The sequence below is a fragment of the Shewanella sp. NKUCC06_TVS genome (assembly GCF_019345515.1).
In the GTDB taxonomy this organism is placed as follows: Bacteria; Pseudomonadota; Gammaproteobacteria; order Enterobacterales; family Shewanellaceae; genus Shewanella; species Shewanella oncorhynchi.
In genome coordinates this window covers 1-52,868 of sequence record NZ_JAHKQX010000025.1, presented here as the reverse complement: position 1 = coordinate 52,868, position 52,868 = coordinate 1, and the positions used below count along the sequence as shown (strand labels likewise).

At 43.4% G+C, this 52,868-nt stretch carries 48 protein-coding genes, 1 other RNA gene and 2 pseudogenes; 31 read left to right on the top strand and 20 right to left on the bottom strand.

Annotated elements, in window-relative coordinates; all coding sequences use genetic code 11:
• The 3 genes and pseudogenes from KO531_RS21165 to ffs form a co-directional block, all read left to right on the top strand.
• A pseudogene (locus tag KO531_RS21165) lies at positions 1-93 on the top strand (IS982 family transposase); the annotation flags it as partial.
• Between the two features lie 229 nt (positions 94-322).
• On the top strand, positions 323-685 hold the full coding sequence (locus tag KO531_RS21160) for a ComEA family DNA-binding protein (protein WP_105252925.1): 363 nt from the start codon (positions 323-325) through the stop codon (positions 683-685).
• A 259-nt stretch (positions 686-944) separates the two neighbouring features.
• An RNA gene (gene ffs, locus KO531_RS21155) (signal recognition particle sRNA small type) lies at positions 945-1,042 on the top strand.
• Positions 1,043-1,260: 218 nt separating this feature from the next.
• On the opposite strand, the gene KO531_RS21150 is transcribed toward ffs, so the two are convergent.
• Genes KO531_RS21150 through dinG form a run of 6 tightly spaced genes read right to left on the bottom strand, consistent with a single transcriptional unit; the run spans position 1,261 to position 6,736 of the window.
• Positions 1,261-1,551 (bottom strand): late competence development ComFB family protein, encoded by a 291-nt coding sequence (locus KO531_RS21150; RefSeq protein WP_028760452.1) that lies wholly within the window; start codon positions 1,549-1,551, stop codon positions 1,261-1,263.
• A 33-nt stretch (positions 1,552-1,584) separates the two neighbouring features.
• Complete coding sequence (locus KO531_RS21145; protein WP_219252169.1) at positions 1,585-2,493, bottom strand: histone deacetylase; 909 nt, start codon at positions 2,491-2,493, stop codon at positions 1,585-1,587.
• A 29-nt stretch (positions 2,494-2,522) separates the two neighbouring features.
• Positions 2,523-3,212, bottom strand: coding sequence for a DUF2057 domain-containing protein (locus KO531_RS21140; RefSeq protein ID WP_131524308.1), 690 nt, complete (start codon positions 3,210-3,212; stop codon positions 2,523-2,525).
• 9 nt (positions 3,213-3,221) lie between these two features.
• Positions 3,222-3,884 carry a primosomal replication protein gene (locus KO531_RS21135; protein WP_105253146.1) on the bottom strand — a complete coding sequence of 221 codons (663 nt, stop codon included), beginning with the start codon at positions 3,882-3,884 and terminating at the stop codon, positions 3,222-3,224.
• Positions 3,881-4,654, bottom strand: coding sequence for a TSUP family transporter (locus KO531_RS21130; protein ID WP_219252168.1), 774 nt, complete (start codon positions 4,652-4,654; stop codon positions 3,881-3,883). The genes KO531_RS21135 and KO531_RS21130 overlap by 4 nt, the downstream gene beginning before the upstream one ends.
• Before the next feature lie 9 nt (positions 4,655-4,663).
• Complete coding sequence (dinG, locus tag KO531_RS21125) at positions 4,664-6,736, bottom strand: ATP-dependent DNA helicase DinG (RefSeq protein WP_219252167.1); 2,073 nt, start codon at positions 6,734-6,736, stop codon at positions 4,664-4,666.
• A gap of 120 nt (positions 6,737-6,856) precedes the next feature.
• Here dinG and KO531_RS21120 point away from each other — a divergent pair, with 120 nt between their 5' ends.
• The 4 genes from KO531_RS21120 (at position 6,857) to KO531_RS21105 (ending at position 15,052) form a co-directional block, all read left to right on the top strand.
• Complete coding sequence (locus tag KO531_RS21120; protein WP_219252166.1) at positions 6,857-9,304, top strand: DNA polymerase II; 2,448 nt, start codon at positions 6,857-6,859, stop codon at positions 9,302-9,304.
• Between the two features lie 222 nt (positions 9,305-9,526).
• Entirely contained in the window at positions 9,527-10,738 is a 1,212-nt protein-coding gene (locus KO531_RS21115; protein WP_028760445.1) for a porin, read from the top strand.
• A 435-nt stretch (positions 10,739-11,173) separates the two neighbouring features.
• Positions 11,174-13,804 carry a TonB-dependent receptor gene (locus KO531_RS21110; RefSeq protein ID WP_168823670.1) on the top strand — a complete coding sequence of 877 codons (2,631 nt, stop codon included), beginning with the start codon at positions 11,174-11,176 and terminating at the stop codon, positions 13,802-13,804.
• A gap of 291 nt (positions 13,805-14,095) precedes the next feature.
• The gene (locus KO531_RS21105; RefSeq protein ID WP_219252165.1) at positions 14,096-15,052 is read left to right on the top strand and encodes a class I SAM-dependent methyltransferase; all 957 of its coding nucleotides are present in this window, start codon (positions 14,096-14,098) and stop codon (positions 15,050-15,052) included.
• A 274-nt stretch (positions 15,053-15,326) separates the two neighbouring features.
• On the opposite strand, the pseudogene KO531_RS21100 reads toward KO531_RS21105, so the two are convergent.
• Positions 15,327-16,010, bottom strand: a pseudogene (locus KO531_RS21100) (IS5/IS1182 family transposase).
• A gap of 868 nt (positions 16,011-16,878) precedes the next feature.
• On the opposite strand from KO531_RS21100, the gene KO531_RS21095 reads away from it, so the two are divergent.
• Genes KO531_RS21095 through KO531_RS21070 form a run of 6 tightly spaced genes read left to right on the top strand, consistent with a single transcriptional unit; the run spans position 16,879 to position 21,833 of the window.
• The gene (locus KO531_RS21095) at positions 16,879-17,661 is read left to right on the top strand and encodes a DUF3450 domain-containing protein (protein WP_113938838.1); all 783 of its coding nucleotides are present in this window, start codon (positions 16,879-16,881) and stop codon (positions 17,659-17,661) included.
• Positions 17,661-19,016 (top strand): MotA/TolQ/ExbB proton channel family protein, encoded by a 1,356-nt coding sequence (locus KO531_RS21090; RefSeq protein WP_113938837.1) that lies wholly within the window; start codon positions 17,661-17,663, stop codon positions 19,014-19,016. Before KO531_RS21095 ends, KO531_RS21090 begins: the two co-directional genes overlap by 1 nt.
• On the top strand, positions 19,016-19,543 hold the full coding sequence (locus tag KO531_RS21085) for a MotA/TolQ/ExbB proton channel family protein (RefSeq protein WP_113938836.1): 528 nt from the start codon (positions 19,016-19,018) through the stop codon (positions 19,541-19,543). The genes KO531_RS21090 and KO531_RS21085 overlap by 1 nt, the downstream gene beginning before the upstream one ends.
• A 13-nt stretch (positions 19,544-19,556) precedes the next feature.
• Positions 19,557-19,961 carry a biopolymer transporter ExbD gene (locus tag KO531_RS21080; RefSeq protein WP_037428129.1) on the top strand — a complete coding sequence of 135 codons (405 nt, stop codon included), beginning with the start codon at positions 19,557-19,559 and terminating at the stop codon, positions 19,959-19,961.
• A gap of 1 nt (position 19,962) precedes the next feature.
• The gene (locus tag KO531_RS21075; RefSeq protein WP_131524316.1) at positions 19,963-20,586 is read left to right on the top strand and encodes an energy transducer TonB; all 624 of its coding nucleotides are present in this window, start codon (positions 19,963-19,965) and stop codon (positions 20,584-20,586) included.
• The gene (locus tag KO531_RS21070; protein WP_219252164.1) at positions 20,586-21,833 is read left to right on the top strand and encodes a tetratricopeptide repeat protein; all 1,248 of its coding nucleotides are present in this window, start codon (positions 20,586-20,588) and stop codon (positions 21,831-21,833) included. Before KO531_RS21075 ends, KO531_RS21070 begins: the two co-directional genes overlap by 1 nt.
• Before the next feature lie 70 nt (positions 21,834-21,903).
• On the opposite strand, the gene KO531_RS21065 is transcribed toward KO531_RS21070, so the two are convergent.
• A complete protein-coding gene (locus KO531_RS21065; RefSeq protein WP_219252163.1) occupies positions 21,904-22,413 on the bottom strand; it encodes a diguanylate cyclase in 510 nt (169 codons plus the stop codon).
• Between the two features lie 79 nt (positions 22,414-22,492).
• Here KO531_RS21065 and KO531_RS21060 point away from each other — a divergent pair, with 79 nt between their 5' ends.
• The 5 genes from KO531_RS21060 (at position 22,493) to KO531_RS21040 (ending at position 26,115) form a co-directional block, all read left to right on the top strand.
• The gene (locus KO531_RS21060) at positions 22,493-24,322 is read left to right on the top strand and encodes a DUF885 domain-containing protein (protein ID WP_198572209.1); all 1,830 of its coding nucleotides are present in this window, start codon (positions 22,493-22,495) and stop codon (positions 24,320-24,322) included.
• Between the two features lie 171 nt (positions 24,323-24,493).
• Positions 24,494-24,772, top strand: coding sequence for a peptidylprolyl isomerase (locus KO531_RS21055; protein ID WP_028760433.1), 279 nt, complete (start codon positions 24,494-24,496; stop codon positions 24,770-24,772).
• 83 nt (positions 24,773-24,855) lie between these two features.
• Complete coding sequence (locus KO531_RS21050; protein WP_028760432.1) at positions 24,856-25,392, top strand: GNAT family N-acetyltransferase; 537 nt, start codon at positions 24,856-24,858, stop codon at positions 25,390-25,392.
• A 74-nt stretch (positions 25,393-25,466) separates the two neighbouring features.
• Positions 25,467-25,697 carry an RNA-binding S4 domain-containing protein gene (locus KO531_RS21045; RefSeq protein ID WP_028760431.1) on the top strand — a complete coding sequence of 77 codons (231 nt, stop codon included), beginning with the start codon at positions 25,467-25,469 and terminating at the stop codon, positions 25,695-25,697.
• Between the two features lie 22 nt (positions 25,698-25,719).
• Positions 25,720-26,115, top strand: a complete 396-nt coding sequence (locus tag KO531_RS21040) for a ribonuclease E inhibitor RraB (protein ID WP_105252914.1) — start codon at positions 25,720-25,722, stop codon at positions 26,113-26,115.
• A gap of 153 nt (positions 26,116-26,268) precedes the next feature.
• On the opposite strand, the gene KO531_RS21035 is transcribed toward KO531_RS21040, so the two are convergent.
• The gene (locus KO531_RS21035) at positions 26,269-27,156 is read right to left on the bottom strand and encodes a LysR family transcriptional regulator (protein ID WP_219252162.1); all 888 of its coding nucleotides are present in this window, start codon (positions 27,154-27,156) and stop codon (positions 26,269-26,271) included.
• Between the two features lie 156 nt (positions 27,157-27,312).
• On the opposite strand from KO531_RS21035, the gene KO531_RS21030 reads away from it, so the two are divergent.
• From KO531_RS21030 to KO531_RS21015, 4 genes are all read left to right on the top strand, one after another.
• On the top strand, positions 27,313-28,086 hold the full coding sequence (locus KO531_RS21030; RefSeq protein WP_028760428.1) for a TSUP family transporter: 774 nt from the start codon (positions 27,313-27,315) through the stop codon (positions 28,084-28,086).
• 383 nt (positions 28,087-28,469) lie between these two features.
• On the top strand, positions 28,470-29,615 hold the full coding sequence (locus tag KO531_RS21025) for an exonuclease SbcCD subunit D (RefSeq protein WP_219252161.1): 1,146 nt from the start codon (positions 28,470-28,472) through the stop codon (positions 29,613-29,615).
• A complete protein-coding gene (locus KO531_RS21020; RefSeq protein ID WP_219252160.1) occupies positions 29,612-32,668 on the top strand; it encodes an SMC family ATPase in 3,057 nt (1,018 codons plus the stop codon). The genes KO531_RS21025 and KO531_RS21020 overlap by 4 nt, the downstream gene beginning before the upstream one ends.
• 264 nt (positions 32,669-32,932) lie before the next feature.
• Positions 32,933-34,234, top strand: a complete 1,302-nt coding sequence (locus KO531_RS21015) for a peptidoglycan DD-metalloendopeptidase family protein (protein WP_219252159.1) — start codon at positions 32,933-32,935, stop codon at positions 34,232-34,234.
• Between the two features lie 372 nt (positions 34,235-34,606).
• Here the strand turns inward: KO531_RS21015 and KO531_RS21010 are convergent, their stop codons facing one another.
• From KO531_RS21010 to KO531_RS20995, 4 genes are all read right to left on the bottom strand, one after another.
• Positions 34,607-35,062 (bottom strand): hypothetical protein, encoded by a 456-nt coding sequence (locus tag KO531_RS21010; RefSeq protein ID WP_105253145.1) that lies wholly within the window; start codon positions 35,060-35,062, stop codon positions 34,607-34,609.
• 90 nt (positions 35,063-35,152) lie between these two features.
• Positions 35,153-35,677 carry a M48 family metallopeptidase gene (locus tag KO531_RS21005; RefSeq protein ID WP_219252158.1) on the bottom strand — a complete coding sequence of 175 codons (525 nt, stop codon included), beginning with the start codon at positions 35,675-35,677 and terminating at the stop codon, positions 35,153-35,155.
• 48 nt (positions 35,678-35,725) lie between these two features.
• Positions 35,726-36,163: a DUF3010 family protein gene (locus KO531_RS21000; protein ID WP_028760422.1), complete on the bottom strand. Its 438-nt coding sequence runs from the start codon at positions 36,161-36,163 to the stop codon at positions 35,726-35,728.
• Positions 36,164-36,366: 203 nt separating this feature from the next.
• Positions 36,367-37,722, bottom strand: coding sequence for a DEAD/DEAH box helicase (locus tag KO531_RS20995; RefSeq protein ID WP_173496518.1), 1,356 nt, complete (start codon positions 37,720-37,722; stop codon positions 36,367-36,369).
• Positions 37,723-37,972: 250 nt separating this feature from the next.
• Here KO531_RS20995 and rssA point away from each other — a divergent pair, with 250 nt between their 5' ends.
• The gene (gene rssA, locus KO531_RS20990) at positions 37,973-38,920 is read left to right on the top strand and encodes a patatin-like phospholipase RssA (RefSeq protein ID WP_028760420.1); all 948 of its coding nucleotides are present in this window, start codon (positions 37,973-37,975) and stop codon (positions 38,918-38,920) included.
• A 135-nt stretch (positions 38,921-39,055) separates the two neighbouring features.
• Here the strand turns inward: rssA and KO531_RS20985 are convergent, their stop codons facing one another.
• Positions 39,056-40,066: an NADP-dependent oxidoreductase gene (locus tag KO531_RS20985; protein WP_219252157.1), complete on the bottom strand. Its 1,011-nt coding sequence runs from the start codon at positions 40,064-40,066 to the stop codon at positions 39,056-39,058.
• A gap of 146 nt (positions 40,067-40,212) precedes the next feature.
• Between KO531_RS20985 and KO531_RS20980 the strand changes: the two genes are divergently transcribed.
• From KO531_RS20980 to KO531_RS20950, 7 genes are all read left to right on the top strand, one after another.
• The gene (locus KO531_RS20980) at positions 40,213-40,701 is read left to right on the top strand and encodes a MarR family transcriptional regulator (protein WP_219252156.1); all 489 of its coding nucleotides are present in this window, start codon (positions 40,213-40,215) and stop codon (positions 40,699-40,701) included.
• A gap of 119 nt (positions 40,702-40,820) precedes the next feature.
• Positions 40,821-41,510, top strand: a complete 690-nt coding sequence (locus KO531_RS20975) for a hypothetical protein (RefSeq protein ID WP_219252155.1) — start codon at positions 40,821-40,823, stop codon at positions 41,508-41,510.
• 261 nt (positions 41,511-41,771) lie between these two features.
• Entirely contained in the window at positions 41,772-43,889 is a 2,118-nt protein-coding gene (gene nrdD / locus KO531_RS20970; protein ID WP_219252154.1) for an anaerobic ribonucleoside-triphosphate reductase, read from the top strand.
• 113 nt (positions 43,890-44,002) lie between these two features.
• Entirely contained in the window at positions 44,003-44,464 is a 462-nt protein-coding gene (gene nrdG, locus KO531_RS20965; protein ID WP_219252153.1) for an anaerobic ribonucleoside-triphosphate reductase-activating protein, read from the top strand.
• Positions 44,465-44,578: 114 nt separating this feature from the next.
• Complete coding sequence (locus KO531_RS20960; RefSeq protein WP_028760414.1) at positions 44,579-44,935, top strand: YibL family ribosome-associated protein; 357 nt, start codon at positions 44,579-44,581, stop codon at positions 44,933-44,935.
• A 273-nt stretch (positions 44,936-45,208) separates the two neighbouring features.
• Positions 45,209-45,823 carry a GTP cyclohydrolase II gene (ribA, locus tag KO531_RS20955; RefSeq protein ID WP_006087423.1) on the top strand — a complete coding sequence of 205 codons (615 nt, stop codon included), beginning with the start codon at positions 45,209-45,211 and terminating at the stop codon, positions 45,821-45,823.
• A gap of 57 nt (positions 45,824-45,880) precedes the next feature.
• Complete coding sequence (locus KO531_RS20950; RefSeq protein WP_219252152.1) at positions 45,881-46,825, top strand: hypothetical protein; 945 nt, start codon at positions 45,881-45,883, stop codon at positions 46,823-46,825.
• A gap of 51 nt (positions 46,826-46,876) precedes the next feature.
• Here KO531_RS20950 and KO531_RS20945 read toward each other — a convergent pair whose 3' ends face one another.
• The 5 genes from KO531_RS20945 to KO531_RS20925 all read right to left on the bottom strand — a co-directional run bounded on the left by KO531_RS20945 (position 46,877) and on the right by KO531_RS20925 (position 52,132).
• The gene (locus tag KO531_RS20945) at positions 46,877-47,332 is read right to left on the bottom strand and encodes a FlxA-like family protein (RefSeq protein ID WP_219252151.1); all 456 of its coding nucleotides are present in this window, start codon (positions 47,330-47,332) and stop codon (positions 46,877-46,879) included.
• A gap of 169 nt (positions 47,333-47,501) precedes the next feature.
• Positions 47,502-47,885, bottom strand: a complete 384-nt coding sequence (locus tag KO531_RS20940; RefSeq protein ID WP_219252150.1) for a VF530 family protein — start codon at positions 47,883-47,885, stop codon at positions 47,502-47,504.
• A gap of 182 nt (positions 47,886-48,067) precedes the next feature.
• Positions 48,068-49,528: a carbon starvation protein A gene (locus KO531_RS20935; RefSeq protein ID WP_219252149.1), complete on the bottom strand. Its 1,461-nt coding sequence runs from the start codon at positions 49,526-49,528 to the stop codon at positions 48,068-48,070.
• A gap of 199 nt (positions 49,529-49,727) precedes the next feature.
• Positions 49,728-50,438 carry a two-component system response regulator BtsR gene (btsR, locus tag KO531_RS20930; protein ID WP_219252148.1) on the bottom strand — a complete coding sequence of 237 codons (711 nt, stop codon included), beginning with the start codon at positions 50,436-50,438 and terminating at the stop codon, positions 49,728-49,730.
• A complete protein-coding gene (locus KO531_RS20925; protein WP_028760408.1) occupies positions 50,435-52,132 on the bottom strand; it encodes a sensor histidine kinase in 1,698 nt (565 codons plus the stop codon). The genes btsR and KO531_RS20925 overlap by 4 nt, the downstream gene beginning before the upstream one ends.
• Positions 52,133-52,260: 128 nt before the next feature.
• On the opposite strand from KO531_RS20925, the gene KO531_RS20920 reads away from it, so the two are divergent.
• Entirely contained in the window at positions 52,261-52,503 is a 243-nt protein-coding gene (locus KO531_RS20920) for a YecH family metal-binding protein (RefSeq protein WP_219252147.1), read from the top strand.
• On the opposite strand, the gene KO531_RS22505 is transcribed toward KO531_RS20920, so the two are convergent.
• A complete protein-coding gene (locus KO531_RS22505; RefSeq protein WP_251069034.1) occupies positions 52,430-52,627 on the bottom strand; it encodes a hypothetical protein in 198 nt (65 codons plus the stop codon). The genes KO531_RS20920 and KO531_RS22505 overlap by 74 nt on opposite strands.
• Positions 52,628-52,868 lie beyond the last annotated feature (241 nt).

Here is a 52,868-nt window from a genome sequence, read left to right as displayed (position 1 = left end):
GCGGGACTCATCGCCTATCAATTGAAAGACAATAAGCCACAACTGAACATCACTAACGCAGAGTTTAATGCTATTACAGTTATGGCTTGTTAAACCGATCTCAGGTTATTTTAAAGACCGCTAGTTATTTGAATGATAAAAGGATGCTTTTTGCATCTTTTTATCATAGTCAAGCACTGGCTCATTGAGCCGAAGACAGAAGTTTAGCGATAGTGAATATTTATGACGCCGATTTGGTATTTCGGGACAGCTTAGACTATTTTTGATTTGAGGCCACGGAAGTAGGACGAAAGGCCGCAAATCATGGAATAGAGGAATTGTTATGAAAACCACAAATCGTATACCTGCTTTTATGAGTGCCATAGCATTAACGGCTTTTTTGGCAAGCCCAGCAATCGCAACAGAAACCCCAACCAAGGCCGCCGTGAAAGTACAGGCTAAAACTGAAGCGGGTGAAATGGCATCTGATGCGAAAAAATCTATGCCAGATGCCGCTCAAGTCAACATCAATACCGCTTCAGCCGAGCAGTTACTCGTACTCAAAGGGATTGGTGCCGCAAAGGCTCAAGCGATTGTCGACTATCGCACTAAAAATGGTAAGTTCAATGCCATAGATGACTTAGCGAATGTCTCTGGTGTTGGGGCTAAGATAATTGAGCAAAATCGCCATTTGATCAAGTTGTAACCACCTTTGGCGATGATTGCGGTGTAGCCTGCTGATTTTTATGATAAGAGATTCAGTAAAACATATATAAAAGTCTGCATTTGCAGGCTTTTATCATTTCAATCACTCCATTTGCTTATAGATTGTGCAGTTAGGTGGGATATTAAGAGATCTTATCGATTAGCGCTTGATCCCATAGGGTCCATGGGGGATAATCCTTCGCGTTCAAGCAATGCTTTGGTTTATGTCATTCAAAGTAATGTTCGAAGTTATGGTGACCCTAGGGTCCCCCCGCAATGATAACTTGTGAACTCGGCCAGGCCCGGAAGGGAGCAACCGCAGCAAGCGACTCGTGTGCCGGGGTGTCGGCTCTAGGGGAACCTCCAATTCAACAGTTCCTCTGTTTATTTCCGTTGTACCTCTTTATATCTACTCAATTTATATCATTCAATATTTTAGCTTACAGACTATTTCCGTTTTCTGCTGTTAATCATTTATAGCGTTAATATTTCTGCACAATGAGATAATCCATTGCCTGCCTCTTTTCTTGCCACTACAACGGCTAAAAATGCTCTCAACAGTAACCTTTAACGAAATCAACGATTGGCTTCGGCTTCTTCCTGTAATCTTTTTTGCAGATTTTGTTTAAGAAAAGCGCGGGACTTTTCGAGTGCGGTTTGGATCTCACGCTTTAATTCCTGTAGCTCGTTATAGTCTTCAAAGAAGTAAGTATCGACGAGGTGGCGTATGTAGCGCACTGGCAGTTGATTTAAGGTCACGCAACATAAGTCGGCGAGATAGTCCTCAGGAAGTTCGTCCATAAGTCCTTCATCTGACAATATTTCCATTAAAAGAACTTCGTAGTAATTACGGATTTCGAGTTGCATTGTTATGCTCCATGACGGTTTTCATTGAGTTTGCTACCACAAATGATTTGCCGCAATAAAAAGTTGGCTGTGTCTTTGGCTTAATTGTAGTGCGTCTCTGCTGTAGCCGCCGCCTATCACGGCTGCAATTGGAATATTTTCCGATTTTGCCATTGATAACACAGTTAAATCCCGTCTGAACAGTCCTTCTTGGCTGATATTGAGCAAGCCAAGATCGTCATTTTGATGAATATCGACCCCAGCATCATAAAGAATCAGATCTGGTTGATGGATTCGGATAAGGAGGGCGAGTGTCTGCTCCACGGTTTCGAGATACAGATTGTCATCGCTGCCTTTGGTTAGTTCAATATCATGGTGGGAATACTGCTTACGACTCGGGAAATTCTCTTTGCAGTGAATCGAGCAACTGATGATCCCTTGATATTGGTGGCTAAGGGTTGCACTGCCATCACCTTGATGCACATCGCAATCAAAAATCAGTACCTTGTGTATTTGCTGGCTCACGATGGCATTTCTGGCCGCAAGGATAAGGTCGTTGAAAATACAATAGCCGCTGCCAAAATCGTAATGGGCGTGATGGTAGCCACCCGTGAGATGCAGGGCAATACCCTGATTTATGGCTAATGAAGCTGTGAGTGTGGTGCCAGCCACAGAATGCAAGGTACGCTCAACTAAGGCTTCACTCCATGGGAAACCAATCCGTCTAAGCGCCGCTGTTGGCAAGGTACCCGCGATAAATTGCTCTACATATTCGCGTTGATGCACTTGCATTACATCTTCTGCAGTCATGGCCGTTGGCGTGTGGAACTGTGCAGTCGTGGCAATGTGGTTATCGAGTAAGTACTGCCGTAAATGTGCGTATTTAGTGGTGGGAAATCTGTGATGGGGAGGAAGCGCCAGCTTGGAATAGCTGGCGTGATAAACCAGTGGGATCAGAGTCAATATTGACTAAACCTCGTTATCGCAAGTTGTTATAGCTGTGAAATTGCCCAGCTCATAAATTCTTTACGGGTTTTTTCATCCGCTTGTAGCCACCAGTATTGCAACATTTGTTGTGGGTTGGCTCCTGCTGCTTTAGAGGTGTCTACGGGGGCGGTGAGTGATGTTGCGTTAACGGTCGCCGATGTTGTCACGGGTGCTGGAGCAACGGCTACTACTGCACCTGCGGCACCGGTTGCTGCTGCGGCAGTACCGGATACGTCAACGGCTTGATTACCACTGAAAAGGCGAGAGACGAAGCTTTCTTCTTCTAAATTGGTATTCACCACTTGGTAATTGACGTTGCCTTTGTCACTACGGGTTAATTTGATTTGTGGGTTTTGCGCGTAAACTTTAGGCTTTTTAACGACTTCACCTTCGGCCGCTTGCAGGTAATATTGATGGTCGCCATCAACATCTAAAGTAACGATGAAAGGAGCTGATTTAACAAAGGTTTGGCTGTCACTAAAATCATCCTCTACCATTTCATGGTAACGAATGGCGATTTTGTGAGTGCCGGGGGCCAATTCTAAGCTGCTTTTATGGTTGAATACGCTCGACTCGACTTTTTTACCATCAAGAGCAAGGTACTCAAATGACATAGGAATGTTCAGATCTGCAGCGAAGGCTGAGGCAGATCCGAGTAATACTAGCAGGCTGCTAATTGGCAAAAGTGATTTCATTGTTACTCCTTAACGGTTATTACTCTGATACGGGCGTTCGAATATTTGAATGCGATCTTCTATATAACTAATAGCTTGCCTGCATTTTCCTAGACGACGATGCATCAAAAGGATGTCATTTTGCAATTTTATTTTGTCAGCACTATGACAGTTTTCAAGTTTTGATTCCATTTCTTCAATTTTTTGTTCAAATTTTTTCGCCCAATTAAGATGTTTGTTCAATTCTTCGTAGATCTCATGACTATTTTGCATCACGTTATTGGCGATCCAATCGAAACCACTGGCTTGGTGAGACTGATTCTGGCGCTGTGCAAAACGGGCACGGCTACTGGCACGCTGCTGAGTTTTAGACTTAATGTCGATAGAAGTGGTCAGCAAGGCTCGTTTGACTGCGGTAAATCTATCTTGGATCCGCTCACAGCTCAGGGCAATGGTCTGGGGGGCGAGTTTAAGCTTAATTTGTTTTTCGAGCTGCATAATACTGCTACGAATTTGTTCAATACAGGGGCCGAGTTGGGCGCCGTGTTGGACAAACAGCGAGTGATTAAAACGCTCTGTTTCTTGCAGGAGTTTACGCTGCGGCGGCGCGAGTCGATTATCGTGTTGCAGCACTTCTTGTTCTAAGGCTTTAAGCTGATTCTTCAGCATCACCATTAATTGTTGGGTGTTCACAACCATGCGCTCCATGCCAAATTCGCTGCAATCATTAGCACGATCAAAATAAACAGTGGACGGATAAAGGGCATACCAAATTTAATCGCACAGCGGGCGCCGATAAATGAGCCTAACATCATGCACAATCCCATCCACAGACCTATTTGCCACTGTACCTGTCCAAGCCAGCCAAAGATAGTCAGTGCGGTCAAGTTGCTGGTAAAAGTCATCGCACGGGCAAGGCCACAACTGTGCAGTAAAGGCAGTTTATACAAAGAGCCAGATGTGACGGTCCAAAATGCGCCAATGCCTGGGCCTGCAAAACCATCATAAGTGCCTAAAGCCAGTCCCTGTAGCCATTGTTGCTTGGCTGGCGGCTTGCTGGTTGGTACTTGGCAGTTAACGTCTGACATCGCATTGGGACTGACTAAACTGTAAATGGCGATGCCAATGATCAGCAGCGGCAGGACTTTTTCGAGCCATTGAGTATCGACTAAATAGACTAAAAAACAGCCCAATACCGCGCCGATAAAGGTGGCGATAAAAGCCATGTACCAAAACGAGGGTTTAAAGAGGTGCTTGCGATAATAGGTCCAAGCCGCCATAAAAGAGCCAAAGCTTGCGGCTAACTTATTGGTGCCTAATACGGTATGCGGCGCAATGCCTAAGGTTAACAGTGCGGGGATCGACAATAGGCCACCGCCACCCACGACGGCATCAATGAATCCAGCGATAAGACCTATGACTGCCAACAGGGCCCAATGACTGGGCTCGAGTAACAACTCCAAATTTTAATCCTACTCTATAACACGTCTAAAGGGCGGTAAGGCATCCAGTAAGGACTTGCCATAGCGTTTAGTGACTAACCGCCTATCTAAAATGGTCACTCGGCCATAATCTTGCTCTTTACGCAGTAATCTACCACAACTTTGAATAAGCTTACGTGAAGCATCTGGGATCGTCAGTTGTAAGAAGGGATTACCGCCTTTGACTTTGACATATTCTGCGTGCGCTTGCTCAACGGGCGAGGTTGGCACGGCAAAGGGCAGTTTAGTGACGATCAAGTTCGTCAGATAATCGCCGGGCAAGTCGAGACCTTCAGAGAAACTGCCGGTGCCAAACAAGATGCTTGGTTCGCCCTTATCGCATTTAGCTTTATGATTTTCTAACAATTGTTGCCGTGGCGCATTGCCTTGGATAAGTAGCTCAGTGGTGAGTTTGCCTTCAAGTAATTCAACCACTTTTTCCATCTGCCAGTAGGAGGCGAATAGCACTAAGGTTGCCATTTCGCCTTCAATAAGGGTGATGATTTGTTCGGCAAGTTCAGCCGTATAGGCATCGTCCGTCGGCTCAGTGCGCATTTTGGGTAAATAAAGTGTCGCATTATTGGGGTAATCGAAGGGCGATTGTAAGGCTAAATAACGACTGCCATCGTTTAGTGACAAACCTACTTGATGCACGAAATGGTCAAAGTTATTGAGTGCGCGTAGCGTGGCGCTACATAAGACCACGCCCGCGGCCTTTTGCCACAGCATGGATTCCAGCATAAAGCCGACTTCGATAGGTGAAGCGCTAAACAGATAATCCACTTGTTTACCTGTGATGAGTTCGACCCAGCGCGCCATAGGTGCGCCTTTGTGCTTATCTTCCTTGGCCATCATCCTCCACAATTTCTGCAGGTTTTCGAGCCTTTGCAGCATAAATCCGGTTTCGGCTAATAGTGCTTCGGATTGATGTTTAGGAATGTCGCCATCTTTAATCGCCTCTGCCAGCAGTGACAGCATTTTATTAAACTGCTTGAGGGCAAGATTAGAGGTCACTGCAAGGTTTTCAGCCAGAATGAGTAATGAGTCCGGCAGTTTGCCGTGCTCAAAACGCAGACGGTTTTCAGGATTGGCAAAGTGTTTGGTCTGGGTATCGCAATAGTGGGCCACTTGATTGAGCTGGGCGATAAGATCGCCTAAATGATCTTGCATCGCCTGCGCGGGGGCAATGATATTGTTGCTCTTTATTTGGTTTTGTAACTTGGCGCAGGTTTTACCAATTTTTTCGAGCCAGTCGCATGCGCCCCTCAGCGTGGCCTGTGCACTGGAGAAATCCCGCGCCACAATCGGTAAGTGATGTGCCTCATCGATAACATAAAATACGTCTTCTGGATCGGGCAGAATCACGCCGCCACCTAGCTCTAAGTCGGCGAATAACAAGCTGTGGTTGGCGATGAGTACATCCCAGGTATCGACATCTTCACGGGCTTTATGGAACGGGCAATTTCTGTGGCTGGCGACTTGACGATGACAGCTGTGTTTGTCGCAGGCGATTTGTTGCCACAGGTGATCGGGCAGCGGCACGGCTAAGGTATCTATTTCACCGTTCCAGCGACCTTCGTTATAGTCTTTTAACAGGCCATGCATCATAGCTACTTGGCTATTGTCAGGTTTAGTTTGCCACATGGCCATTTGTGTACTGTTGTCGTCACCGATGAGCATTGCCAGTTTCGATAGACATACATAACGTTGTCGACCTTTAACTAAGCCAAAACGGAAATTTAAGCCAGATTGCTCAAGAAAAAAGGGTAAATCTTTATGCAGTAATTGCTCCTGCAAAGCGACGGTTGCGGTAGCGATGCAGACCTTTTTCTTACTCGCTAATGCCAGTGGAATGGTACCGAGGATGTAAGACAATGATTTACCGATCCCAGTGCCTGCTTCGACCACTATGATGCGCCTATCTTTATCATAGTCGCCGGCGAGGGTCTTAGAGATTTCCGCCACCATATAGTTTTGTTCGCGGCGCGGCCTAAAATTAGGCAAGGCGGTAGCGATATCCTTATAGATGGCGCGGATCTGGGTTTTTACATTGTCAGGTAACATGCGTCACTACTTTATCGAATTAATGCTGTACATAATAACAGTGATTGCATAGCCTAAGAAACTTTTCTGCCATTTGGCGGCATTTAAATTGACTAGCTATGCGATTTGGGAACCCATGCGATGAAGTCAGAGGCTACCGCGGCCGTTAGTGTACAAGGTCGAGTCTTAACACGCCATGCGATTCATCGTCATGGGAGTTTAGTGTTGCAGTATTATCTGGCTACCGCCCAAGGCCCTGTGCTGGTGGAAGTGCAAGGCACTGAACACATTTGTTTTTGTCATCAAACTGATGTCACGGCTTTGCAGTTGCAAACGCCGGGTCAAGCATTGCGGTTTGTACCGTTAGCACTCAAAAGCTTTAAAGGTGGCGCGGTTAGTGGTGTTTATGCTAAATCTAGCAATAGTTTACGTACCTTACAGCGCATCGCTAAAGATGCCGATATCCCTTTATTTGAAGCCGACATTCGCCCCGAACAGCGTTATTTAATCGAGCGGTTTGTGGCGCTGGATGTGGCATTTTTAGGGCATTTCTCTGCGACGAGTAACATACACGCGCCGACTAGCGACAGTCTTGAGGCTAACTCGCTGCCCGTGTTTATCGCCGAGCGGGCTAAGAGTATTGCCCCTTTAACGGCTGTACATTTGCGCTGTATCTCACTGGATTTTGAATGTAGCTTTGAGGGTTTACTCTATTCAGTTGCACTATATGGTCAAGACAGTGGCCGAGACGGTGAGCAAGATAGCCTCAAGCAGACTTATGAAAAAGTGATTATGGTGGGTGAGGCTGAATCAAACTCTCCCGAATATATTGAATGGGTGGCCGATGAGGCTGCACTCATTCATCGATTAATCGCGTGGTTCCATGAGTTTGATCCTGACTTTGTCATAGGTTGGTCAGTGGTGAGTTTTGACCTCGCACTCTTGTCACGCCGTGCATTATTACACCGTATTCCGCTCACCATTGGCCGCGGAGGGGCAAAGCTTGAGTGGAAAGTCGATAATAAATTTCGCCCAGAAACCTTAGTTTTACCGGGCCGTGTGGTACTCGATGGTATCGATTGGCTCAAAGCCGCTTTCTATCATTTTGAGCGGTTCTCGTTGGAATTTGTGTCACGGAAATTATTGGGTGAAGGCAAGGCCATTCATAACGTGGATAATCGCGTTGAAGAAATTGATCAGTTGTTTAAGGCCAATAAACAAGCATTAGCACATTACAATCTTACTGACAGCCGTCTGGTGTGGGATATTTTTAGTCATACTCAATTATGGGAGTTCGCCCTCGCGCGAGCTGAACTAACAGGTTTAGAGTTGGGGCGGGTTGGGGCTTCGGTGGCGGCATTTAATCATTTGTATTTACCGCATCTACATCGAGCAGGTTACGTCGCTCCCGATGCTCCTGCGAGTGATGGGATCGAAAGCCCCGGTGGCTATGTGATGGATTCTGTACCGGGACTTTATAAGCATATTTTAGTGTTCGATTTTAAAAGTCTATATCCCTCCATTATTCGTACTTTTTTTATTGACCCTAAGGGATTAATTGAAGGTTTGCAATTGCCCGAGTCTGACTGTGTTGCGGGGTTTCTCGGTGGCCGTTTCAGTCGGCAACAGCCCATTTTACCTAAGCTTATCCAAACATTATCTGAGCAGCGCGAAAAGGCCAAAAGTGAGCACAATGCGCCTTTATCCCAAGCGATAAAAATTATCATGAACTCGTTGTATGGGGTTTTAGGTTCTCAAGGTTGTGTTTTCCACGATGCAAAGTTAGCAAGTTCGATCACTATGCGTGGCCATCAAATCATGAAACAAACCCGCGCATGGATAGAAGAGATGGGCTATCAAGTGATTTACGGCGATACGGATTCGACCTTTGTCTGGCTTGGCAGCGAGCCTGATCTCTCAGACCTTAACGCCTTAGGTAACACTCTGGCGCGGGAAATTAATGCTAAGTGGCAGGCTAAGATCGCTGAAGATCATCAAGTTGAGAGTTTTCTCGAGTTACAGTTTGAACGCCACTATGAGCAGTTTTTTATGCCGACCTTAAGGGGGTCGTTAGAAGGCAGTAAAAAACGTTATGTTGGCGCGTGGCGCAATGCGAGCGATGAACTTGAGCTTACTTTTAAAGGTATGGAGCAAGTGCGCAGTGATTGGAGCCCTTTAGCGCGCAAAGTTCAAGAGTCACTCTATGAACGGATGTTTAACCAAAGGGATATCAGTGTTTATTTGGCCAGTGTGTTTGAAAAGCTGCTTGATGGTGAGTTGGACGATGATTTGGTATTTCGCAAACGTATGCGACGCAATATTGAAGATTACACGGCTAAATCTTCTCCCCATGTTAAAGTCGCTCAACAATTATGCGACTTAACAGGAGATGCCTCTTTTGGCAAGCGTGGGGCGCAGATTGATTATCTGATTACTGTAAATGGACCGGAACCCTTACTGTACAGAACGTCACCAATTGATTACCAATACTACATTGATAAGCAAATTGGCCCTATTGCCGAGCCTGTTTTTTCGATAATGAAACTAAACTACATGGATATTGCATCAAAGCAGTTGCTGTTAATATAGTGTTTTTAATGTTCTTTATGTGTTGCGCAGGGTGGCGAATGTAGCGTTTTAACCTGTTTTGTAGAGGTTAACTGGTTTGTTTTTGTGATGTTAATCGACATATTCTTTAGGTTTAGCTTTGAGGGAATATTGAAAGTTTGCTACCCTTTAAGAGGAAATTGTAAGGAAATATAACAACGGAATGACGTTGACAGAACATAAACAAAAAAGGTTAAGCACCAAATGAACAAGACGTTAGTAGCAACTGCGCTTGCAGCAATTTTTTTAGTTCCATCAGTCTCAGCTATCGAGATCTATAAAGATAATAAAAATGCCGTAGAAATCGGTGGTTTTATTGATGCACGCGTGATCAACACTCAAGGGGAAACAGAGGTTGTTAACGGCGCATCTCGCATTAATTTTGGTTTTAATCGTGAGTTGACTGACGGTTGGAAAGCATTTGCTAAATTGGAATGGGGTGTGAATCCTGTTGGTAGTAGTGACATCGTCTATAACAATCGCTTCGAATCTGTTCAAGAAGAGTTCTTTTATAACCGTTTAGGTTACGCTGGTCTGTCCCATGACACTTACGGAACACTGACTATTGGTAAGCAGTGGGGCGCTTGGTACGATGTCGTTTACAACACTAACTATGGTTTTGTGTGGGACGGTAACACTGCAGGTGTTTACACTTATAATAAAGATGATGGCGCGGTAAACGGTGTTGGTCGTGGTGATAAAACAGTTCAATATCGCAATGCATTTGGCGATGTAAGCTTTGCAGTTCAAGCTCAGTTGAAAAACAGCAGCTTCTATACCTGTGATACAACGGATGATATTTCACAAGCTCAGTGTCAAGCGAACTGGGAAAGCGGTGATAAAGCGGCTCAACAAGTAGAATACAATTATACTTATGGTGGCGCGCTGACTTATAAAGCCACTGATATGCTGACCTTAACTGCGGGTGTTAACCGCGGTGAGTTTGATGTGAGTTTTGGTAATGGCGAACAAACCACTGCGGTTGATCTTATCTACGGTGCTGGTATCACTTGGGGTAACTTCGATAGCAATGGCTTATACGCTGCTGCAAACGTTAACAGACAAGAAAATCATGACACAGACAATATTGGTCGTTTGATTAAAGACGCCTATGGTATTGAAAGTTTAGTTTCTTACAAGTTTGACAATGGATTACGCCCATTCATTTCTTACAACGTGCTTGATGCCGGTAAAGACTATGTCATTCAACCTAACTTTAATGCCGATCCTAACGATGAGTTCAAACGTCAGTTTGTCGTGGTTGGTTTGCACTTTGTATGGGACCCAAACACAGTGCTTTACGTAGAAGCACGTAAAGATTACAGCGATTTTACCAGTGCAGATAAAGAACAAGAAGCTAGAATGGCGCTTTCAGAATCTGACGGTGTTGCAATTGGTATCCGTTACACACTTTAAGTTCTGCCTTGTTTATTACAATAGTTTAATTGTTTAGAATTGTGCTAGTTGTAAGTGTTGCTTCAAAGCCCAAAGTGTAAAACTTTGGGCTTTTTCATTTAAAAAGGTTATTAAACTCAATAAGGTCGTGTTAAATAGCATTTTCTCTCCTTACAACCAAGCTCACGTCAATTATGACGTAAGTTGTGCTATCTCCATTCCCTAAAATCACTTTCTGTATAAATAATCATCAATCACGCATCCTCATGTATCTTTGTTGGGGTGATAATGTGTTATTTGTTTGTTATTTGTTGATTTAGTGTTTTATATGTGATTTTATTGCTCTTGAAATTGACGTGTTAGCAACTAAGGTTGCGATAGAGCAATTTACGCTATCTATGCATAAATGTAGATGCAGAATATAAGAAAAACATGATTTATCAAGGGAGATAGACAATGTATAAGAACAATTTATTATCTAATTCAGTACGTTATGCTCTGCTTGGCGGCTTGGCTGCTGCGACATTAAATGCTCCAGCGGTCTTGGCTGCTGAAGATGGTGCAAAAGTTGAGCGTATTGAGGTTACCGGTTCACGCATCAAACGTAGCGATTTAGAAGGTGCTTCACCTGTAACAACCATTTCATCAGAAGATATGAAAATGGAAGGAAACCTTACTGTTGCAGATGCTTTGCGTAATAGTAATTTGAATACTTTCGGTTCTTTCTCTGAAAGATCAGGTAGTTCAGCTCAATCTCAAGCAACAATAGATTTACGTGGTGCAGGATCGGATAGAACTCTTGTTCTTATTGACGGTAAACGTTTTCCTGGTTCTCCTACTTTAGGTGGTGGTTCCGCAAATTTAAACGCAATTCCAATGGCTGCTGTTGAGCGTATTGAAATTTTAACTGATGGTGCTTCTTCTACTTATGGTTCTGATGCTATTGCTGGTGTAGTTAACATCATCATGAAGAAGAACTACCAAGGTATTGAATTCAATGTTGGAAGCGGTTCGCGTGAGGCTGATGGTGGCCAAACTAGCAAAGAATTTTCTGTGGTTGCTGGTTATCAGATGGATAAAGGTAACATAACGTTCGCTTTTGACCATCAAGACCGTAAAGGTATTTCTGATGCTGATCGTCCGTACACAGCTGCAAGTATGACAGATAATAATGGCGACGGAATCATTCAAGCATACACTGATACTATTGGTTGGAGTATATATGGTGCGACTGTTGCGTCACCAGATTTTTCAGAAGCTCAAGCATCGCCATTATGTGATGATTTAGCCGCTCAATATGGCTCAGATGTGTTTAAGAAAGTTGCAGCAGATGATGATTGGGGCCCTGGTTCGACTTACTGTATGTATGCAAACGCTAACGTTTCGTATAATAAAGCATCAATAGATCGAAATACTGTATACGTTGATGCAAATTATGAGATTGCTGAAGACGTCGAGTGGTTTGGCAGAACAATGTTCACCCAAAACAACTCATTTGGTCGCTATGCACCACCTGCAGCAGCATGGAATAAAATGGCTGCGGATAATCCAAATAATCCATATGGTGTTGAAACAACAGGTTACTGGCGTTGGGTAGGAATTGGAACTCGTGATGGTAATGTTGATGATTACAATCAAGATTATTTAACTGGTTTGCGTGGTACTCTGCCATCATTAAACGATGCTTCTTGGGAATTTTACTATCACTATAATAAAGCTGATAATAAGAGTATTGGTGAGTACTATCTAAGTTATGCTGGCTTAGCTCACAATATAGCCAATGGTATTGATTTAGGCTCAGAGGAAGGAATTGCAAACATGAAAGCTACGACTTTAACTCAAAGTCGTGCTGAATTTCATCAGTATAATGGTGGCATAGGTTTTGATGCATTTGAACTTCCTGGCGGAGCTGTTGCACATTATTTTGGAATGGAATACTTTACTCAGGATTTCTCTGAGGTATATGACGCTCAGTCTGAAGCTGGTTTAATCGGTGGTAGTGCTGGTAACTCATCAAGTGGTGATCGTCAAGTTTTTGCTACATTCTATGAGGCTGCATTACCAATAGTTGATAGTGTTGAAGTCAACTTAGCTGCACGATACGATAAGTATAGTGATTTTGGTAGTAATTTATCTCCAAAAGCATCAGTAAGATGGCAAGCATTAGATAACGTAGTAGTCAGAGCTTCTTATTCTGAAGCATTCAGAGCTCCTAGGTTAGATCAATTAAATGCGGCAGACACTTTCAGTGCTGAAAGCGGAAAAGACTACCCATTCTGTGTTTCAAATGCATCAGCTTCTTGTCCTACAAAACAGTTTGATACCTATATATCATCGAATGATAAATTGGATGCTGAAACCTCTCAATATATTAATTTTGGTATAGCTTGGGATGTAATAGAGCAATTCTCCGTTAAGTTAGATTATTTTAATTTAGATATTGACAATGCAATTGCGCAACGAAGTGTTACAAACGTTATGCGTGGCATCGCAAACGGCCAGTTGACCCCAGATAGTACGTTTTATGTTGAACGAGCACCTACTACTGATGGAACTTTAGGTAAAACACTCAAAGTTGGTACTGGTTATGCCAATGGTGATAAATTAACAATTGAAGGTATAGATCTAGGTTTAACTGGAAATATAGAAACTCAAATTGGTGAATTTTCAGTGAATTGGAATAACTCATTTGTTCTTGATTACACTTCGGAACAAATTGGTGGTGCTACTGCACAAAATACAGCTGGTTGGGAAGGTCAGCCAGATTATAAGAGTGTGGTCACTACAACTTATAAAGTTTCTGATCATACATTTGCTTGGAATATGAATTACACTGCAGGTACATATGCTAAGGATAAAGCTATTGATGCTGCAGGGCTAGTGTTGGTACCAGAGGGAGACCTTGACTCATGGTTAATTCATAATCTTAGTTATACATATAATGCTGGAGATTTTGGTTCGGTCACTTTAATGGTTAATAATCTAACAGATGAAGATCCGATTCTTAATGAAGGAGCTTATGATAACGCAGACCTATATAACAACTATGGTCGTGAATATCGTGCTAGCTACACAATTAAGTTCTAAATTGATTGGGATTTAATATAAAAGCCAGTTCTAAGAACTGGCTTTTTAATTATATAAAGCAGTTGTCTTCGATCGCGCTGAAAATAAGTTTGATTTAAAATTTATTTAATTTCAGGAGTTGCAATTTTATAATGATGTAATTCTGGGTGCTAAAGATTAAACGTTTGGTAGTGTGAAAGAATGTAAACTCTATGTTTCATTACAATTGTTTTTAATTTTTGTCAGGGAGTAGATAAATTTTTGTTGTGCAGTTTTACCATAAGTTTCTGATAATCTTTATAGGGGGGAATAATGACGAGTCATTGGAGTGAATATTGGAAATTAGGACATGTTACATCCTTTGGTACCGACTTTAAGGAGAACTATACTGGTCAATTGAAAGATATATGGTCAAATGTTTTTAGTCAATTTTCAATGGGGTTTAAAGTACTTGATGTAGCAACAGGTAATGGGGCTTTACCACTCTTAATTCAAGATTATTTTAGTAAATTAAGTGTTGATGGAGAAGTTAAAGGGGTGGACTATGCTGATATAAATCTAGTCCCTCTTGCAAACTCACATACAAATAAAAATGTGGTTATTGAGTTGTTGGGTAATACGCCTGTAGAGTTATTACCATTTTCAGATAGTGAGTTTGACACTGTCATCTCCCAGTTTGGAATTGAGTACTCAGATATGTGTACCTCAATGCCTGAGGTTCTTAGGGTTTTGAAAGATAATGGGGAATTCCATGCTGTAATACACCATGAAAACTCAGTTATTGTTCTTTATAACAGTAAACTACTTTCTTTTTTGGAACGCCCTGAAATTGAAAGTATAATGTTTTCTTTGAATAAAATATCTCTTGATATGGGAAGGATGACTGATAGGCAAGATTTGATTAGAATAAAATCTTGCGAGAAATGTGAAAAAAGTCGTTCGGAAATAAACCGCCTGCTTTCTTCATTAGCATCTTATGATGAAAAATCACTCTGTGAAAGTGAATTTTTAAATTATATTAATGAATTTTTTAAGAATGGTTTATTTTGGTCTATCGGAAAAAAAATGGATTATCTTGCATTTGTGAATAGACAACTTGCGGTCTACAGACTGCGATTAACTGAGTTAGTAGCGGCTTCAAGGAGTATTGAGGATATGAATAGTTTTAGAGAATATTTGGAACCGCGTGGTATCAAAGAGCTTATGGTGGAAAATGTGGTTAGTAGTACGGGAGATATATTTGCATGGTACGTTTCCTTTTCAAAATGATGTCTAGAAATGCATTTTTTTACATAGAGTTAAGTTGTTAATTCAGGCTTTTTATTTAAAATTCCAATTTATATGTGTGACTCGTAACCTTTATCATTAGCGATGTATTGGACGCCTTAGTACTAGAATTTTCTGTATTCTGTCAAACTTCAAGCTGGCATATGAATCAGGAGGTTTTCATCATGGATATTAGGATAGACATTATGATATTGATCTTAGTTGTACAAGTATTACTCAGTAATATATTAGCAATATATCAGTAATACATCTGTAACTACATGAATGTAAACGTTAGTAGAACCATGCTGGCGTAATTTTTCAAATGGCTTTCTCCACCCAATGCCCAAATAGACATAAACACCTTTCTACCTTTACTTGAGGTGTATTGTTATAGTAGCGCTTTGGATATAACTGTTTTCTCGCCTTTATTTGCGGATAATTCCGGAAAAGTATCACTTCCATAACCTTCATCTGCAAGCTCGGTATCAAACCGTTAGCTGCTTCAAGTGCCAATGAGGCTGGGTGCGATAAGTAATATTGTGCCTCTGGCCTTCTGATAATTCGACTTTAATCGGCAATTCTCCGCTATCGACTGCTATAAGTTTAATTACAGCTTCGACTTTGACTTCGGCTCTCATTGTTCTGTGTTGTTGCATCAGTTCAGTACTAATGTGCGTGGAATATCGAGCCATCGATAACGACTAATTCCGTGTTAGCAAGGCTAGTTAAGGCTTTTATAGATATGCCTGTATGCTTTTTTCTTACCATAAATGAAGTTGTCTAAAGATTGTACTCCAATGATTGAACTCTTTGGGGAAACTTTGCAAAGGGATAACTGTCGAAGGCGATAAAGAATGCCTTTGAATGTTTAGGCTTATCATAAATATAGCCTGTGCTTTCTATTACATCAATGAAATAGTTTTCCCCAGTGGGTATCAGTTAACATAAATCTTGGCATAGTTTGAGATTAATAGCTTTTTTTGCAAAACAAATTATACGTCTTGCTATGCTGTCTAAAAATCACTCTCGGATGAGCAATAGATCCTAGTCCTTACTCCAAACTCCAAGAAAAGGGGTGTAATTGAGTAAATTTGGGAAAGCTAACTTGTAAAAATGAGTCATTAGCCTGTGTAGACGTTTTTGAAAGCACTATGGTGGTCATGATCTCATTTATTGCGATGCGATTAGTGCGTCCCGTCAGCTAATGAAGTTTTCTCTAATTCTATGATGACAACATCGGAACATCATAGATATCACAAAACACTTCCACTAACTTGTTGTATAAAGGCTCTTCTGTGTGATGGGGTTATTTGAGGTCGAAAGATCCTATCACTTGTGCCCTTAGTTCTGATGTTCTTACACTGAGTTCAAGTTAAGTAAATCTTATCGGGGGATTTGAGTAAAGAGCATCTATTTGAGTCGTCTTTATGTTAAAAAATGTTAATTTTAATAAACAGGATACATAAAGTTGGTCGTTAGCTATCGTTATGATTTTATAGGATTTAAATTGAATTATTATTTTTTTGAACAAAAAGTAATAACCCTAAAGATTCATTTTCGCCTAAAAAAACACCTTTCGTAAAAAAATTCATTATTAACGCTTCTTTACACTAGTTTTTAGTCGTCTGAAATGTTGACACAGGTCAACATTTTGTGAAATGATGCCAGCGGGTCTATGCCTGTAAGGGTGTAGGAAAGGGAAGAAAAAACTAAGAATCACAAGAGAAAGACGAACTTACAGGAATTTTTTCGGCAAGTATTTATGCCTTGTCGTTATGTTGCTGGTAAGTTAAACCTTTTTATTCACTTCAAATTGGTTGGGAACTATGTCCAAGGTAAGCAATAGAACAAAAATCGCTACTGCACTTGTTGGCGTGCTGGCATTAGCGAGCAGCAACTTAGTAGTTGCAGATCCTCTTACCGACGTGCAGAAAGCGGATAGTATGATCCATGCTGATGCTGCTGCGTCGCAAAAGAACGTTGATAAGTATTTCGATCAAGCACAAGACATGCTTTTTGAGTATGGTTCTGTCGCAGATGAGCGCGAATCACTGAAATCATATAACGATTACGTTGCAAGCTTAGTCGCTGATCAACAAAAGACAATGGATTCAGTGCAGGGTGACATCAATGGTGTTGATAAACTTCGCCAAGGTGTTGTGCCATTAATGTTTAAAATGGTTGAGTCATTAGAACAGTTTGTTCAATTAGATTTACCTTTTAATTCTGAAATACGCACTAATCGTGTTAATGAACTGAAAAAACTTCTTAATACTGCCGAAGTCACACTAGCAGAAAAATACCGTCTAATTCTTGATGCTTATAGTATTGAGCGTGAATACGGTAGTGCTGTTGCCGTTAACCAAGGTAAGTTAAACCTAGATGGTAAAGAAGTGTTGGTTGACTTCTTTAACTTAGGTCGTGTTGCTCTTTATGCACAGAGTTTAGATCAAAAGACTGGCTGGATGTACAACCCAGAATCTAAGGGTTGGGATAAGTTAGATGACAGCTATTTGCGTGAACTGACCAAAGGTATCCGCATTGCCCGTAAACAAGGCGCTCTAGATCTATTCGCGTTACCAATTCCAGCTGCGGAGACTGCACAATAATGAAGAAGTTAATTACTACAGCTGTGTTGGCTGCAAGTTTCTCTTTAACTGCTGGTATGGCGAGCGCTGCTGATGCGCCTAAGTCAATTGACCAATTATTGCAACAAGTTAAAGTTGAACGCGCTGCAGAAGGTAAAGTCAACAGCAAGCGTGAGCAAGAGTTCCAAGCAGAGCGTGGCGATAAGGCCGCTTTACTGCAAAAAGAAAAAAATGCGTTAGCTGCTGAAAAGCAACGTGGTAAAGATTTAAACCAAGCGTTCTTAGATAACGAGCGTAAAATTGCTCAGTTAGAAGAAGATCTAAAAACGGCTCAAGGTGACTTGGGTGAAATGTTTGGTGTAGTTAAAGGTGAAGCCGGTGATTTCGCTGGTAAACTGGCAAGCTCTAACATCAGTGCTCAATTCCCAAATCGCGATAAATTTATCGCTGATTTAGGTGCCCGTAAGCAATTGCCAAAAATTGAAGAGTTAGAACAATTTTGGCAAGAGCAGCTATTTGAAATGGCGCAATCTGGCAAAGTGGTTAAGTTTGAAGGTTCTGTTACCGAAATTGATGGTAACGTGAAAACGACGACTATTCATCGTATTGGTGCTTATAACTTAACGGCTGACGGCAAATACGTTGTATATAACCCTGAATTAGGTTTAATTCAGCAGTTATCTCAACAACCTGAAGGTTATCAAGTTAGCGCTGTTGCTAAATGGGAAGAAACGGCTTCTGGTACAGCACCTTTCTATATCGACCCTGCACGTGGCGTACTGTTAAACATCTTTACGAACAAAGCTAGCATGGAAGATCGTATCGAGTCAGGCGGTACCATTGGTTATATTATTCTGATATTACTTGCTATTGGTTTATTAATTGCGGTTGAGCGTTTCATTGTGCTGGCAGCTATCGGTGCAAAAGTTAAACGCCAAGCTAAGAATGTTGATAACCCAGGTAACAATGCCCTTGGTCGTATCTTGAAGGTTTACCATGAAAACAAAGATGTTGATGTTGAAACATTAGAGTTGAAACTGGATGAAGCTATTCTGAAAGAAACGCCTGCATTAGAAGCTCGAATTTCAATTTTGAAAGTCATTGCAGCTATCGGCCCAATGTTAGGTCTACTAGGTACAGTAACTGGTATGATTGCGACCTTCCAAAGTATCCAACTGTTCGGTACTGGCGATCCTAAACTGATGGCGGGTGGTATCTCTATGGCTCTGGTTACTACAGTACAAGGTCTTGTTGCGGCTCTGCCACTGATGTTACTACATGCAATACTCGTTGCGCGTAGCAAATCAATCACCCAAATTTTGGAAGAGCAAAGTGCGGGCATTATCGCAGCACATGCTGAGAAGAGGGCTAACTAATGATGCTATACCTGATGGACATATGGGATTCCGTCAGGGGCTTCATGGCCGCTGGAGGAAACGTCCTTTGGTTGGTTGCGTTTGTATTGTTCTTCATGTGGGTATTGATGCTTGAGCGTTATTGGTATCTTAATTGGATATCACCAAAGCAACATAAAGCTATCATATCTGCGTGGGATGCTAGAGAGGAAACAACCTCTTGGTACGCACACCGTATCCGTGAAGCTTGGCTGTCCCAAGCGAAGCAAGATTTGAATGCACGTATGCTGATGATTAAAACCTTAGTAGCTATTTGTCCTATGATAGGTTTGTTAGGTACCGTAACCGGTATGATTTCAGTGTTTGATGTGATGGCAGTTCAGGGGACGAGTAATGCTCGTTTAATGGCGGCTGGTATTTCAATGGCGACTATGCCCACGATGGCGGGGATGGTTGCAGCATTATCGGGAGTATTCTTTAGTACTCGTCTGGATGTAAAAATGAAAATCAGTTTAGAAAAGCTAAAAGACAGCATGCCGCACCACTAGAGAGAGATTGAACATGGCACGTAAAAAGCATTCCAGTGTAGACGAGGAAGCGCAAATTGATATGACACCGATGCTCGACATCGTGTTTATCATGTTGATCTTCTTCATTGTAACAACGTCATTTGTGAAACCTTCTGGTTTGGATTATAACAAACCAAAAGCTTCGCAAGCGACTTCAAAGCCTTCGGCTAACATCTTTATCGGCGTCAGTAAAACAGGCGTGATCATGATGGAAAACCGTCAGGTTGATATCGAACGTGTAACGGCAAACGTTGAGCGCATGCTGGCTGAAGCTCCTGAAGCTGCGGTATTGATTCAGGCTGATAAAGACGCAATGCACGGCTTAGTTGTTAAAGTTCTAGACCAAGTCAAAGCGGCTGGTATAGATAAAATTTCGGTATCTGCGGGGAACGATTAATATGCTAAGAGCACTAGTATCGATCATTATTGGTGCTGCTGTGACTTTTGGTCTGTTCGCTTTTATGGCGTTCTTGGTCGGTGGCGGCGCACAGCGCGGCGAAACATCGGCCGAGACCCCTGTAATTGAAATCACTATGGATAGACAGGATTCAAAAGCACAGAATAAGCCAAGGGTAGTGCCTAAGCCGCCACCACCGCCAGAACAGCCACAGAAGCCTGAGGCAACGCCGCCAGAATCTTCGAGCAATATTGACACAGCAATGTCGTTCAATATGGGTGGTGTAGAAGCTGGAGGTCCAAGTACCGGTTTTAAATTAGGCAATATGATGACTCGCGATGGTGATGCTACACCTATCGTTCGTATCGAACCTCAGTATCCAATTGCTGCGGCGCGTGATGGTAAAGAAGGTTGGGTACAACTTCGTTTTACCATTAACGAACTCGGTGGTATCGACGACGTTGAAGTTATTCAAGCAGAACCAAAACGCTTATTTGATAAAGAAGCTATTCGTGCACTGAAGAAGTGGAAGTACAAGCCTAAGATTGTTGATGGCAAGCCATTGAAACAACCTGGTATGACAGTACAACTAGACTTCACCTTAGATAAAGGAGGCAACCAATAATGCGTAATGTTAATAAAATCGCAGTTCTATTATTGCTTTCTGTTTGTGGAGGTTCATTAACTCTTTCATCTGCAGTCGCAGAAGAAAAGTGTGCTATCGACAAACGTCAATCTAAAGCCGTGGGCGAAGGTGCGGCGAAGAAAGTTCAGAAGTCATTTGAAGCTTATACCAATGGTCAGGTCGATGAAGCTATTGCTATTTTGCTAGAGGCAAATGCCAAGAACGACTTCGATAAAGCCTATGTTGCACGTATGTTGGGTAACTTTTATGCCGAGAAAGGCAAAATGGATACCGCGATCAAGTACCTAAAGCAAGCTGTTGAAGCTGATATTTTAGGTGGTACAGATCATGCAGCAACTATGCGTCTTTATGCTGATTTGCTATTACAAGAGAAAAAGTTTAAGGAAGCGATTCCTTATTATTACAAGTGGATGGAATTTACTTGTAAATCTGATTCTCAAATGTATCGCCGTATTGGTATTGCGCATTCAGAACTTAAACAGTGGGATAAAGTGATTGAAGTGGCCGACAAAGGTCTTTCATTAGCTGAATCTCCTGACAAAGGTCTGTATCAAATGAAACTGACAGCTTACTTCAATCAGAAGAAGTATAAGAAAGCTGTTGGCGTGTTAGAAGTCATGGTGCCTTTATTCCCGGATGATGGCAGATTGTGGGTTCAATTAGCACAGTTTTATTTGATGGTTGAAGACTATGACAAGTCTCTTGCAACTTACGATTTGGCTTATAGAAATGGTTTCTTAGATAGCGCGGGCAACATTACGCGTTTAGCGCAGTTAATGGCACAAAAAGGTGCTCCTTATCAAGCCGCTAAAATTTATCAGAAACATATGAAATCAGGCATGATCGCTGAGGACGCTAAGTCTTTAGAGATTTTGGCGGGTTTCTATCAAAATGCGAAAGAGTTTAAGCAAGCTGCTGAGTATTATGGTAAAGCTGCAGCCATCACCAATGATGGCAAGACTTACTTGAAACAAGGTCGCTTATTAAACTTGAATGAACAATATACAGCTGCGATTCCTGTGCTTGAAAAAGCCATATCAATGGGTATTGATCATCCTGGTGAAGCAAACTTCGAATTAGCTTTGGCTCATTTAAGTTTGAAACAGTATAAGTCGGCTTATAACCGTGCAGTGTTAGCTGCTAATGATAAGAAGACACAGAAGAGTGCAAATAGCTATATCTCTTATATTAAAGAGAAAGCACGTATGCATAATATCACGCTGTAATTACTTCGCAGTTTAGTGTTTGAATCGAAAGCCCCGCAAGGGGCTTTTTCTTTGGTATCAATAAGCCTATTTACTGTAAGCGGATTAAGACTTGGGATTGATCATGATTTTTTTCAAGTTGTTGTGAAAGTTGGCTGACATTACTGAAGAGTGACTCTATTTTACTTTCCTGTGTAGGTAGGCAAATACAGGCAGCCAGTTTATAGTCGATTGTCAGTTTATGATGTTTACCAAAATCTTGATTAAAGTCAGATATTTGTTGTTCTATTCGCTTTAACACTACTTCCGTCCCCACCTCATCTATATTGAACAAACCCAACGCAAAGTGATTGTGATCTAGTCTAGCAATCATATCAGTTGCTCTTAATAGCGCTTCTTGCACTTGTTTGGTAAAGAATTCGAGTAAATGGGGTTGTTTGACGGTTTCATGAATGTGAGGGCACAGATACAATAGTGCCAAGCTTTGGTGGTCTCTCATGTGACGATGCCATTCTCGGTTGAATACTTCCATGAAATAGGTTTGGTTATAGACTCCAGTTTCAGGATCCCTGAAACCTGAGTTGCGGAACGAGTAGATCATAGATTAACTCCGATAGCAGACCTTGCACTAAGTATAGAAACAGTTCTGCAATAGCGGGCCAAAAAGGAGAAATATTAAAATGAAATTGGGTTTATTGGCAGGTTCGATAGCGTTAATCCTCACCCTTCAAGGTTGTTCTAAGCCTGAAGCCACTGCAGTTCAAGAAAATAGCTCGGCTAATACGACAGCTGTGCAGGGCGAAACTCAAACGGCAGAGCAGCGTTACTTAGCGCTTGTGGATGCTTATTTTAAAGATTACCTAAAGCTTGAGCCCATCTACGCCACTTTTGTCGGCGTTAATGACTATAACGCCGATTTCGGCGGAGATTTAACTGAGGATTACCTTAAGGCTCGTCATGATCTTAACACTCACTATTTAGCTCAGGTGCGTGCGATAGATCCAAAGCAACTGCCTGCGGATCTACAGTTGAGTTATGACCTGTTCGTCTATGACCGTGATATGGCGTTAGTGGACGAAACTTTCCCTTCACGCTTTATGCCGATAAGCCAGTTCTATAGCACTGTCATTACTATGGTGCAGCTGGGAAGTGGCGAAAGTGCACAACCTTTTAAGACTGTCCAAGATTATCGTAATTGGGAACAGAGAGTCGATGGTTTCATCAAGTGGGTCGCACTTGCTGAAAATCGTATGAATCAAGGTATTGAAAGTAAAGTGGTACTACCTCGAGTGTTGGTAGAGCGCATTATTCCTCAGTTAGATGCTATGTTAACGACGGATGCGACTCAGAGTATTTTTTACTCGCCAATCCAGCATTTCCCCGAGAGTTTTTCAGAGCAAGATAAAGCGGAATTGACCACCCGTTATCAAGCCATGATAGCCGAGCGTATCGTGCCAGCGTTAACGAACTTACGCGATTACTTTAAGCAAACCTATTTACCTAAATCGCGGGCGACTGATGGTTGGTCAGGTTTGCCTAACGGTAAAGCTTGGTATCAGCATCTGGCGAACTCACATACGACCACCACTATGTCTGTAGATGAAATTCATCAAATTGGTTTAAGTGAAGTGGCGCGAATTTTATCTGAGATGGATAAGGTGCGTGAGCAGGTCGGTTTTAAGGGCGATTTGAAGGCGTTTTTTGCGTCTTTATCTTCAGAGCCGCAGTATTTCTATAGCGATCGCCAAGGTTTGATTGATGGTTATATGGTGTTGAAAGATAAAATCAATCATGTCTTACCTAACTACTTTAATGTGATGCCAAAGGCTGATTACGTGGTTAAGCCGGTTGAAAGTTTTAGAGAACAATCAGCAGCGGGAGCCTCTTATGAAGCGCCAGCGGTGGATGGCAGCCGTCCAGGGGTGTTTTATATCAACACTTATAACCTCAAAGCACAGCCTAAGTGGGGGATGACGACTTTATCTTTGCACGAGGCCGCTCCTGGGCATCACTTCCAAATCGCGATCAAACAAGAGCTGACCGGTGTGCCTGAGTTTCAGCGTTTTAGCGGTTATACCGCTTTCGAGGAAGGTTGGGCACTTTATGCTGAATACTTAGGTATTGAGATGGGGCTATTTACCGATCCTTACCAGTATTTTGGTAAGCTTTCCGATGAAATGCTGCGTGCAATGCGCTTAGTGGTTGATACTGGCCTTCATTCTAAAGGTTGGAGTCGTGAACAGGCGATTCAGTACATGAAAGACAACTCGCCTATGGCTGAGAGTGACATAGTCGCTGAAGTGGAGCGCTATATGGCGATCCCTGGTCAAGCTTTGTCTTACAAGGTCGGTCAGTTGAAGATTTTGGCACTGCGTGCCCGCGCAGAAAAAGCCTTGGGTGATAAATTTGATTTAAAAGCATTCCACGATCAAATCCTCACCTCAGGTTCATTACCCATGGCGGTCATGGAAAACAAGATCGATCGTTGGATTGCGTCGAAACAAGCTTAGCTGTGTAAGGTGCCGTTACTTGACTTTGTTGTCAGTGACGGCATTTTAAGACTTTTTTATTCAACAGAAAGTTTTTATACTGTTGATTCAAAACCTGTTAAAACGAATGTTTTAGTGGGAACTCAATGATATTTGGGGCAAATGTCTCATGATCCTTACAGGAGTTTTACTATGGTCCAGGCAACAGCAAGACATTTGTTAGTTAGCAGTGAAGAGCAGTGTCAAGCGCTGAAACAGCAAATAATGGAAGGCGCAGATTTTGCTCAAATTGCTCGCGCACACTCTTCTTGCCCATCAGGTGCCCAAGGCGGCGAATTGGGGTCATTTGGTCCTGGCATGATGGTCAGAGAGTTTGATGAAGTGGTTTTTAGTGCACCATTAAACGAAGTACAAGGCCCCGTGAAAACGCAATTTGGCTTTCATTTACTTGAAGTGACCAGCCGCGCGTAAGTTTTGCCGCTTATCTAATACAGCTTGTTTGATACGGCAGCGTTTGCTGCCGTTTTGTTTTATATGCTCATCACGGAGTCACTATGCTGGAACTCTACACTGATAGATTGAAACTCAGGAGCTTACAAGATAGTGATTGGGAACATTTTTATGCACTGCATAACGATCCTGAGATTAATCGTTTTGTACGCGTTCCAGAGTCGCAAGAGGTGATCCGCAGTAAGTTTCAGCAGCGTTCCGATACTTGGTTCTACGGTTCTGGCGATTGGCTGACCTTAGTGATTGAGACCGTTGATACTGGGCAGTTTATCGGTTTAACGGGCCTCTATTGTCAAAGTTTCGAGGAACAGCGTGCCGAAGTGGGTTATTTACTGGCGGCCGAGGGGCACGGTAAAGGTTATGCGACTGAGAGTTTAATGGCGGTCATTGATTGGGCCTGTTTAAGTTTTAATGTACATAAATTTGTTGGGCATTGTGCTAAAGATAATCACGCATCGGCACGAGTACTCGAAAAGTGTGGCTTTCGGCTTGAAGGTTTACTCAGGCAGCAATTCAAAATAGGTGAAAACTGGCTCGATGAATCAGCCTTTGGCCTACTCGCCGATGAAAGACGTCTCTAGCCAAATTATCTTCAGCGAATTTTGTACTGTGCTGGTATAATGCCGCAGGTTTATTTTTAGAAGGCGTGTATTAAGTGGCGCAAATTAATCAATTGGCTTTGCATTCTGGCGAAGATTTCATTGAATTGTACAAAGTATTAAAAGTGCAAGGCATGAGCAATGCGGGTGGTGAAGCCAAACATTTTATCGACGAAGGTCAAGTCACTGTGAATGGTGAAGTTGAAACTCGTAAACGTAAAAAAATTATCGCGGGCGACATCGTCAGCTTTAATGGTGAATCAGTTCAAATCATTGCGGCAGAATAAGCCTGAAACAGTGGAGCAAGAAATGCAATTTCCAGATGATGACAATGGTAAAATGCTGGCCGCAATGGCTGAAGCGGGAATCGATTTAACTAAAGAGTTAGATGTTGATTTCTTTTTGGTTTTTGATGACCAACGCGATGCTGAAACTGCGTTAGAAGAATTAACAAATTCTGACTTGGAAGGCGAGCTTGAGCTGAATCTGAATGATGAGCTTGGTAAGTGGGAAATCATTGTTTGTCTCAATATGGTGCCTGAGTACGATACATTGGTTGAACAAGAAGTCATGCTAAATGATTTTGCTGCCGAATTCGGCGGCATGACCGACGGTTGGGGCGTAATGCAACATCAAGACGGTGACGATGAGTTTATGGACGATGATGACCATGACCATGTTCACGGTGAGCATTGCAATCACTAATTTTGATGCGCTTTAAGCCTTGAATCTAATAAACCACCTTTTGGGTGGTTTTTTATTGGTGTTTTTCTGCGCTCAGTTAGTGATCTCAATAGCCTCGTTTGGCATTTATAGCGTTATTGTGCCTCGCTTGAACTGAGATACGTTTAATGCAGATTAATGACGATAGGGCGCAAAAATCTCTAATAACCATTCGATAAAAGCTTGAGCTTTTAACGGCAGGCTTGGGGATTTTGGGGTGAGTAAATAATATCGATAGGGACTGGTAAAGGGGGCGTCGAAGGGGATGACTAAGCTGCCGTTTGCCAGTTGTTCTTCGATGAAGAATCGCGGAATAAGTGCTGCGCCCATACCACTCGCAGCCGCTTGACTCAACATATAAAAATGCTCGACACCAAAGGTTTGTGCTTGGGTGAGTGTTAAACCCACCTTTTCCGCCCAATACTCCCAAAGTTCTGGTCTTGTGGTGTGTTTCAGTAAAGTGACATGATTAATATCTTCGATACGCTGGAGTTTCGGGGCTAACGAAGGCGCGCAAACTAAGCATAAATCCTCATCCATTAGCTTGATATAATTCGCGCCCTTAGGGATGACTGTGCTACTACGGATCGCAATATCATAACGACCTTGGCTAAAATCCACGGCAAAGTCGCCAATGGATAAGTCGACATACAAGTGTGGATGGCGGGATTTAAACTGCTCCATTCTTGGAATCAGCCAATTGATGGTTAAGCTTGGCAGCACATTGATGGCTAAGGTTTGCGGCTTAGTGGGCTGACGGCGCAAGTCACTTGTAGCACTAGATAATGTTTGCAGAGCGGCTTGAACATGGGGTAAATAGCGTTTGGCTTCATCGGTTAAACCAACTTTTTTGTGTAAGCGTACAAAGAGCGCAAAACCTAAATAATCCTCCAATACTCTGATTTGTTTGCTGACTGCGCCATGGGTGACATGCAACTCCTTGCTGGCTAATGTCATGCTCTGTAAACGTGCTGCAGCTTCGAAGGCACGGAGAGAATTGAGGGGTGGTAGTTCGGCAAACATTTTATTTCCTACTGCTGGAAAATCAGAACAGTACTCGGGATTTTGTGTGAGTTTATCTCATGCTGTGCCGACAATAACTCCTTTGCGTTTATTTGGCAAACGCAGTCTAATGTTCGGCAATCACTCTCTTTTTTATCAGAAGAATAATAAATCATCATGGAATTTGAACTGACTCTACAAATCGCAGCGATACTTTTTGCCGTCGCTATGGTGGCTGGTTTTATTGACTCAATCGCTGGTGGCGGAGGCTTGCTGACCATTCCTGCACTTATGTGGGCAGGCTTGCCGCCTGCGGTTGCCTTAGGGACAAATAAGCTGCAGGCCTGTGGCGGCAGTTTTTTTGCGAGTTTGTACTTTGTCCGTAAAGGGCTGGTTGATCTTAAATCCGTTAAGTTAGCCTTGATTTGTGCATTTATCGGTGCGGCATTAGGTACGATTCTAGTTCAACTCGTCGATACTGAAGTGCTGGAGTTGATGTTACCTTTTTTGATTTTGGCTATTGGTTGTTACTTTTTATTTTCGAAAAAGATTTCTGAAGATGATAAACATCAAGTGCTGACACCTACCGCATTTGCCTTTACTGCAGCATTGGGCGTGGGATTATACGATGGCTTTTTTGGCCCTGGTACTGGGAGCTTTTTTGCGCTGGCCTTTGTATCGCTAGCGGGGTTTGGTTTGGCGAAGGCAACTGCCCACGCAAAACTACTTAATTTCTCCACTAACATTGCTTCGCTGATCTTCTTTGCCTTGGGCGGAAAAGTGATTTGGTTATTAGGATTAGTCATGCTGGCAGGGCAAGCGATTGGTGCAACCTTGGGTTCTCGTCTCGTGGTCACTAAAGGTACAAAGATTATCAAGCCATTGGTGGTGACTATGTCCCTTGCTATGAGTTTTAAACTTTTGGCGAGCCAATATAATTTATTTTCGTAAACTCTTTGATATTAAGCATTTTATAAAACTCACTCATCAATAGAAGCTCTTTAAGCTGCGCATGAGTGTATCTTAGTGGCGTCCATCTTGGCTCAAAAGTTAAGCTGAGGTGGATATCATCCAAAAGATCCGCCAAATGACGACTTAAAACGTCTCATCCTACTTTGAGTTAAGTGTACTCTTTCAAGTTTTTTGAATAGTATTACCTGTCATTTTTAATACACTTTTTAGGCTTCTTATTGTTTTGGTGTGTATTTTAAATATTGTGTACATATTTAATCCGATTGATATAAGTGCAGTGTCTATCTTGCCAGTCTTATTTTGCATCGACGGGCGGCATGTGCGCTCGGGTTTAGCGCCACCACTTCTTTAAAAGAGCGATTATGAAATTTATCCACACCTCGGATTGGCACATAGGTCGTCAATTACACAATCAATCACTACTGGATGATCAAGCCTTTGTGCTCGAGCAAATTATTGCTCTAGCGGATGAACACAAGGTGGATGCCGTGATTGTGGCGGGGGATATTTATGACAGATCGATTCCGCCTGCGAATGCGGTCGCGCTGTTAGATGATGTGCTTAACCGCTTAGTACATGATTTAGGTCTGCAAGTCATTATGATTGCGGGTAATCACGATGGTCACGAGCGCTTAGGTTTTGCAGCAAAACAAATGGCGGCAAGTGGGTTACATATTATTGGCCCTTTGAGTGCTGACATTCATCCCATTACTTTATCGAGTTCAAGCGGTGATGTGGTGTTTTATCCCTTGCCCTATGCCGAACCTGCCACAGTGCGCCAAGTTTTTGAGTGTGAGGCGGCAAGCCATGAGGCCGCAATGCTGCTATTGCTTGAACAAGTACGCCAGCACGATAGCCAAGGTTTGCCGAAAGTGGTGATAAGCCATTGTTTTTTGGATGGTGGCAGCGAGTCAGAATCTGAGCGGCCACTGAGCATTGGTGGCGCCGATAAAATATCGCCAACGCTATTTACTGAGTTTGATTATGTCGCCCTTGGGCATTTGCACGGACCGCAATACAAAGGTGCAGAGCATGTGCGCTACTCAGGATCGATTTTGAAGTATTCCTTTAGCGAACAACATCAACATAAGTCGGTGACCTTAGTCGAGCTTGGCGCAAAAACGCCAGCAGATATCCGTTTATTGCCATTAACGTCGATACGCGATGTCCGCATCTTAGAAGGGGAGTTAGCCACATTACTCGCCCAAGGTAAAATGGATATCAAGCGTGAGGACTACCTTATGGTCAGACTCCTTGATAAACATGCCATTTTAGATGCTATGGGGAAATTGAGAGCCGTTTACCCTAATGTGCTGCATTTAGAGCGGACGGGTCTGATGGCGGGGCAGCAACAAGTCACCTTGAGCCGAGATCATATCAAAAAAGGCGAGATGGACATGTTCCGTGACTTTTTCTCTCAAGTGTCCGGCGAGTCATTAACACAAGCACAGCAAGCCGTGATGGATGAACTCCTGACTAAGCTACACAATGAGGAGCGCCAAGCATGAGACCACTTAGCCTTTCCATGTCAGCCTTTGGCCCCTTTGCATCGACTCAACAACTTGATTTTACGGCCTTAGGGACTAATCCGTTATTTTTGATTAATGGACCCACAGGTGCGGGTAAGACGACCTTGCTCGATGGTATTTGCTTTGCCCTCTATGGCAAAACCACAGGTAATGAGCGTGAAGGCAGCCAGATGCGATGCGATATGGCCGATGATAGTCTGCTAACAGAAGTCACTTTTAGTTTTCAGTTGGGTAATAGCAGTTATCGTATTCGCCGTGTGCCAGAGCAAGACAGGGTTAAAAAAAGCGGTGACGGCTCAACGGTGCAGAAGCCCGAAGCTCAGTTATATAAGATAGACGCTGAGGGTAATGAAAGTTTGCTTGTAGCGAGCAAAGTCTCTGAGGCAACCGCTGAGATTGAAGCCTTAACTGGCCTTGATGTGGAGCAGTTTCGCCAAGTGATGGTGTTGCCGCAGGGAAAATTTCGCGAATTGTTAATGGCAGATTCTAAAGCCAGAGAACTGATATTTAGTCAGCTATTTCAAACGCATATATACCGACGTATTGAAGATTCCTTAAAAAGTAAGGCTGCAGATATCCGCGCCTTAGTGAAAGATCAACGCAGTCGCCGTGATGGCATTTTACAAAGTGCGGGTTTGGCATCCGATGACGAGCTTAGCTGTGAATTAGCCAAGCTCACGCCAGAACTTGAAACTGCCCAAAGTGCGAAAGAACAAGCATTACAGCAGCAACAATGGGTGATAAAAACCAGCGATGCCGCCCAGCATTTATTGGCCGAATTTGCGCAGTTTGATGCCTTAACTCAAACGGTTGCTGCGCTTGATGCACAGCAAGAAAACATGGCTGCGCAAACCTATAAACTGAATTTGGCTAAACAGGCGCAGCACATGGCACCTATGCTTGAGGTGTTTGTGGCTCGTGAGCAGGAAGCCAAGGCAGCAAGTCTTGCTCTTGAACATGCGAAAACAGTATTAATTAATGCTAAACAAGCCTTCGATAACGCAGAGCTTAAGGCCGCTGATTTGCCCGTGTTGGAAGCGTCGTTACTCGAACAGGAACAGGTTAAACAGCAACTGAATGCCTTAGGGCCGCAGCTCAGGGAATTGGATAGGCTTAATAAAACCCTTGAACAAGAGCAAACGCAGCTCATTAGCGCGAAAACACAACTTCAGAACAGCAAAAATGAGTTAACCACCGCAGTCCAAAAACGCCGTGAATTGGAATCCGCTCTGCCGCAACTACAGGCCAACAGCGAAACTCGCCTCTCATTGCAACAAGCGCATCAGCAGCAACAGCAGTTATTGTCTACCTATCAGCAATGGCAACAAGTGGCGGCAAGGGTATCGTCGACACAGGCAAAACTTGTTGAGGCTAAAGTCAAAGGGCAACAACTCAGTGCTCAGCATCAGCAAGCACAGGTTGCATATAAAGCCTTATTGTTGACTTGGCATCAAGGGCAGGCAGCTATTTTAGCGCGGCAATTACAGCAAGATGAACCTTGCCCTGTTTGTGGTAGCCAAACACATCCACAGCCAGCACAAAGCCAAGAGCCACTCCCAAGTGATGAAGCGCTGCAATTAGCACTAGAGGCTGAAACGAATGCTCAAGAAATCCTGAGCAAAGCCAGAGCGGAATATCGTGGGCTACAAACGCAGTTAGAAACCTTGCAACAGCAAGCACAAGATCTCGCGGTCCAATTGGGCACTGTGGTTGATATTCCTTTAGACGAACATACACATACCTTGTCGCAATACGCTTTCTCACTCACTCAAGCGGAGCAAGCCCATCAGCAGTTACAGCTGTTACAGCAAGAGATTGTATTGTTGCACGCACAGGAAACGCATCTACAACAAAAGTTAGAGCAAGGACAAACACACAACAGTGCACTGCAATCTAAAGTGGATATATTGCAGGGGCAGTTAGCGCACATGCAGCAAAGTGTTCCATCTGCGCTTGCAACGCTTGAGGCCTTAACTGCAGCAATCGCGCAAAATCAGCAAAGTATCAGCCAAATTAAGCAACAGATCACTAGTGTTAGGGATCTCCAACAACAGACTGGCCAATCTTTTGTTGCGGCTAAAGCGGCACTTAATGGTGCTGAAAATGCTGCTGAGGCGGCATTAGCCCAGCAAACGCGTGCACAGCAGCAACTCAATCAGCAATTAGTCGCAGCAGGTTTTGCCGATCAACAGGCCTTATTTGAGGCCATGCTGGATGAAGAACAACAGCGTGCATTAGCCAGCGAAATTGAGGCTTACCAGCAGCGCAGTGCTTTGACCAAGGCCCAGTGCGAACAGTTAGCGCTTAAGCTTAAAGATAAAGTGCCACCTGATAGCATTAAGCTCGCTGCTGAGCTTGAGTTCGCGCAGCAAGCATTACACGCTGCCGAGCATGCATGGCAGTTGCTTCACACGCGCACAGTATTACTGATGCAAACCCAAACCCAGCTGAGTATTGCCGATGCAAAAGCTAAGGTTTTGGAAGATGAATATGCGGTTATCGGTACCCTCGCAGATGTCGCTAATGGAAATACAGGTAATAAGATCAGTCTACAACGTTTTGTGTTAAGCGTACTGCTTGACGATGTGTTGTTAGAGGCAAGCCACAGGCTACACCTAATGAGCAAAGGGCGTTATCGTTTACTACGTAAGGAAGATAGGGCTAAGGGTAACAAAGCTTCTGGGCTCGAATTGGAAGTAGAAGATGCTTATACCTCCAAAGTGCGTCCTGTGGCCACCTTAAGCGGTGGTGAAAGTTTTATGGCAGCATTATCTATGGCGTTAGGCCTATCTGATGTCGTGCAAGCCTATGCAGGTGGTATTAAACTTGATACTTTATTTATCGATGAAGGCTTTGGCAGTTTAGATCAAGATTCTTTAGAACTGGCCATTCGGACCCTGATGGATTTGCAATCCTCTGGTCGCATGATAGGGGTGATCTCGCACGTGTCGGAAATGAAAGAGCAGATAAATACCCGCATCGACATCAATAAAACCTCACATGGGAGCGAAATGACGATAGTTTTGCCTTAGTTGCTCATTCTCACCGAGTGCGATAAATAACAAATTGTTTTATAAGTGTTATTTATTGTATCTCCTGTGTGTTTAACATTCGGATAATACACACAAAGTGAGTTGTAAATGCCAACTAGCGCATGTTTTTCATTAATGGTGCAACAAAAGAGTGAAATAGCGTTTGTCATAATCGGTTTTTTGATATAAGTTGGAAAAAAATCGGGCTTCCCTCAAAGGGACTGGTCAAAAATAGAACGCAAAGTTAACGAAAGGTGAAAAGCGTTGCAAACAGGCAAACCCAACTTTATCAACTTATCGCAAACCCGTTTGCAGAACTTATCATCGACCCAAAAGAACATTCTATTAATGGGTAGTTTGTTGATGGGTGCTGCGATGTTGATGCCGAATAATAACCATGTTACGCCAACTGCTCAGCGTATCCCTGTTGTTCTCGATATTGAAAATATTCTCCCCCAAGTTTCTGAACCTGAAGTCCTAGATCAAGCTGCACTCATTAATAATGCTCCCCAGTTTGAGCGAATTATCGTTTCCGGTGATACCTTAAGTGGGTTATTTTCCAAGGCGGGTGTTGATCAGCAAACTATGTATAAGGTTTTAGAAGCTGATTTAAACATTTTGGCACTTGATACCTTGTTACCTGGTAACAGAATGCAATTTTGGCTTGATAGTGAAGGCCAGTTACAAAAATTAGAACTTTATTTTAACGCTGCCCGCCAAGTGGTTTTTACGCGTTATGAAGATGGTAGTTTTAATGTTGAAGAAGTGAACGTTGAAGGTGTTTGGCAAAATCGGATTTTGACTGGCGATATTAAAGGTTCTTTCTACGTTTCAGCCCAAAAAATGGGCTTAGCCGCTGCAGATATTCAGCGAATTGAAGATTTACTCAAAGAAAAATTGAATTTTGCCCGTGATTTACGAGCTGGCGACAAATTCTCAGTTTTGGTAAATGATCAATATGTTGAAGGTGAACCGACGGGAAGTAGCCAAATTTTAGGCGTCAGTATTAAAAGTGGCCGTTCTGAAATTAGTGCATATCAATATTCTGATGGTAGTTATTATGATGCTAAAGGTCAGAGTTTAGTTCGGGCATTCCAACGTTATCCGTTAGCTAAACAACCGCGTATGAGTTCACGTTTTAACAGCCATCGCAAACACCCAATCACAGGGCGTATTTCTCCCCATAATGGAACAGACTTTTCTGTGCCGATCGGGACTAAAGTTGTTGCACCTGGTGATGGAATTGTCAGTTTAGTGACGGACCATCAGTTTGCTGGTAAGTATATTGTGATTGAACATGGTGGTAAGTACCGTACCCGTTACCTACATTTGTCTAAGGCGTTAGTGCGTAAAGGTCAACGTGTAACTCGCGGTCAAGTGATTGCTTTATCTGGTAATACAGGTCGTTCGACTGGCCCGCATTTGCATTATGAATTCCATATCAATGGTAAACCTGTTGATCCGTTGAAAGCCGATATTCCTATGTCGAGCAAGTTAGCGAATCAAGATTTACGCACATTCACTAATATGGTGAGGAGTCGTGAAGCTATAATGAACTTAGGTTAGCCAAACCTAAGCTAATAGAATTTATAGTATCAAAGTTTGAATAAACAATAGCACTGACTTTCTAGAAGAGTTTATCAATGCCGATGAAATGAAAATTTCATCGGCATTTTTGTTTCCACAATACTTATTATGGTAGACATTTTCCTGCTATCACGAGTACTGTTCGAGTTGTATAAAAGCTTAAAATTTGTTCGACTCGAAGTCGTGGCGATAAAACATAAGGGGATAAAATAGATAGGATCTTCAGTTAGAAGTGTTATAGCGAGTCATTCAAAAGGTTGTGAAGAGGAAAATTGTGCGGCTGAAGAGCTTATAACGTTTTTTATTAAGGACTGAACAGAGAACCCAATATGCAGTGCTAAATCGTGCCTATCAGCTTGCGTGGCGCCTTTGCATCACTTTTAATGCGCACTTGCACAATTTACCTTTTAATGCGGGACAGCCACCACAGGGTGATTTTTTAAAGGGACGTAATGCAAAGCTGTGTTCCGTGGGTAAAGGAGAAAGTCGAGTAATAATAGTCGATGAAAATGTCGCATCATTTGCGGCAATAAACTTAGCTTTCGCGAGTTTTAATTGTTTTTTGAGTGTTGATTTATTGCTATGGGCAAATTCTTGCTGAGCAATATGCTTAGAGAGTAATTGGGTGAGGTGCTTTCGTTGAGCCTTTTTATTCGTCAAAGATTTATCAGTCAGGGTGTTCAGACGAGATAAGGATGGAATCACTTTTCCTGAACTTGAAACAGATTTCGCCTGTGTTTTGAGTAACTTTTTAGCTTGTTTTTTACACCATTTGCTCAAAAGTTTATCGATATTCTGTTTCGTCATTGTCATTACTGAGTTCTCCTGCGTGAGATACTTCAGCATTCTAAATGAAAACTATTATCAGTCAAGTTTTGGGCGAAAAATATACGAAGGTTAGGTGTCGACTTTATCTGTAGAATAAGGGGATATGTTAGCGTCGATGCAAGTCAATAATAAGCGCAAATCAAATTCAAACTGGTGATAATCCGGCTCCATGTGGGTACACAAATTATAGAAAGCTTTGTTGTGATCTTTTTCTTTTAAATGGGCTAATTCATGTACTACGACCATACGCAACAAAGGTTCTGGCACACGCTTTAAACGCGAAGAAATGCGAATTTCGTTCTTCGCTTTGATTTTATTGCCTTGAACTCGTGCTACGTAAGAATGCAAGCCAAGTGCATGATGGCTAATATTAATTTTGTCATCAAATATCACTTTTGAGAGTGGTGAGGACTGGCGTAAAAATTGATTTTTAATCGTCTGAGTATAGTCGTACAGCGCTTTATCGCTACGAACGCTATGTATGACAGGATGAAGTTTCAGCAATAGCTTGGGTAATGTGCCAGCATCGAGATGTTGCTGTACCTGCTGCTGAATATCAAGGCTGTAACCGTTTAAGTACTTTAATGGATTCATAGAGGATTTAGCTCCGAATGACTTCGGAGCCTGAGTTCATCACATTACTTATACTTTGCCAAAAATTCGGCGATTTTGATGGGCATAAGCGGCTTCGAAAGCTAACTGCTGTACTTTTTTAAGATCTAAACTATCGAAATCAACTTGGGGGGGATTGCGCTTGTTTTGCTCTTTGATAGTGACAGGAGACAATAGACTGACAGGTAATTCCCCTAATTGAATGGCTGCTTCAAGTTTAAAGCTTGTCGCTGAACCCGCGAGTTTACCTTTTTGCTCACGTTCTATGATGACAACTTCATCAACGCGATAATCTTGCATAAGCTTATGAAAAGCGAAGTGAAACTCACGAATAGCTTCTGTGGTAGCAGATTGGGAAACGGTGAAAGACACCTTACGGCATTCTGGCACATTGAAGGTTTCACCTTCATAGCTCAATAAACTGATAATGGCTTCGCCACCTTTTAATTCAACACCACAAACTCTCATGTTACACCTTCAAAATATCGATAATAGCGCTATTGTAGCTGGAAATGACATGAGGATCAGTGTTTACCATGCGCTTTTGATTCGCTTGGCGACAGACTGATAATTTTAGTATGTCAATTTCCAGTATTAGATCATGCCTATGTGATTTGTATCAGAGATAATATCTGATGTTAAATCCACCGGCCTTTATGCATAAATTAGTTTTAAACTTCTTCAGTATCATTATCTTGTAGTAATTGTGCCGCAGCAGGTTTTCTACGCATAGGAGCATCGCCGACATCCACGCCCGTGATGAAACGCTTATCCCGCGACGGAGCTGGTGTGGTTGCTTTGGTTCTTTTGCTCTTACCTTTAGCAAGCTCCGCTTTAGCAACACGTTTTACTGGCGTTTGTTTAGCTTTGCTTTTTAGACCACTAAATTTAGCTTCTAGGCCTGGAATTGTGCTGATCTCAAAGGTTTTTCTGAGGAAGACTTGGACTTTCTTAAAGTTGTCCCAATCTTTTGGCCCGACGAGCGATATCGCATCACCTTTTGCGCCTGCACGACCAGTACGGCCGATACGATGCACGTATTCTTCGGCAAATTTAGGCATGTCGAAGTTAACGACCAAGGACACATTGAGCAAATCCAGGCCGCGAGAGGCGACATCGGTTGTCACTAGTACTTGTTGTTGGCCACGGGCAAATTGGTCCATGATTTGGTTTCGTGCGGCCTGCTTTAAATCACCGCTGAGTGCGGCGGTTGCAAAACCTTGCGTGGTTAATTTAGCGGCTAAGCGCTCAGTATCTGGACGCGTCGCGGTAAAAATAATCACTTGTTTATGGGTTTCATCTTTGAGCAAACGGGCTAATAACGCTTCTTTATGGTCTAAGTGGTCACATAAAAAGATACGTTGATGAATATCGTTATGCTCAGAGTGAGCCGCGCCAATCGCCACGTGCGCTGGATTTTTTAGTAATGTTGCTGCGATATCATTGATTTCGTCGTGATCTAACGTGGCAGAAAACATCAGCGTTTGACGGCGTTTATGATCGGCTGCATCGTTGATGGCTTTTAACTGCGGGGCAAAGCCTAAATCTAACATGCGGTCGGCTTCATCGAGGACTAATAACTCTAAGCCATTGAGAAAAAGATGCTTCTGTTCTAAATGATCGGCGATACGGCCTGGAGTCGCGACAATAAAATGCGGTTCTTTCGCTAAGGCTTTGGCTTGGTCATTAAAGTTTTCACCGCCCAGTACGCTGATGGCCTTGTATTGGGTGTTGGCGACAAGGAGGCGAAGCTGACTATAAACCTGATGTGCTAGTTCGCGAGTCGGTAATAAAATCAAGACTCTAGGATCACGTTTCGACAGTGAGCGGGTAGAAATGACTCTTTGCAATGCGGGTAACAAAAACGCTAAGGTTTTACCTGAGCCCGTTTTTGATGACGCCATTAAATCTTTACCTGCCAATGCGATAGGCAGTGCTTGTTCCTGGATGGCGGTGGGTTCTGTGATCCCCATATGTTTTATGCTTTGAAGCAGACGCTGGTCCAGAGAAAAATCGGTAAATTGCAAAGGTATATCCCCTAAATCTTAGTAAGGGCAGATTATAGCCTTAATCATCCTTGCTCAGCTATCCACATCGGTGATTATCTCTGCTTCATGCACGGATTGATGTAGAAAGTGCGCCATTTATGCTCTGTTGATTGTATTTATTTACATTGGTATTACAACCTCTTAATTGTGTCATTTTTACCGATTGACAGTGGATATGGCAGGATTTTACGTTATCGTGTACTGCATTGAGTTACAGGAGAAATGATTTATGGCTAACGGAACAACCCCTTCGGTAGGCATTGCCTTGGGTAGTGGGGCGGCGAAAGGTTGGGCACATATAGGTGTATTGAATGGTTTAGCTGCCATGGGTATTAAGCCCGATAAAGTGGCTGGATGTTCGGTAGGGGCTTTAGTGGGGGCCGCTTACGCCCATGATCATTTACCCGAGTTAGAAAAATGGGTGCGCGGTTTTTCTAGTTGGGACGTGCTTGGCTTGATGGATATTCGATGGCGTAAGGGCGGGCTTATCGGCGGAGACAAGGTGTTCGATGTGCTGCATGCACGTATAGGAGATGTGAATATTGAGAATCTCAATCGTCCCTTTGCAGCCGTCGCGACTGACTTATACTCTGGTCAGGAAATTTGGTTTACTGAAGGGGATTTACGGCAAGCGGTACGGGCCTCTTGCTCCATGCCGGGGATTTTAGCCCCTGTCAGACAAGGAGATCGCTGGTTAGTCGATGGTGCTGTGGTGAATCCTGTTCCTGTTTCGGTCAGCCGTGCCATGGGCGTTGATGTAGTGATTGCAGTGGATTTATATGGCTATCATTCTGGGCGTATCCAAGTGTTACCCGTGAATATGACCAGCCAAAGGACTGTCCAAGCTGAAATGGATATGCCAGCGCGACAAGAAACGGGCTTTATGGATTTATTTGCCCGTGGCCGAGATTATGTCAGTAACCTAACCGATAAGTTTTCGCTTGGCACTAAATCGAATCCGGGGATGATTGCTGTGATGTCGCAATCTATGGGTATTTTAGAGCAAAGACATAAGCGGGCGCGGTTGATGGGCGATCCACCAGATATTTGTATTGTGCCAGAGGTGGGAAATATCGGCACTATGGAGTTTCACCGTGCTGATGAGGCGATTGCCGCCGGCGAAGCTGCGGTGGAGAAAGTCGCCCACTTGATTGAAGCTGCGCTCTGGAAAGGCTGATGATGCAAAATGTAGAGTCAAAAGCCTTCATATAGATAGCGTTTGATTGCAAGATAAACAAAAGTCGGTATCACTTTCGCGATACCGACTATTTGCTATCTCATATTGAGATGTTTATACCGCTTTGTTGGTGACTTAGGCTAGTTTTACCAACATTTTACCGTGATTCTTACCTTCAAATAGACCGATAAAAGCATCAGGTGCTTGTTCAAGCCCTTGATAAATTGTTTGTTCTGCTTTGACTTTGCCTTCCGCTAACCATTGAGCCATTTTTGCGGTGAACTCAGGATAATGCGCCCAATGTTCGGATACGATAAAACCTTCTAACTTGAGTTTTCGCATTACAATTAGGGCTAAGTTGTCAGGGCCAGGTGTTGGAGTTGTGTTGTTATATTGCGAAATCATACCGCAAACAGCGATACGTCCATGATCTTTCATATTGCTCAGCGCTGCGGCTAAATGCTCGCCACCGACGTTCTCAAAATACACGTCAATTCCTTCTGAGGCGGCTTTTGTCAACGCTTGGGTGAGATTGCCACAAGTTTTGTAATTGATGACCGCATCAACACCATAACTTTTTAATAATTCAGCTTTTTCATCTGAACCGACAGAGGCTATTACACGAGCACCTATTAGTTTACCAATTTGGCAGGCTACGCTACCTACTGCGCCAGAGGCTGCGGAAACGAACAGTGTCTCACCCGCTTTTAAATCTGTAATGCGAGTCAGTCCTGTCCAAGCTGTCATGCCTGGCATTCCGAGTATGCCGAGGAAATGTGAACTATCAAGCGTAGTTAGTGGTAAAGCTGTCAGTCCTGCGGTATCTGTGATTGCGTGTTCACGCCAACCTAGCATGCTGCTGACTTTAGTACCAACCGGGAACTCGGTGTTTTTTGACGCGATAACTTCACCAATCGCACCGCCTTCTAAGACTTGATTTAAGGCGAAGGGCAGAACATAACTCTTGCGATCAACCATGCGCCCGCGCATGTAAGGGTCAACCGACATCCATAGATTTTTAATCAGCACTTGTCCATCAGCGAGCGGTGCTAACGCTTTATTTACTAAAGTAAAGTTCTGTGCCGTAGGCATGCCTTCTGGGCGACTAGCTAGATGGATTTCACGGGTTTCAGTCATACTCTTCATAAAAACTCACCTTTTGTTTGTGCGCAAACTAATGATGTTAACTCTACGTGGCTTTAAGATTGAATGCAAATAGTTTGCGCGCAAACTAGATGGGGTGGCGCAGATCGGATAAGATAGTGTTATGTTTAAATGACAGGCGCTTAAACGTGCAGAATTGCTTACCTCAACCTGAGCTCGACGCTACAAAACAGACTCATAGCCAAGCTTCTAGCGATCCACTCTGTTTATCCGATAATGTTTGTTTCGCGTTATATTCTGCGAGCAATGCATTGGTGCGTGCTTATCGGCCTCTACTCGAGGCATACGAGTTAACTTTCCCTCAATATTTAGTGATGCAAACCCTGTGGCGTCAAAACGGCTGCAGCCAAACCCAGCTATCAATGGCGACTAAACTCGATATGGGAACCCTAACGCCAATCGTCAAGCGGTTAGAGTTGAAGGGGTTGATTACGCGATTAGCCTGCGTTGAAGATGAGCGGAAAAAGCTGATCACTCTGACAAGTCAAGGAGAGGATATCAGGCACGAAGCTCTTGCCTTGAAGCAAACCTTGCTTGATAAAGTGCAGATGGACGCTGAGGCACTCGATTTACTAAGGCGGCAATGTCTTGCCTTGATCGAAGATATACAGTCCTAGATATAAGTTGGTTTATGCATAGTGATGCTATTAACTCAGCGGTTGCACTGATTAATACTTGATTGGCTTAGTTTTTGCTTTAAAACCGTCATTGAGTCTTAGACGCCGAATTTTTGACGATGAATTCTATTTTAAATGCCTTTAATCTTAAGCGCAGCAGTGCCAGTATCGCCGATGCCTATGGTGCCAATAGCCAAAAGACGAGCACGGCTAAAACCGATACTACGATAGAAACAAATAAAACGCAGACGGATGCTACCAAACCCGATAACGGTAAAACCGATGAGATAGCGCTGTCGCCAAGGGCGCAACGCGCACAGAAAATTCAATCGATGGCGAAGGATTTTTTTGCCGATGGTCAATTTGGCGTCGCCGATATTCCCGCATTGGTGTCGCGCTTACAAAAAGATGGCATTTTATCGGATGTGCAACTCGAGCGTTTATCGAAAAACGGTATTACAGTGCCGAGCACAACGACGCCGACTAAACAATCGTTGCAAGATTTTTTAGATGATGAAATCAAATCATTAGCTAAAAAATCACCCAATAATCCTCTTATCAATACCTTAGTTGATGCTAAGAGCGTCTTAACCAATATGGATGATGCTCAGTCGCCGGTGCTAGCCCAGAAGGCCACGAAAGTCCTTAGCCAATTGACGGATTATTTGAATTCTGAACCTCCGCTTACGGATGCTCAAAAGCAGCAGTGGCAGGGGCTAAAATCTATGATGCAACTCGCTTCATCTATGGGGGCACATCAATCTGCATCGGGCCAACTCAGTAGTTATCTTGCGCTTGCTAAACGTTAATTCACATCCATAGTGCGTGATAAACACAAATTGTCACGCATTCAACTAGCTGGGTTTAATCAGCAGGTCAAGGCGCAATTTTCAGATAATTGGGCCTAGCTGCAGTTCTTGTTTGTTCTTTTATTTCATCCTAAAAACTATGATCTGGATCATGGACTCCTTACCGTCATTGTAGCCTAATGCTCTACATATTGTGTTTTATGCTTTTAAAATCACTAGATGTAGTGTTAATTTTTAGGCGAGATGGAGAGGAACTGAACAATGCCAGTCGTAATTAAGCGTGATGGTTGCCGCACACCTTTTGATGAAACAAGGATAAGGGATGCAGTGAATGCCGCTGCAAACTCAGTTGGAATAGAGGATGGCGACTATGCAGCGACAGTGGCAGCGTGTATCAGTCAGAGCGTCGCGCCATTAGCTGAAGTCGATATCCACCATCTACAAGATGCGGTTGAGAATTTACTGATGGAAGGGCCGTACAAGTCCCTAGCGCGGGTGTATATCGAATACCGTCACGACAGAGATGTGTGCCGTGAAGCGACCAGTAAACTCAACCTCGAAATCCGTGGTTTAGTTGAGCAAAGTAATGCGGCTTTACTCAATGAAAATGCTAATAAAGATTCAAAAGTCATTCCTACTCAGCGGGATTTACTCGCGGGCATAGTCGCCAAACATTACGCCAAAAGTCATATTTTGCCAAAGGATGTAGTCGCTGCCCATGAAGCGGGCGAGATCCATTACCACGACCTAGATTACTCTCCGTTTTTCCCGATGTTTAACTGCATGTTGATTGATTTAGCTGGCATGTTGACCCACGGCTTTAAAATGGGTAATGCCGAAATTGAAACCCCTAAGTCTATTTCAACAGCGACAGCGGTGACCGCGCAGATTATTGCCCAAGTGGCGAGTCATATCTATGGCGGAACTACTATCAACCGTATCGATGAAGTGTTAGCGCCATTTGTTGCTAAGAGCTACGACAAGCATTACCAAATTGCCCTTAATTGGAAGATTACCGATGCCAAAGCCTTTGCCACGGCGCAAACTGAAAAAGAATGTCACGATGCATTCCAGTCTTTGGAATATGAGGTCAATACCTTACACACTGCCAATGGCCAAACACCGTTCGTGACCTTTGGGTTTGGTTTAGGTACGTCGTGGGAATCACGCTTAATTCAGCAATCTATGCTCAAAGTGCGGATGGCGGGATTGGGTAAAAATCGCAAGACTGCAGTATTCCCTAAGCTAGTGTTTGCGATTCGCGATGGTATTAATCATAAAGCGGGCGATTGCAATTACGATGTAAAACAGATGGCGCTCAAATGCGCAACAATGCGCATGTATCCCGACATCCTCAACTACGAGCAAGTCGAGAAAGTTACCGGTTCATTTAAAACCCCAATGGGCTGCCGTAGCTTTTTAGGCACCTATGAAGAAAATGGCGAGCTTGTGCATGAAGGGCGCAATAATTTGGGAGTGGTCAGTTTAAACCTGCCGCGGATTGCCTTAGAAGCCAATGGCGATGAGACTGAATTTTATCGTATTTTAGATGACAGACTGGTATTAGCCCGTAAAGCACTGGATACCCGTATTGAGCGACTGAACGGTGTTAAAGCCCGCGTGGCACCTATCCTCTATATGGAAGGCGCCTGTGGTGTACGTTTACGGGCAGATGATGATGTGGCGCAAATCTTTAAAAATGGCCGCGCTTCGATTTCACTCGGTTACATTGGACTGCATGAAACTATGAATGCACTCTATGGTCCCCAAACCCATGTCTTTGATGATGCACAATTAAGGGAAAAAGCCGTTGCTATTGTAGCTTATCTTAAAGCGGCTACCGATGCGTGGAAGGCTGAAACAGGTTATGGCTTTAGTCTGTATAGCACGCCAAGTGAGAGTCTTTGCAGCCGTTTTTGTAAACTGGATGCGAAGCAATTTGGCCTAGTCACAGGTGTGACGGACAAGGGCTATTACACTAATAGTTTCCACCTCGATGTGGAAAAAAGCGTAAATCCTTACGATAAAATTGATTTTGAACAGCCATATCCCGCTATCGCGAACGGCGGCTTTATTTGTTATGGCGAATATCCCAATATGCAGCATAACCTCGAAGCGCTGGAAAACGTCTGGGATTATAGCTACAGCCGCGTGCCTTACTATGGCACTAACACGCCAATTGATGAATGCTACGACTGTGGCTTTACCGGTGAATTTAGTTGTACCAGTAAAGGGTTCACTTGCCCTAAGTGTGGCAATCATGAGCCTAGTCGGGTTTCTGTGACGCGCCGTGTGTGCGGTTACTTAGGCAGTCCTGATGCGCGGCCTTTTAATTATGGCAAGCAAGAAGAAGTAAAACGCAGGATCAAACACTTGTAACACTATTACCTTATTCTGCCTGTTAGACTTATTCCGTGGCATCACGTGGCATCAATGGTGCCATGGGGTAAGTACCAATGTTAAAAGATGAAATGCACTGTGAGTGACCATCAATGAATTACCATCAATATTTCCCTATCGATGTGGTCAATGGCCCAGGTACCCGTGCGACCTTGTTTGTCTCTGGCTGTGAGCACCAGTGCCGCGGTTGTTATAATCAAAGCACTTGGGATCCCCGTTCTGGGCATGTGTTTGATAAAACGATGGAAGATAGGATTATTGCCGATCTCAATGATCAGCGGATTGTGCGTCGTGGTTTATCGCTTTCGGGCGGCGATCCTTTATTGCCCGTTAATCTTAGTGCCATTTTGACGCTCGTCAAACGAGTCAAGGCTGAGTGTAAGGGGAAGGATATTTGGCTGTGGACAGGTTATGTGCTCGATGAGTTGAGTGATGAACAGCGCGCCGTGTTGGCCTATATTGATGTGCTGGTGGACGGAAAATTTGAACAAAGTCTTGCCGATCCGAGTCTTGTCTTTCGCGGTAGCAGCAATCAGATCATTCGTTTGTTATAAAAGCGGTAACGAGGATCTGTAACTTGCTGCTATAATCTCAGGCCTTGACACAGACGCTAGCATAATCAGGCTAAGATTTTACTGTGGCTAACTTAGGTAATTTAAGGTAACAGAATGAATTTAAAGCAAGAACTGCAGCAGCTTAACGATAAATTAGATAAATTTCGTCGTAAACTTGCTGCGGCTGAACAAAGAGGCGATGACGTCATTATTGCCCAGTTCAAACGCGAAATCGCTGCGGTCACTAAGCAAATCGGCAGTGTGAAAGGGCAACAAACCCGCTTATTGAATAAGCAAGGGTCAGATATCAAAGGTTTGCCTTTCCATCGTGCTTTGACAAAAGCGGAACAAGCAGACATGGGCAAACTGAAAAAGTCTGTCAAAGGGCTTGTGGTAATCCACCCTATGACGGCTATCGGCCGTGAAATGGGGCTAACGGAAGTGACTGGATACGCTCCCGCAAAATTTTAATGTGGGATAGGATGTCACTGGCACGGGATCGAGTGTCGATCACGTGTTTGTGCTCCTTGTATTTAATGCACTGCTTCGTTTTAATCCATTCCTTCGTGCTGCCCATCGAAAAGACATTCATGTTTGGTTTAGTTGATTAAAACACTAAAGTATTTCTGGATTGTTCGAAAACACTTTAGAATAGTGCGCTTAGTTGGCTAAGTGCCTAATCCTCGTTTTGTTTCTAGGGATCTTATTCGTCTCATGGAATGAGAGTTGTCGTTAAGGTTAAGTATGTCGATAAAATATGTCGCGACGTCAAAGTTACCCACTCCTTGGGGCGTGTTTGCCATGCATGGTTTTGAAGATACCGAATCAGGTAAAGAGCATGTTGCGCTCACATTCGGTACGCTCAGTGCGGATGAACCTGTGTTGGGCCGTATTCATTCCGAGTGTTTAACCGGCGATGCTTTATTTAGCTTGCGTTGTGACTGTGGTTTTCAGTTACAAGCTGCCATGCAAAATATTGCGGAAACGGGCAGTGGCTTTATCCTCTATTTACGCCAAGAAGGCCGTGGCATTGGTTTGCTGAATAAAATTCGCGCCTATGAGCTGCAAGATAAAGGCGCCAACACGGTTGAAGCCAACGAGCAACTCGGTTTCGAAGCGGATATGCGTAAATACGACATGATCAAGCCTATGCTGGAACAGATAGGGGTGAAGCATGTGCGTTTGATGACCAATAATCCGCGTAAAGTGAAAGCGATGAAGGAGTTTGGCATCGAAGTGGTTGAGCGCGTACCGCTGCAAGTTGGTAAAAATCGTTATAACGAAGCGTACTTAAAAACTAAATCCACTGAGCTTGGACACATGATGTCTGAATATCATTTTATGGATGAAAATAAGTAGTTTTGTCATCATAAAGAGTCGACCGATTGAGTTAAAAATGAGGAAGGTTTAAGTCAATTGAGCCATTGTTTCAGTCGGTTGCTATTAAGCTTGTCGCTAATGTGCTTGGCATTACTGAGCGTTATTCCTACCACCTTTGCCGATAGTGTCTCTGCTACAAATACATTCGTATCTGCATCTCAAGCGGATTATTCCGACTTTTCTATCGATCATGCAGCTAATAATGCTAATGGTAGTAATCCGATAGAAACTAGCACTAATCCAAATTCTGTTTACGCCTTTGGTAGTTATCTTGGCACTGGCGTTTACCGCGCTGCAAACCAAAATGCCACCGTCGTTAGCATTCCGTTAAGCTTTGATTTGAAGAAAGATAGCGGTAGCCAAACTTGGTTACGGTTACCTATCTCCTTTGGCTTTTTTGATTATTTAGCCAAAGATATCACTGAAGGTGAGTTGCCGTCGTCGATAGGTACTATGACAGTTACCCCAGGTTTTGAGCATCATTGGCAGGCGAGCGAAAATACTCGAATGGAAGGGTATTTAGATATCGGTTTTGGCACTAATTTCGATAAAAACGATAACGTTGCTATTATCGCCTCAGGGATCAGTAGCTTGTATGACTTTACCTTAGCAGGGCATGATGCTGTGTGGGTATCGAGATTACGCTTTGCTGGGTACAGCGAGCACTATGGTAGGTTTTCGGATCAATTTGCAGTACTACAAACAGGTGTTGATTTAGGGTTAGCACCACGCTGGCAATGGTGGGATCTGCAGGTGCAACCAAGGATCTTTGCTGTAGGCTATTGGTATTTCAATGAACTTAGATTTATTAGCGAGATAGAGCAAGATACTATTGTTTCTGGTAGCTATGAGGCCGGTTTTTCCCTCGCGTTTTCTAAGCCGTTAGGCGGTGAATTATTAAGTGTTGATCGCATCGGATTCAGTTATCGTCGTGGCGATGGGCTCAATGTTTGGCGTTTAATGTTTAGCTTTCCTATCTAGGTATCATCCATTACGGGATGTATTACAAAGACTATTGGTCAGTTATTTTGTCTAAGCTGACTTTTGCGCGTCGCGCATCTTCTTATCAGTCAAGGTCGCTATTTGACTACTTAGCTGCATTATTTGTTCTTGGATTAACTTACGCTGTTGCTCCGCAACCTCAGAGTCATCTCCTTTAAGTTTGGCCAGCATTTTTTGTAGTGCTTTGATCTGCTCTTTTATTTTCTGGATCTGTTGGTCGATTAACGTCATGGGCTCTTCTGACGCATCATTTTCTGTTCCATCTTTTTTTGCTGCAGCATTGTCTCTTAAAGGGGCACCTACATCTGCGGACAATGCGGCGCGGCCGGCTGAAGAAATGGAGACTGTGTCTTGAGTATCCTGCGCATCTGCTGTCGATTCATTAGTCGCCGTTTTTGTTGTGGCAGGAGTTGTTGCGATATATGCGCTCGATACCGGAGTGAAAGTTGAGCCGATTGTGGCACTGTTTATTCCATTAATGCTCATTCCATACTCCATTAGATGCAAACTGTGTTGATACTCAAATCGCTATCGGCCATTAATTGGAAAACTGAAGCTAATTTTTGGCTTATTTGGCAAAAAGCGCGATATTGCTGATGACAATACAGCCCTCAAGTGAGGACTGTTCACGTTTTATGGCTGCAGAGGGCGAAGATTAACTGTTACCCCAAATATGGCTATTTACTTTGTCATCTGTGCTAGGTTTATCGCTTTTAACAGACTTGTCAGGGGGAGTTTGATTGGTTTTCTTCGTCGCAATTTTTGCCGCAGGCTTCTTAGCCGCTTGACTAGAGTCTGCTTTGGGTGGCGGCAAGGGTAATTTATTGGCTCTTAAATAAAGATATTCGACTTTATCCCGCGCCCACTCTGTTTTTCTCAAAAAACGTAAACTGGATTTGATGCTGGGATCGTGGGTAAAACAGCGGATATTAATTCTTTCACCTAATTCTTCCCAGCCGTATTTCTCGACTAAATAAGTGATGATCGTTTCCAGTTTAATGCTGTGGAGCGGGTTATTCGATTGATTCATATTATGCATGTTGCAATGTGCTATGGCGGGAGTATAGCAGTTTTGTATGCCTGATACAGTGTGGAATGGTATCGAGTCAAGCTTGAATACCTTGCTAGCTTAAACCTGTGATAGCTGCTATTGGTGGAGCAGTATGATCAAAACAGGCGCAATAAAGCGCCTGTTTTAGGTTGGTCATTTGAATTGTTTGACTAGTCTTTGACTGTCTCTTTAAGCTCAGTTTCAACCGGTAAATCAATTTCGCCTTTACCTTTGGTTTTCACAATCAAGAGTGCTGTAATCACTAAGGTTGTGACTATGCCCGCTATGGTTGATACCGTCATAGGTAAACCGGCACCTAAGGTTGACGAGTTCAGTAGGAAGGTGATAACCACAGTGGTCATAAACATCGCTGGAATTGTCGCAATCCAATGTAGTTTGTTATGTCGTAGCAGGTAAGCCGAAGCCGTCCACAGCATTAATACTGCAGTGGCTTGGTTTGCTACACCGAAGTAGCGCCAAATCACACCAAAGTCCACTTGGGTCAATATGCCGCCGATAACAAACAGTGGCAGAGCTAACACTAAGCGCTTTGGTAGTGAGATTTGTGGCATGTTGAAAAATTCAGCCAGAATCAAACGCGCAGAACGAAAAGCCGTATCGCCTGAGGTAATCGGCAGAATAATCACCCCTAGGATAGCCATAAAGCCACCGATAGCGCCTAACAGACCAGTAGAGGCCTCATAGACGACGTTGGCAGGGTTACCTGACATACCCGCACTTAACCCTTCTACTCCGCCAAAGTAAGACAACGCGATGGCACACCAAAGCAATGCGATAATGCCTTCGCCAATCATGGCGCCAAAGAAGACGAAGCGACCATTCGTCTCGTTTTCAACGCAGCGGGCCATTAACGGTGATTGAGTTGCATGGAAACCTGATACTGCGCCACAGGCAATAGTGATGAATAGGGCAGGCCAAAGTGGCATGTCGTTCGGATTTAAGTTTTGGAAGAAATCGCCCGCTTGTACGTTAGGCAGTAAGGTATGCTCGCTTGATAGCATAATTGCGAAAGCTAAACCAAACGACATGAAGAACAATAAAGCGCCAAAGAAGGGGTACAGACGACCGATAATTTTATCGACAGGTACCACAGTTGCAATCAGGTAATAGACGAAGATTATACCAACGAAGATACTGACATCCCAGCCAGTAAGCTTGCCAAGTAAGCCAGCAGGCGCAGAGATAAAGACCACACCGACGAGCAGTAACAGCACAATAGCAAACACGTTCATGAAGTGTTTGGCGCTCTTACCTAAATACTTACCCGCAAGGTTTGGCACGGATTGACCGCCATTGCGCACTGACAACATACCGGAGAAGTAGTCATGTACTGCACCTGCAAAGATACAGCCAACTACAATCCACAACATGGCTGCAGGACCATAGAGTGCACCTAAGATAGGACCAAAGATTGGGCCTACGCCTGCAATGTTTAATAATTGAATTAGATAGACTTTGCCTTTAGACATAGGCACAAAGTCGACGCCATCAGTTTGACTGAAAGCGGGTGTTTGACGATTAGCGTTAATGCCGAAGACTTTCTCGACAAAAGCGCCGTAGATAAAGTAGCCGCCGATCAGTAGACCGACACAGAGTAGGAACCACATCATTTTTGTTATCTCCCCATTTGAGTTCTGGCGAGTGTAAACAAGTTGTTGATATAAAACTTTGTAATTTCAATGAGTGGTCGAAAATGCAGTGTGAGCGGCAATTGGTGAGCTTAAGTGGTTACCATTGTATGTTAACGGTGAGTGTTGTTGGCTATCTTATGGCTAAAAATACGTCGCTAAGATGACTTTTGGATTGTGTTTATTGAAAGCCAAATAGCTGTTTAAGGCTTTTAAGATAGCGGCGTGATACGGGTACTTTATCGCCTAAATGAGTGGTGACTTCAGCCCCTGGATCTAACAGCTCAATTTCAGCAATCGCCTTAGGTGAAATCAAATACTGCCGATGGCAGCGCACCAGTGGGGTTTTTTCTTCGAACACTTTCAAGGTCAACTGGGTATGGACTTTGCCTTTCGTGCTGGCCACATGGATGCCGCTTAAGTCACTGAACACATATTCCACATCTTGGATTGCAATGACTTTGAGTTTATTGCCGCTGTAGCAGGGAATATGTTCAAGACTCTTTGGGGTAATGGAGTCCATAGCCTGAGGCGTTAGATTTTTACGCACACGAGTGAGGGTTTTACTGAGTCTGTCGGCATCTATGGGTTTGAGTAAATAATCGAAGGCATGATTGTCGAAGGCTTTGACGGCAAATTCGTCGTAGGCGGTGACAAACACGATTTTCGGCATGTCATCGGGGTCGAGCATTGCAATAAGTTCCATGCCCGAAATGCGTGGCATTTGGATATCAAGAAAGATTAACTGAGGTTTTTCTTTGGTTATGCTCTGTAATGCCTCAATAGCATTGGCGCATTGACCGACGATTTGGATGTCGTGTTCTTGCCCCAAAAGGTCAGCTAATTCTTCACGAGCAAACAGCTCATCATCGACAATTAAACAAGTGATCACGTGCGGTTATCCATATTTGATGTTTCAGGGCTTTCTATGGGCAATCTTATGGTGACACGAGTCAATTGATCGGGCTCGCACTCCACTGTCACGCCGTATTGTTCGCCAAAAATATTTTGAATTCGCTTATGCACTAAGTTCATCCCTAGGCCTTCTGAGCCCTCAATGGGCTGATACAACCCGGCATTGTCTGTGACTTCTAGCTCCAGCACATCATTTTCGAGCTTGCCAGTCACTTTAATCTGCCCTTGCTCAATCATGTGCGAAGTGCCGTGCTTTACGGCATTCTCAATAATTGGCTGCAGGGTAAAGGCGGGGACTTTACAGTGGTAGAGTGATTCAGGTATCGCGATACTGACTTGCAATTTATCAATAAAACGCGCTTTTTCAATGGTGAGATAGGACGCTATGTGATCTAGCTCATCCCCAAGCGTCACTAAGCCTGTCGTTCGCTTTAAATTGATCCGTAAAAATTGCGATAACTGCTGCAGTAGCTGCTTAGACATATCAGGATCACGTTTGATAATCGCGCTAATGGTATTCAGTGCATTAAATAAAAAGTGCGGATTGACTTGAGCCTGCAGCAATTTAAGTTCGGCTTGAGTCAGTAGATTTTGCTGTTGCTCAAAACGCCCATAAAGAATTTGGTTCGATAACAGGCGGGCAATACCTTCACCTAAAGTACGGTTGATATTCAAAAAAAGTTTATTCTTAGGCTCATAGAGTTTAATCGTGCCAATGACTTCGGTATCACTGCGCAGCGGGATCACTAGACTTGACCCTAGACGGCAATGAGAAGAAATAGAGCATGCATAGGGCGTTTCAACGCCATCGGCGAACATGACCTTATTTTGATTGATGGCTTCTAAGGTTATTTTGGACGAAATCGGTGTACCAGGGAGATGGTGATCGGCGCCTATGCCAATAAAGGCTAACAGTTTTTCCCTGTCCGTGATGGCCACTGCACCCACATTGGTTTCTTCGATGACGATTTGGGCGACGTGACTACTACTTTCTTCGTTAAATCCTTTGGATAGTAATCCGACACTGCGTTCGGCAATTTTTAATGCTTTAGTCGAAAAGCTCGATGAGAGTTTATCAAACATGGTTTTTTGGTCACGGATCATGCTCATAAAGAGTGCTGCTCCCACGGAATTGACTAATAACATGGGCGGCGCGATTTGACGTACCAATTCCCATGCATCATCGAAGGGGCGTGCGACCAAAAGTATGATGCTCATTTGCATCATTTCAGCATAAAAAGTCACTAGGCAAACGAGTAATGGATTGTAGATGAGCTCACTTTTATCTGCGCGTCTTAAGTAGAAGCTTATCATCCCTGCGGATAAGCCTTCTAAGGTGGTGGAGATGGCGCAGGCTATATCAGTAAAGCCGCCCATACTGTAGCGGTGTAGCCCACCAGTCAGCCCCACCAGAAAACCAGTAACCGGTCCTCCTAATAATCCGCCTAAAACTGCGCCCATAGCACGAGTGTTGGCAATCGCTCCCGAGGTTTGCTCACCAAAATAAGTGGCCATGATGCAGAAACTCGAAAAAATCAGATACATAAAAATCTTATGTGGCAGACGAGGAGACGTTTCGGCAAACAGTTTAAACAGTGGCGTTTTACTGACTAAGTAAACGATCACTAAGTACAGCGACATCTGTTGGGTCAGTAATAGGATCAAAGACATAATGGCTCACATTATCGTCACAGATGTCGGCGCAGTCGTCCCTATTTGAAAGTTTGTGCGCGAGATCAGGGTTCGAATTTAACCGTTAGGATATAAAGAACAATAATATTGCATCTTTAGGAGGACATATGTCCAATTCTGTTCACGGTCATGATGTTATGGCGCTGATGGTAGCTCAAGGGGCCGCTATTATAAAGCCTGAATTAATTTCCATGATGGAGCAAAAGTTTGGCTCGGCGGCTCGATACCATACTTGTAGTGCAACTGATTTGAGTGCCGAAGCATTAATTGAGTTACTTATAGGTAAAGGTAAGTTTTACGAAACGTCCCAAGGTATTCAACTTGTAGCTGGGCGAAATTGTGAGCATTAATACCCATCGTATTAACTATCTGTTCATTCAGCGGGAATTTAACTAGCTTTAGACAAGGCGAAGGCTTGAAGGCATAGCGGTGCTCTGTCAAAAGCCTTAAACGCAGTATAAAGCGCGATGCCATTAACATCAGCCGCCTTCGGGAGCCACACAGGCATCCCACTCCGGTGTTGCATTACTTAAAAGGGAATGACCATTTCTGCATCAATGCGCCTTGGATTGAGATGCCAGTGAGGCTCTGAACTGACTAACTATTTAACCTGAACTCGGGATAAGAAATGTTGAACTAATAGCCCTCCAAGTGATCGGATCTTTCGACCAAGAGAAACCCCATCACACCGGAGGGCCTATGCATAAATTAGTGG

What these genes read in the sequence shown, in the direction of transcription:
- KO531_RS21160 (WP_105252925.1), top strand. Translation starts at nt 323, where the DNA reads ATGAAAACCACAAATCGTATACCTGCTTTTATGAGTGCCATAGCATTA.
- KO531_RS21150 (WP_028760452.1), bottom strand. Translation starts at nt 1,551, where the DNA reads ATGCAACTCGAAATCCGTAATTACTACGAAGTTCTTTTAATGGAAATA.
- KO531_RS21140 (WP_131524308.1), bottom strand. Translation starts at nt 3,212, where the DNA reads ATGAAATCACTTTTGCCAATTAGCAGCCTGCTAGTATTACTCGGATCT.
- dinG (WP_219252167.1), bottom strand. Translation starts at nt 6,736, where the DNA reads ATGTTACCTGACAATGTAAAAACCCAGATCCGCGCCATCTATAAGGAT.
- KO531_RS21120 (WP_219252166.1), top strand. Translation starts at nt 6,857, where the DNA reads ATGAAGTCAGAGGCTACCGCGGCCGTTAGTGTACAAGGTCGAGTCTTA.
- KO531_RS21115 (WP_028760445.1), top strand. Translation starts at nt 9,527, where the DNA reads ATGAACAAGACGTTAGTAGCAACTGCGCTTGCAGCAATTTTTTTAGTT.
- KO531_RS21110 (WP_168823670.1), top strand. Translation starts at nt 11,174, where the DNA reads ATGTATAAGAACAATTTATTATCTAATTCAGTACGTTATGCTCTGCTT.
- KO531_RS21105 (WP_219252165.1), top strand. Translation starts at nt 14,096, where the DNA reads ATGACGAGTCATTGGAGTGAATATTGGAAATTAGGACATGTTACATCC.
- KO531_RS21095 (WP_113938838.1), top strand. Translation starts at nt 16,879, where the DNA reads ATGTCCAAGGTAAGCAATAGAACAAAAATCGCTACTGCACTTGTTGGC.
- KO531_RS21090 (WP_113938837.1), top strand. Translation starts at nt 17,661, where the DNA reads ATGAAGAAGTTAATTACTACAGCTGTGTTGGCTGCAAGTTTCTCTTTA.
- KO531_RS21085 (WP_113938836.1), top strand. Translation starts at nt 19,016, where the DNA reads ATGATGCTATACCTGATGGACATATGGGATTCCGTCAGGGGCTTCATG.
- KO531_RS21080 (WP_037428129.1), top strand. Translation starts at nt 19,557, where the DNA reads ATGGCACGTAAAAAGCATTCCAGTGTAGACGAGGAAGCGCAAATTGAT.
- KO531_RS21075 (WP_131524316.1), top strand. Translation starts at nt 19,963, where the DNA reads ATGCTAAGAGCACTAGTATCGATCATTATTGGTGCTGCTGTGACTTTT.
- KO531_RS21070 (WP_219252164.1), top strand. Translation starts at nt 20,586, where the DNA reads ATGCGTAATGTTAATAAAATCGCAGTTCTATTATTGCTTTCTGTTTGT.
- KO531_RS21065 (WP_219252163.1), bottom strand. Translation starts at nt 22,413, where the DNA reads ATGATCTACTCGTTCCGCAACTCAGGTTTCAGGGATCCTGAAACTGGA.
- KO531_RS21060 (WP_198572209.1), top strand. Translation starts at nt 22,493, where the DNA reads ATGAAATTGGGTTTATTGGCAGGTTCGATAGCGTTAATCCTCACCCTT.
- KO531_RS21055 (WP_028760433.1), top strand. Translation starts at nt 24,494, where the DNA reads ATGGTCCAGGCAACAGCAAGACATTTGTTAGTTAGCAGTGAAGAGCAG.
- KO531_RS21050 (WP_028760432.1), top strand. Translation starts at nt 24,856, where the DNA reads ATGCTGGAACTCTACACTGATAGATTGAAACTCAGGAGCTTACAAGAT.
- KO531_RS21040 (WP_105252914.1), top strand. Translation starts at nt 25,720, where the DNA reads ATGCAATTTCCAGATGATGACAATGGTAAAATGCTGGCCGCAATGGCT.
- KO531_RS21035 (WP_219252162.1), bottom strand. Translation starts at nt 27,156, where the DNA reads ATGTTTGCCGAACTACCACCCCTCAATTCTCTCCGTGCCTTCGAAGCT.
- KO531_RS21030 (WP_028760428.1), top strand. Translation starts at nt 27,313, where the DNA reads ATGGAATTTGAACTGACTCTACAAATCGCAGCGATACTTTTTGCCGTC.
- KO531_RS21025 (WP_219252161.1), top strand. Translation starts at nt 28,470, where the DNA reads ATGAAATTTATCCACACCTCGGATTGGCACATAGGTCGTCAATTACAC.
- KO531_RS21020 (WP_219252160.1), top strand. Translation starts at nt 29,612, where the DNA reads ATGAGACCACTTAGCCTTTCCATGTCAGCCTTTGGCCCCTTTGCATCG.
- KO531_RS21010 (WP_105253145.1), bottom strand. Translation starts at nt 35,062, where the DNA reads ATGACGAAACAGAATATCGATAAACTTTTGAGCAAATGGTGTAAAAAA.
- KO531_RS21005 (WP_219252158.1), bottom strand. Translation starts at nt 35,677, where the DNA reads ATGAATCCATTAAAGTACTTAAACGGTTACAGCCTTGATATTCAGCAG.
- KO531_RS21000 (WP_028760422.1), bottom strand. Translation starts at nt 36,163, where the DNA reads ATGAGAGTTTGTGGTGTTGAATTAAAAGGTGGCGAAGCCATTATCAGT.
- rssA (WP_028760420.1), top strand. Translation starts at nt 37,973, where the DNA reads ATGGCTAACGGAACAACCCCTTCGGTAGGCATTGCCTTGGGTAGTGGG.
- KO531_RS20985 (WP_219252157.1), bottom strand. Translation starts at nt 40,066, where the DNA reads ATGAAGAGTATGACTGAAACCCGTGAAATCCATCTAGCTAGTCGCCCA.
- KO531_RS20975 (WP_219252155.1), top strand. Translation starts at nt 40,821, where the DNA reads ATGAATTCTATTTTAAATGCCTTTAATCTTAAGCGCAGCAGTGCCAGT.
- nrdD (WP_219252154.1), top strand. Translation starts at nt 41,772, where the DNA reads ATGCCAGTCGTAATTAAGCGTGATGGTTGCCGCACACCTTTTGATGAA.
- nrdG (WP_219252153.1), top strand. Translation starts at nt 44,003, where the DNA reads ATGAATTACCATCAATATTTCCCTATCGATGTGGTCAATGGCCCAGGT.
- KO531_RS20960 (WP_028760414.1), top strand. Translation starts at nt 44,579, where the DNA reads ATGAATTTAAAGCAAGAACTGCAGCAGCTTAACGATAAATTAGATAAA.
- ribA (WP_006087423.1), top strand. Translation starts at nt 45,209, where the DNA reads ATGTCGATAAAATATGTCGCGACGTCAAAGTTACCCACTCCTTGGGGC.
- KO531_RS20945 (WP_219252151.1), bottom strand. Translation starts at nt 47,332, where the DNA reads ATGAGCATTAATGGAATAAACAGTGCCACAATCGGCTCAACTTTCACT.
- KO531_RS20940 (WP_219252150.1), bottom strand. Translation starts at nt 47,885, where the DNA reads ATGCATAATATGAATCAATCGAATAACCCGCTCCACAGCATTAAACTG.
- KO531_RS20935 (WP_219252149.1), bottom strand. Translation starts at nt 49,528, where the DNA reads ATGATGTGGTTCCTACTCTGTGTCGGTCTACTGATCGGCGGCTACTTT.
- KO531_RS20925 (WP_028760408.1), bottom strand. Translation starts at nt 52,132, where the DNA reads ATGTCTTTGATCCTATTACTGACCCAACAGATGTCGCTGTACTTAGTG.
- KO531_RS20920 (WP_219252147.1), top strand. Translation starts at nt 52,261, where the DNA reads ATGTCCAATTCTGTTCACGGTCATGATGTTATGGCGCTGATGGTAGCT.
- KO531_RS22505 (WP_251069034.1), bottom strand. Translation starts at nt 52,627, where the DNA reads ATGGCATCGCGCTTTATACTGCGTTTAAGGCTTTTGACAGAGCACCGC.